The organism is Microbacterium sp. 1.5R, from assembly GCF_007667425.1.
GTDB lineage: Bacteria > Actinomycetota > Actinomycetes > Actinomycetales > Microbacteriaceae > Microbacterium.
On the sequence record NZ_VDRC01000001.1, the window covers coordinates 1555119 to 1612046 of the forward strand.

The window sequence follows — 56928 nt, forward strand, 5'->3', positions numbered from 1 at the left end:
GCGCCACGGGGTGTGTGTGAACACGGTTCTTCCTCTCGTGGGGGGGGGTGAGGCAGCGCCCGGGGAGGCGCTCTCGCTGAGGGGTCAGCGAGCGAACCCGTCGGGGGGACGGGCGCGTCGGAGGGCAGCGCGCCGAGCGCGATCGCTGCGGATGCCGCGTCGCTCACGGACGTCGGCGGGGGATGGGCGGCATCGTGGCCACGGTGCCTGTCGAACGACCTGGGGTGTCGTTCGCGACGAACCTAAGGCGGACGGGGAAAGTGCGTCAAGAGCACCGGCCGGCCTGCCGAGCGCCGTGGGGATGCGTCCGAATCCGCTCGTGTCCGTGGATAAATCCCGGAATTCCGGGGGTTTCCCCCTCGTGTACGGCGAGCAAGATGCGGTCGCCGGGTGGCCGCTGCCTCGCGCGAAATATGCCGGGATGAAGCGTTTCCGAGGCGATCCCGGTCCGGGTCGGGCGCGCGAACGCCTCGGCCGCTCTGCTCGTGAATGAGGATCCTCCCCGCTCGCCGACGATGATCCGCCGCGTGCCCGCCGACTACGATCGAGGCATGTCCCACTCCGACACGACCGAGATCTCCATCGGCGGGGAGATGATCCGCCTCGGTCAGTTCCTCAAGTTCTCCGGACTGCTCGATTCGGGCGGCGACGCGAAGGAGGTCATCATCGACGGCTTCGTGAAGGTCAACGGCGAGATCGACCGCCGCCGCGGTCGGCAGCTGCATGACGGCGACCTGGTCACCGTCGACGGGCGGACGGTGCGGGTACGCCCCTGAGCGCCTCCGCTCTCCGCGCACGCGCACGCGCAGACCACCGCGCACGCGTGTAACCCACACCCCCACCTGCGCGCAAGGCTTTGCGCGTTCTCGGCGCCGGGACGAGCATGAATCCATGCCCTCCCCCTCCGTCCGACCGATCGGTTCGTACGCGCCCATCGGCGACGGCCGCACGGTCGCCCTGATCGGCGAGGACGGCCGGGTGGACTGGCTGCCGCTGCCGGATCTCACCGATCTGCCGGTGTTCGCCAGACTGCTCGACGCCGACACCGGCGGCTGCTTCGAGCTGCGCCCGGTCGCGGAGTTCCGTGCGGAGCGACGGTACGTCCCCGACACGAACGTCCTCGAGACGACGTTCACCACCGACGACGGCGTCGTGCGCGTGATCGACGCCATGGTCTCGGGCGTCGCCGGACGGATGCCGTGGGCCGAGCTCGCCCGACGCATCGACGGCGTCGAGGGCGAGGTGGCGATGCGGTGGCGGGTGCAGCCCGGATCTTCGCTGCAGACGGCATCCCCCTGGCTCGAGCGCACGCAGCACGGCGACGTCATCCGGAGCGGCGAGACCGCCTTCGCCCTCACCGGCTTCGAGCACGGTCCCGCCGACCCCGACCCGACCGCCCCCCTGGGCCCCGAGCTCACCGGCGAGTTCACGACGTCGTCCGGCTCGCGTCACCTGCTGGCGATCGCCGCCACCCACGACGAGCCGCTGCACCTCCCCGATCCGTACAACGTCGACGACGGCATCGACCGCACGATCGCGCACTGGCAGCACTGGTCGAGGGTGTTCTCGTACGACGGCCCCTGGCGCGAGCAGGTGCAGCGCAGCGCCCTCGCGCTGAAGCTGCTGATCTACAGCCCGTCCGGTGCGATCGCGGCCGCCGCCACGACCTCGCTGCCCGAGAGCCCCGAGGGCGGCAAGAACTGGGACTACCGGCACGCCTGGGTGCGCGACCTCGCGTATACAACCCACGCGCTCGTGCGCTTCGGCCTGCGGGAAGAGACGCATGCCGCCCTGTCGTGGCTGCTGCAGACGATCCGCCGCCACGGTGACGACCTGCACGTCATGTACACGCTCGACGGCGGTCTCGTGCCGGAGCCGACCGAGTACGACGTGTCGGGGTGGAACGGCATCACGCCGGTCGTCACCGGCAACCCGGCCGGCGAACAGCTGCAACTCGGCGTATACGGCGACCTCATGGCGATCTGCCGCACCTACGTCGACGCCGGCAACGTGCTGGACATCGCCACGGGACGGATGCTGTCGCAGATCGCCGACCGCACCTGCGACGTGTGGCGCAACCCCGACTCGGGCATGTGGGAACTGCCGGAGGAACGGCACTACACCTCGTCGAAGATGGGCTGCTGGAAGGCGCTGGAAGACGCGATCGCCCTCTGCGAAGCCGGTGCCATCCCGGGCAGCGCCGACCGGTGGACGGCCGAGCGCGACCGCATCCGTCAATGGATCGACGAGAACTGCTGGTCCGAGGAGCGCGCCGCCTACGTGTTCTACGCGGGGGCCGAGACCCTCGACGCCTCCGTGCTGCTGCACGCCCCCAGCGGATTCGACCGCGGCGAGCGCATGTCGACGACGATCGACGCCCTCATCGAGGAGCTCGGGGCGGGGCCGCTGCTCTACCGCTACAGCGGTGTGTCGGTCGAGGAGAAGACGTTCGTCGCGTGCGCGTTCTGGCTGGCCGAGGCGCTCGCCTGCGTCGGCCGCCACGAGGAGGCACGCGAGCGGATGGATCAGCTGCTCGCCCTCGCGAACGACGTCGGCATCTACGCCGAGATGATCGACGCCGACGACGGCTCCGCGTGGGGGAACACGCCGCAGGCGCTCAGCCATCTGGCGTTCCTGACCGCCGCGATGACCATGCGCGAGGTCATGCCCGACGATCTGCTGCCCGACAGCTGATCGATCACGACCGACCACAGACCGGAAAACAAGGAGAGGACACACCATGTCTCGTGACCAGTACACCTTCGCAAACCCCGCCGAGCTCTACTCCGACATCCAGCCGCAGAAGCAGCAGATGCCCGAACCGGGCCTCGACGCCGATCTCACCCCGAAGGCCGATCTCGGCGAGGAGTCGTACCGCGGCTCCGACCGTCTGAAGGGCCGCAAGGCGCTCATCACCGGTGGCGACTCCGGCATCGGCGCAGCCGCGGCCATCGCCTTCGCCCGTGAGGGCGCCGACGTCGCGCTCTCGTACCTGCCCGAGGAGCAGGAGGACGCGGATCGGATCGCGGGGATCGTGCGCGAGGCCGGTGTGCAGGTCGCACAGTTCCCTGGCGACCTGCGTGACCCCGAGTACTGCCGCACCCTCGTCGCTGAGACGGTCGGTGCGCTCGGCGGACTCGACATCCTCGTCAACAACGGCGGCAAGCAGATCTACCAGGAGTCGCTGACCGACATCACCGACGAGCAGTTCGACGACACCTTCAAGACCAACGTCTACGCGATGTTCTGGATCACGAAGGCCGCCCTGCCGCACCTGAAGCCCGGGTCGACCATCATCAACACCACGTCGATCCAGGCGTACTCGCCGTCGGGCATCCTCGTCGACTACGCGTCGACCAAGGCGACGATCAACGCGTTCACGAAGGGCCTGGCCGACCAGCTCGCGCCGAAGGGCATCCGCGTGAACGCCGTCGCACCCGGCCCGATCTGGACGCCGCTGCAGCCGAGCGACGGACAGCCGCAGGAGAAGATCGAGCAGTTCGGCGAGGAGACCCCGCTCGGGCGCATGGGCCAGCCGGCCGAGCTCGCCCCGGCGTACGTGTTCCTCGCGTCCGCCGAGTCGAGCTACGTCGCCGGCGAGACGCTCAACGTGAACGGCGGCATGCCCACCCCGTGATCGGGATGGGTCTCGCATCGCCGAGACCCCGTAGTACCGCCGAAACCCCCTCTTACTTGCGTCCGTAAGAGGGGGTCTCGGCGATAAGGGCAGGTCTCGACGTATGTCGGTGGGTCGGGGCACGATGAGCGCATGCCCGACGGATACGACCCCGACTTCCTCGCCACACGAGTGCCGCTGCCGGTATCGGCCCGCGCGGTGCGCGCGTTGGCGTACCCACGGTTCACGGTGCTGCTCGATCCCGGGCGGCGATTGGCCGTGGTCACGGGAGTGAACATCGACGGCGAGCGTCTGCTCGACCTCGGGCGCACCGGCGAGTGGCGGCTCGATCCGCGGATCGACGCCGATCTGCAGACCGGTCCCGAGGTGTACGCGCGGAACGATCTCGACCGAGGGCACCTGGTGCGTCGCCGCGACCCGGGATGGGGCGATCCCGCCGAGGGGCGAGCGGCGATGGAGGCGACGTTCTTCTATCCGAACGCGGCACCCCAGGCCGCGGGTTTCAATCAGTCGAAGGAGCTCTGGCTCGGCCTCGAAGATCATGTGCTCTCCTACGCGGAGTCGACGGATCAGCGGATCTCCGTGTTCACCGCTCCGGTGCTGGGCGACGACGACCCGCCGTACCGCGGCATCCTCCTCCCTCTGCAGTTCTGGAAGATCGCTGCGTGGCAGGGTGCAGACGGACTCGCCGCGGCCGGCTTCCTCCTCGACCAGTCCGATCTGGTCGACCTCTCCGACGGACTGCGGGCGGCGACGCCGCTCGGAGGATTCCGCACGTTCCAGCTGCCGGTCGCCGAGATTGCGACGCTCACGGGCATCGACCTCGGACCGCTGACGGATGCCGATGTGCTGCGACGACGTGCGTCGCGGCCGACCGAACGCCTCCCGCTCACGACCGCGGCGGACATCGTGCTCTGAGTCTCGCCTCCGTGGAAGGCGGGGCCCGCTCGGTTCTGGGCCGCTCGCCATCGCGCCGAGGAGGCGCGCATCCCTCCGACCGGTATACCGATGAACACAGCCTCTTGCGCGGGGGACGCGGGGGTGTCACGCTTGCGAAACAGCACTCGCACCGCACGGTGCGCGGCTGTGGCGTCGCTCCTATGGCGGCGTCAGGCGGGGCGCCCTTTCCGCCGCCTCCCCCGTGGTGGGGGCGTCTCGCCTGCAACCGACCGTCGTCAAGAAGCGCCGGAACTCCGGACGCTCCGGCTCTCGACGGCCGCCCATCCCGCGCCGACGGGTGGCGTGTCGGCGAGCGCGCGGCGACTCAGTTGAAGTCGCCGCCGGGTGCCATGTCGGCGAAGCGCGAGTAGTGACCCTGGAACGCGACGGTGATCGTCGCGGTCGGACCGTTACGGTGCTTCGCGACGATCAGGTCTGCCTCGCCCGGTCGCACATCCTTGTCGTACACCGAGTCGCGGTGGAGCAGGATGACCATGTCGGCGTCCTGCTCGATCGACCCGGACTCACGCAGGTCGCTGATCGCCGGCTTCTTGTCCTGCCGCTGCTCGGGCCCTCGGTTCAGCTGCGAGAGCGCGATGACGGGGACCTGCAGCTCCTTGGCGATGAGCTTGAGGCTTCGCGAGAACTCCGACACCTCCTGCTGACGCGACTCGACGCGCTTGCCCGAGGTCATGAGCTGGAGGTAGTCGATGATGACCATCTTGAGACCGGCGCGCTGCTTGAGGCGCCGGCACTTCGCGCGGATCTCGACGAGCGTCATGTTCGGGCTGTCGTCGATGTAGAGCGGTGCGTCGTTGATGCGACCGCGAGTCGAGGCGACGGTCGTCCAGTCGCGCGGGTCGAGGGTTCCCTTGCGCATATTCTGCAACGGGATCGCACCCTCGGCGCTGAGCAGACGCATCGCGATCTCGCTCTTGCCCATCTCGAGCGAGAAGAAAATCGACGGGTAGTCGTGCCCGATGGACGCCGCCCGCGCGAAGTCGAGCGCGAGGGTCGACTTACCCATGGCCGGTCGTGCGGCCACCACGATCATCTGCCCGCCGTGCAGACCGTTGGTCAGCTCGTCGAGCTCCTTGAAGCCGGTGGGGATGCCGGTCATCGAGCCGTCGCGGCCGTTGGCCGCCTCGATCTCTTCGATGGCGGCGTCGACGGCGGTGGTCAGCGGGACGTAGTCCTCGGCGGTCTCCGAGCCCGTGACCGAGTAGATCTCGGCCTGCGCGTTGTTGACGATGTCGGTGGCATCGCCCTGCCCGTCATATCCGAGCTGCACGATGCGCGTACCGGCGTCGACGAGACGCCGCAGGATCGCGCGCTCCGAGACGATGCCCGCGTAGTAGCCGGCGTTGGCGGCGGTCGGGACGATCGAGGTGAGCGTGTGCAGGTAGTCGGCGCCGCCCGCCCGGCTCAGCTCGCCGGTCTTGATGAGCTCGTCGGTGACGGCCACGACGTCGGTCGGCTCGCCGTGCGAGTACAGCGACAGGATCGCCTCGTAGATGAGCTCGTGCTTCGGGATGTAGAAGTCGGCGCCCTTGAGCGTCTCGATCACATCGGCGACGGCATCCTTCGACAGCAGCATGCCGCCGAGCGCGCTCTGCTCGGCCAGCAGATCGTGCGGCGGGGTGCGCTCAGGCTTGCGCTGGCCCCCGAGGCGCTCCTCGGAGATGTCGGCGATCGACACACTGCTCCCTTCGCTGCGACTGTCCCCCGGTGCGCGCCGCGACCGCGTCGCGCTCTGATTCCGGTCGGAAGACGATCTGCGCAGCAAATCACGGGCTTCCGACATCGGGTCGCTGGACCACGCTACGAGCGGGTGTTTTCGGTCGCAACACGGCCTGTGGATAACCATGTGGAGAGCGTGCGGAGAAGTCCGGAGTGTCTGTGCAGAACGGGTGTGGATAACCCGGTGGACTACTGGGCAGAGAACTTTTCTTTTTGCTTTTGATCAGGGATTTACCGTTTCCCCACCCTGTGGATGGGAAAGTGCTTCAAGTGCACATTGAAGGTTCATCACATCTGGGACGGGATGTGTAGAACCCGGGCAAAGTCAAGCGGAGATTTCACCGGGCGCGTCGGTGTTGGGGATGACCCGAATCGTGCGCGAACGGTCACATGTCCTTTAGCAGATCGGTCTGGACAACTCCAAATCCGCGGAGTATCGTCTCCCCCACATCGGCGCAGGATGCGTCGGAACGAAGGTCTTTCGGGGAGGGAAGCCGACGTGAATGCTCAAGCGACCCGACGCGGCGTACCCGCCGCGGTCCTCTGGGGTGGCCTGGGCGCGCTCGCATGGGCGACGATTACGATCATCACCGGCGGCTCCTCCGCACATGCCGACGAGCAGGGCGACGCTCCTCTCCTCGAGGGGGTCTCCTCCCTCGTGAGCCAGACGGTCTCCACCGTCGCCCCCGCTGCTGCGGAGGTCGTGGCTCCCGTGGTCACCGAGGTCGCCGCCCCCGTCGTCACAGAGGTCGCCGCCCCCGTCGTCACCGAAGTCGTCGCCCCCGTCGTCACCGAAGTCGTCGCCCCCGTGCAGCAGACCGTTCCCGTCGTGATCGAGACCGTGACCGAGACCGTCGCAGCCGTCCCCGTGGCGGGGCCCGCCACCCAGCACGTCGTCGACACCGTGACCGACACGGCTGAGGCCGTCGTCGCTCCGGTGTCCGACCTGCTGCAGAACGCACCGGTCTCGCAGATCATCCGCCCGGTGCAGGATGCCGTGTCGACGCTCCCCGTCGTGGGCAGCCTCATCGACGACCTCGGCGTAGACGAGCTCGTGCCCGAGGTCGTCGGCGTCGTCGACGAGACCACCACCATCGTCGGCGAGGTCGTCGAGAACGCGGTTCCGCCGGTGATCGACACGGTCGCCCCCCGGCCAGGCGTCGCGACCGTCGTGCCCGATCCCGCAGGGGTCGATGGTGTCCCGGACATGACGGATGCCGCGGCATCCGTGCCGGTGGGTTCACTGGCGCAGCCCGGCCGCACCCACGCCTCCGCCGCGGGCGGGAGCCGTGCCATCGCCGCGCCGGAACCGGACGCGGCACTCCCCCCGATCTCGACCACCCGTGCGCCGGCATCCGAGGAGGAGCCGATCCCGGCTCCCTCTCCGGTCGGCACCCCTGCGGCCCCGGTCGCCCCCGCGTCCGCCGGTTCCGGCGGCTCCCTCGGTCTGTCCCACGCGCGTCTCAGCGACGTGGGAATCCCCGCGCTCCTCTCCGTGGAGCGCACCCCCGGCGCACCCGATGATGTCCTGCCGACATCGCTGGTCGCCGACACCGACGTCTCCCCTGACTGACGGGTTGTCCGGTCGCTCCTGGTGAGCGACAGATGCTGTGCTGCGCGCGCACTCACCTCGCGTGCATCCACCTCAGACAACCCAGTTCCAGTCAGGAGACGAACATCATGCGTACCATCCTCAAGCGGGCCCTGTGGGGCACGCTCATCGCCGGCGGGGTCACCCTGTTCGGCGCGACGGCCGCCAATGCGGCCGACACCTCGGGAGTAGACGGATTGCTCTCGGGAACACAGGCGGACGCCCCCATCTCGGTGCCCGTCACGATCGTCGACAACGCCATCTCCCTGCTCGGAGACTCATCCGCGCAGACGGCACCGGAGACCGCACCGGCACCCGCTCCCGCACCGGCGCCTGCTCCGGAACCCGCTCCGGCGCCTGCTCCAGCACCCGCACCGGCGCCTGCTCCCTCGACGAGCGGGGACGACGGCACCGGCTCGGGCACCCAGGCGGTCGTCACCGTCACCGCTCCCGTGACAGTGAGCGGCAACGGCATCAGCGTCCTGGGAGACTCGACGAGCGCACCCGCCGCACCCGCGGCGTCGCCGGCAGCCCCCGCCGCCAGCCCGTCGAACACCACCAGCGGAGACGACGGCGTGCTCTCGGGCTCACAGGCCCTCGTCGACGTTGACGTCCCGATCACCGTGACGGACAACGCGATCTCGGTCCTCGGCGACAGCGCGTCGACCGACGAGGGCGGCGCGGCACCGGCATCCGGAACAGGCACGACGGATGCGGTAGCACCGGCCACTTCGGGTGACGACGGCGTCGCGAGCGGCACGCAGGTCACCGCTCCCGTCATGACGCCGGTAAATGTCAGCGGCAACGCCATCTCCGTCCTCGGAGACAGCGACGTCACCGGCGGCACCGCCCCGGCAGCACCCGCTACCGGTTCGGCTGGCCCCTCCACGGGCGCGACCACCTCCGGTGACGACGGCATCCTCGGCGGCACCCAGATCACCGCTCCCGTCACCGCACCCGTGAACGCCAGCGGCAACGCCATCTCCGTCCTCGGAGACAGCGACGCCACCAGCGGCACCGCCCCGGCAGCACCCGCCACCGGCGGCACCTCCACCGGCGGCACCACCTCCGGTGACGACGGCGTCGCGAGCGGCACGCAGGTCACCGCGCCGATCACCGCACCCGTGAACGCCGGCGGCAACGCCATCTCCGTCCTCGGAGACAGCGACGCCACCAGCGGCACCGCCCCGGCAGCACCCGCCACCGGCGGCACCTCCACCGGCGGCACCACCTCGGGTGACGACGGCATCCTCGGCGGCACGCAGGTCACCGCCCCCGTCACCGCACCCGTGAACGCCAGCGGCAACGCCATCTCCGTCCTCGGAGACAGCGACGCCACCAGCGGCACCGCCCCGGCAGCACCCGCCACCGGCGCCACCTCCACCGGCGGCACCACCTCGGGTGACGACGGCATCCTCGGCGGCACCCAGATCACCGCGCCGATCACCCTTCCGATCACCGTCGGCGGCAACGCCGTCTCGGTCGGCGGAGACAGCACGGTGACCGGTCCTGGCAGCGATCCGGGAACCGACCCGGGAACCACCCCCGGCACCACCCCCGGAACGGACCCCGGCACCACCCCCGGGACCGACCCCGGCACCGACCCCGGGACCGACCCCGGCACCGACCCCGGCACCGACCCCGGCACCGACCCCGGCACCAACCCCGGTGTGACCGCGGGCGTGTCGACGTCGGTGACGGCAACTGCGCTGTCGTCGAGCGGCGCCGTGGCGGCTGCCGGTCCCTCGCAGGGTCTCGCGCAGACGGGAGACGCCTCGTCCACCGGTCTCGCAGCTCTCGCCGCCCTCCTGCTGCTCCTCGGAGCGGGGATGCTGGTGCGACGCCGCATGACCGCGTGACCCAGGTCCCGGCGGTGCGGTCGTCCTCGGGGGAGAAGATGCTGCACCGCCGGTGCGCGGGTCCCTGACCATCGGGAGGGGAACCCCTTCCTCGCCCGCCGTTCGCGACGCCGCGCAGACTGCGGATGCCCCGTGTCCCCAGCACGGGGCATCCGCCATGCCCTCGGCATCCTCGCCCCTCCCCTTCCCTGCGCCGAGACCCACCACCCGCGTCCAGACCCATCGCCCCGTACGTCTCGGGTGGTGGGCTTCGGCGCGGGTGGTGGGTTTCGGCGCCGGAAGCGGGAACGACACCGGGGCTTCGGCGCGGGTGATGGGTTTCGGCGCCCCAGGCGGGAACGACAACGGGGGGCGAAGCCAGGACGAAGGCAGGACGAGTCACCGCTTGAGCGCGACCGGGCTCGCGGGAGTGGAGAAGGGATGCAGAACGCCCCCCGTCCCGAAGGACAGGGGGCGTTCGTCAGACGACGCGCTTACTTGGCGGCGACGACCTGCAGGGTGATGACAGCGGTCACGTCGTCGTGCAGACGAACGGTGGCCTCGTGCTCTCCCACCGACTTGATCGTCGACGTGATGTGCACCTTACGCTTGTCGATCGAGCCGAGACCGGCGGCCGCGACAGCGTCGGCGACATCAGCGGTCTTGACCGAACCGAAGAGACGACCCTCGTTGCCTGCCTTGACGGCCAGACGGACCTTGGTGTCTTCGATGGAGTTCTTCAGGGCCACGGCCTCGTCGCGGTCGTGGATCGCGCGAGCCTGACGAGCAGCCTGGATCGAAGCGACCTGCTTTTCGCCACCGCGGGTCCACGCCGTAGCGAAGCCCTGGGGGATGAGGTAGTTACGGGCGTACCCGTTCTTGACCTCGACCACGTCACCGGCGCTTCCGAGCCCGGCGACCTCGTTCGTGAGAATCAGCTTTGCCATGTCGGTACCCCTCAGCGGCCAGCGCCGGCGTAGGGCAGGAGAGCCATCTCGCGAGCGTTCTTGATCGCGCGAGCGATCAGACGCTGCTCCTGCACGGAGACACCGGTGATACGACGGGCGCGGATCTTTCCACGCTCCGAGATGAACTTGCGAAGGGTGGAGACATCCTTGTAATCGATGAGACCGACCCGGATCGACTTCGCGGGAGCGGCGTTCTTCGCGCCCTTCCGCGGCTTGCGGCGGTCGCCGCTCGACTTTCCAGCCATTGGTTTTCCTTAGTTATGAGACGGATGCCGCAGCATCCGGAGATCTGATTCAGAAGGGGGTGTCGTCGCCGAAGCTGCCCGGAGTGCTCCAGGCATCGGCACTGGTCGACGAGCCGGGCGTGGACCACGGCTCCTCCGACACCTGCTGCTGCTGAGCGGGACGGGACTGTCCGCCGCCGCCACCGCCGCCGCCATTCGACGCCGCACGGGTGACCTGCGCGGTCGCGTACCGGAGCGAGGGGCCGATCTCGTCGACCTCCAGCTCGATCGCGGTGCGCTGGTTGCCCTCACGGTCCTGGTAGGAGCGCTGACGCAGACGGCCCTGCGCCATGACGCGCATGCCCTTGGTCAGCGAACCCGCCACGTGCTCGGCGAACTCGCGCCAGACCGACGCGCGGAGGAACAGCGCTTCGCCGTCCTTCCACTCGTTCGCCTGACGGTCGAAGTTGCGCGGGGTCGACGCGATGGTGAAGTTCGCCACCGGCAGTCCGTTCTGCGTGTAGCGCAGTTCGGGGTCGGCCGTGAGGTTTCCCACCACGGTGATGACTGTTTCGCCGGCCATGAGACTTACGCCTTCGCTGCCTTGGCGGACTTGCGAGCAGCCTTCTCCTCGGCACGCTTGGCCTCGGAAGCGATCATCGCCTGAGCTTCCTCGGCACGCAGCACCTTGGTGCGCATGATCTGCTCGTTCAGCTTGAGCTGACGGTCGAGCTCCTGCGTGGCCTCGCTGGTCGCGGTGAAGTTCACGACGGCGTAGATGCCCTCGGTCTTCTTCTGGATCTCGTAGGCGAAACGGCGCTTACCCCAGACGTCGACGTTCTCGATCGAGCCACCATCGTTGGTGATGACCTTCAGGAACTTGTCGAGTGTAGGAGCGACCTGTCGCTCGTCGATCTCAGGGGTCAGAATGACCATGAGTTCGTACTGGTGCGTCACTTACCCACCTCCTTCGGACTAGAACGGCTTCCGGGACTTTCCCGGAAGCAGGAGGGTGTGTAGCACGTCGTCCGACCGGGCGCCCGAATGGATGCCGGAGGGCAGACAACCTCGTCAGTCTAGCGGAGTTTCCTCTGGGCTGCTTCCATCCGGTCCACGACGGACTGGCATGCTGGTGTGGTGCGTGCTGATCGCCAGCGCCCACAGACGACCGAAGGGGGAACGCGCATGCGCGTCAACAAGATCGGAGCCGGGATCGTCCTGGCAGCCGCCGTCCTGCTCACCGGGTGCTCCGCACCCGCCGACGAGCCGAAGGGCGACAACACCGCATCGTCCACGCCCGCGGCCGAGGAGACCACCGCTCCCACGTCCGACTGCCCCGAGCTCGCCGAAGGCGCGACCGTCGACGGCGCGGACCTCGGCCCGTGCATCGCCGAGGCCATGACCGACACCAAGGGATACGCCGCGAAGACGTCGATTCTGGGTATGGACACCACCGCCCGCTACAACCCGTCGACGGATGCCATCGAGTCGATCACCCCGGTGGGCTCGCTCATCGCGATCGGCGACGACGTCTGGGTGAAGTCGTCGACGAGCGAGTGGCAGACCGCCGACCCGAACTCGTCCGACCCGATCATCGCCGCGCTGAGCGAGGGCGCGTCGACCATCGCCGACACCGACCCGGCTCAGGCCGCCAGCACCCTCACGGGCGAGTTCACGGTCACCGGCACCGGCTCGCGCCTCGGCCAGGACGTGTTCCTGGTGAGCGGCACGACGCAGATGCAGGGCGTCGCGGTCGACGTCGTGTACGAGGTCACCTCGGACTACGTAGTGCTCGCCTCCACCGGCACCGCCGAGGCCGGCGGCCAGTCGATCGAGACCTCCATGGAGGTCACCGAGTGGGACGTCGAGCAGGACATCGTCGCACCGCTCTGATCGAGGTGTGACGAAGCGGGTCGGGGCAGACGCCCCGGCCCGCTTCTCTGTATCCGCAGTCGCGTGGCGTCATGCCTGTGCGGCGCCCGTCGTCGGTCACCTCTCGGTCGAAGGATGACCGCGTTCGGCGCCGGCATCGGTGGTCGAGGCTCGAAATGGGGCGTCCGTGTCCTGGATCCCCTCAACGACCTCCTGCACCTCCAGGAGCAGCGACCTCATCGCCGACCGCGCTCTCGACGACTGGCCACCCGCCACGGCTGCGCTCACCGCGATGTGCAGCTCGGTGGCCTGCGCTTTGGGATGCTGCGGCATGAGGTGATGCACCGTCCGCCCGGTGAGCACCTCGGACACGACCTCGGTGAGCGCCGCGAACATCTCGTTCCCCGATGCTCGGAGCAGGAGCTGGTGGTACGCGATATCGAGGTCGAGGAAGGTGTCGAGGTCGCCGGCGCTGCCCGACCGGAACAGGTCATGGGCGAGACGTTCGAGTCGTGTCCGCTCACGGGCGGTGGCGTTCGTCGCCGCGTGGAAGGCCGCCACCGGCTCGACCGCGATGCGCAGCTCGGTGAGCGCCTGCAGTTGGCGTGCCCGGTCGCCGCTCGCCAGGCGCCAGCGGATCACGCGCGGGTCGAAGGCGTTCCATTCGGATCGCGGGAGGACGGATATGCCGACGGCGCGGCGGATGCGCACGAGCCGCATGGCCTCGAGCACCTTGGTCGCCTCCCGCACGACGGTGCGCGACACGGCGTACTCCTGTTCGAGGAGCTCGGCTCGGAGGATCGTCCCCGGAGCGATTGCGCCTGCGACGATCCGCGCTCCCAGCCGTTCCAGGAGATCACTCTGCAGAGTTTCGCGCTTCATTGCGCTCGGGGTTGCTTTGTCATAAATAGTACTTTACGCTTTCGATCGGTCCCAGTCATCATCGAAGGAGCTGAACATGGGTATCGATCACGTCGTCGTCATGGGCGTCTCGGGTGTGGGCAAGAGCTCGGTCGGGCCGCGTCTCGCCTCGCACCTCGGTTGGACCTTCGCCGACGCGGACGACTTCCACCCGGCCGCCAACATCGCCAAGATGAGCGCCGGCATCCCGCTCACGACCGCCGACCGGGCACCGTGGCTCGAGACGGTGCGTGCGTGGATGGCCGAGGCGGCCCCGGGCACCGGAACGGTCGTGGCCTGCTCCGCCCTGCGCCGCGAGTACCGCAACGTCCTGAGCTCCGCTGGGTCGGAGGTGTTGTTCGTGCACCTGCACGCCGATGCCGAGACCCTCCGCCGGCGGATGCAGCAGCGCGACCACTTCATGCCGACCGACCTGCTGGACTCCCAGATCGCTGATCTCGAACCGCTGCACGAGTCCGAGACCGGACTGACCGTGGATGCCGCCGACGACCTGGAGACCGTGCTCGTGAACCTCTTCAACCGCATCGACACCCGGACCACGACCCCCGAGATGCAGGTGAACGCATGACCGCCGCTCCCATCCTCCACAGCCACCAGGGCGACCTCCGCGGGGTGCGCGTCGGTGACGTCATCCAATTCCGGGGGGTCCCGTACGCCGCTCCCGCCGAGGGCGATCTGCGGTTCCGTGGGCCGCAGCCGCTCACGCCGTGGTCCGGCGAGCGCGACGCGACAGACTGGGGAGCGATGTCACCCCAACCGACCGGCTCGTCTATGTCTCTGAAGACGGTGCGGCCCCAGCTGTATGACGCGACCTTCGGCGAGTCCTACGGGCAGCGCCAGGGTGAGGACTGCCTGACCCTGCACGTGTGGGCTCCCGCTGAGACCCCGGCCCCCGCACGTCCGGTGATGGTGTGGGTGCACGGCGGCGCGTTCGATCACGGGACATCGGCGACCCTGCGCACCGACGGGTCGGCGCTCGCCTCCACCCACGGCGTCGTCATGGTCTCGATCACCCACCGCCTCGGCGCGCTCGGCTTCGCGGCCTTCGGAGATCTCGACGACGCCGGGGTCACGACGCCGAACGCTGGGCTGCTCGACATCGTGGCGGGGCTCCACTGGGTACAGGAGAACATCGCCGCCGTCGGCGGGGACCCCGACAACGTCACCCTGTTCGGCGAATCGGGTGGCGGGACGAAGATCGCGTCACTCCTGGGCATGCCGCTCTCGGAGGGCCTCTTCCATCGCGCGATCCTGCAGAGCACACCGCTGGACGGCCTCTCGACACGCGAGGAGACGACGGATGCCGCCGCCCTGCTCGCCGCTGAGCTCGGCATCGCGCGGTCGGATTCGCTCGTCGCCGATCTGCAGCGCGTCCCGGTGGCCGCGATCGTGCAGGCGCAGCACGAGCTGGTCGAGTCGGGTCGCCTGCGGTCGATGAGCTTCGCCCCTACCGTCGATGGCGTCGTCCTCACGGAGACCCCGTACGAGGCACTCACCCGCGGGCGCGGCGCGCGGATGCCGATCCTCATGGGGATCGACGAGCGTGAGATCGCCTCGTTCAGCTCGGCCGATACGAGCCTCGACGGTCTCGACGACGCCGGCCTGAGCACCCGTGCGCGCGAGTACCTCGGCGTGGACGGCGACGCACTGATCGCCGCGTACCGCAGCGCCGACCCGGACCTGACCCCGCGCGACGTCTGGGTGCGCATCATCTCCGACAGGGCGCTGACACTCGCGCTGGTAGACGTCGGCCGGGCACGCACCGACGCCGCGACCGCGGACACGTTCCAGTACCTGTTCACCTGGGTCAGCCCCGCCTGGCCGGAGATCGGCTCGTTCCACGGCAGCGAGGCGGCGTTCGTGTTCGACACCGTGGCGCACGTGCCGCTCGCCGTCGCCGACCCGGAGGCGCAGAGCATCGCGGACGTCGTCTCCGCCGCCTGGGTGTCGTTCGCCCGGACCGGCGAGCCCGGGTGGCCGGAGCACCGATCCGACGCGGCGGTCTACGCGCTGCCGCCCGTCGCAACCTTGCTGTCCGACCCGTTCGGCCCGATCCGCGACGCCTGGCGGCGCACCCTCGACGGCTCGTCCTGAGCCGGTCCACGACACCACCCTCACCCCTCACCCCGCACAACTAGGAGTTTCGATGAAGAGACGGACCATCACCCTGGCGGCTGCCGCGACCCTCACGGCCGCAGCCCTCGCCCTGTCGGGATGCGCCGGAGGCAGCGACGCCCCGGCCGGGGAGGCGACCACCGGCGGCGAGCTGACGGTCGCCGTCGCGTACGTGCCGCCGAAGTGGGACCCGGCGACCTTCGACTGGGGTTTCCAGCTGCAGTCGCAGCAGGCGGCCTACGACACCCTCATCCACCTGCAGCCCGACGGCAGCTTCGCTCCGGGTCTCGCGACCGCGTGGGAGTACACCACGCCCACCGAGTTCACGATCACCGTCCGCGAGGGCGTCACCTTCACCGATGACACGCCGCTCGACGCGGCCGCGGTGAAGGCCAACCTGGAACACGCGCAGAGCAGCGGGGGACCGAAGTCGTCGCAGCTCGCAGCCGTCACGTCGGTCGACGCCCCCGACGACACCACCGTGGTCGTCACTCTGTCGGCACCGAACCCGGCGATGCCGTTCGTCCTCAGTCAGGCGATGGGCATGATGGCCAGCCCCGCCGCGATCGAGGCGGGCACGCTCGACGCCGCGCCCGTCGGCGCCGGCCCGTACACACTCGACACCGCGAAGACTGTGGTCGACGACCACTACACGTTCCAGAAGAACCCGGACTACTGGGATGCCGAGAACGTCGCCCTCGACACCCTGACCTTCCGAGTCATCGCCGACACCAATGCGGCGTTCAACGCCATCCGCGCCGGCGAGGTGAACCTGGGCGTCGGGACCGCGCAGACGCTGGATGCCGCGAAGAGCGGCAACGTCGGCATCCTCGAAGCTCCCGGTGGCGTCTTCTCCATCGTCCTACAAGACCGTGAGGGCACGCTGGTGCCCGCCCTGGCGGACCAGCGGGTGCGGCAGGCGCTGAACTACGCCATCGACCGCGAGTCGATCGCGGATGCCGTGCTTCCGGGTCGCCCCACCGACCAGATCTTCGGGCCGGCGACCGACGCCTACGACGAGTCGCTCGACGACTACTACGACTACGACCCCGAGAAGGCCAAGAAGCTGATGGCCGATGCCGGCTACGCGGACGGGTTCACCCTGCCGGTCCTGTCGACCGCGACCTTCGCCGCCCCGCTTCAGGCGATGACGGCGAACCTGGCCGACATCGGTGTCACCGTGCAGATCGAGGACAAGGTCGGCGCGGACTACATCGCCGCGCGCACCTCGGGCGAGTACCCCGCCTACTTCGGTGCGAACACGCCCACCAACGCCTACATCGACGCGCAGAACCTCATCCTGCCCACCGGCGCCCTCAACCCGTTCAAGGTCACCGACCAGACCATGGTCGACCTGTGGACCGAGGGCGCTGCGCAGGACGACGCCGAGCGCTCCACGACGTACCAGGAGATGTCGAAGCAGGTCGTCGAGCAGGCGTGGTTCATCCCGCTCGTGCAGAGCACCGGCTACACGTACTACCGCGGCATGGACGGCGTCGAGCCCACCAAGGGCCAGGTCGTGCCGTTCATCAACACCTGGACCGCGACCCAGTGAGTCGTCGGATGGTCGTCGCCGGGTCGGACTCGACGGGCAGGGAGGAACGGACATGCTGAACGTGATCGGGCGACGTCTGCTGATCGTCATCCCCATGCTGTTCGTGGTGGCCACGCTGACCTTCCTGCTGGTCAACCTGATACCGGGCGACCCGGTGACGATCATCCTCGGCCCCGACGCCACCGCCGAGCAGTACGACGCCCTCCGCGACACACTCGGGCTGAATCGCCCCCTGATCGAGCGGTACGGCGACTGGGTCGCGCACGCGGTGCGCGGTGATCTCGGCGAGTCGATCATCACCGGCCGCTCCGTGGTCGGCACGATCGGCGAGCGGTTCGCGGTGACCATGTCGATCGCGGTCGGAGCGATCATCGTCACCGCCACGATCGGCATCCTGCTCGGACTGGTCAGCGCTCTCCGCGGGGGCTGGCTCGGCCGCGCGGCACAGGTCGTCTCGGTCCTCGGGGTCTCCCTGCCGAGCTTCTGGCTCGGCATCCTGCTCGTCCTCGTCTTCGCCATCAATCTGGCCGTCCTTCCCGCCACGGGGTACGTGCAGTTCACCGACTCCCCCGCGGAGTGGCTCCGATCGCTGGTGCTGCCCGTCATCACCATCGCGATCGCCGGAGTCGCGGCGATCGCGCGGCAGACCCGCTCCGCCATGAACGAGGCCCTGGCCAAGGACTACGTCCGTACGCTGCTCGCCAGCGGTACGCCCCGCGGCACGATCGTGCTCAAGCACGCCCTGCGCAACGCATCGATCCCCGTCGTGACGAGTCTCGGCTTCCAGTTCATCGCCCTCTTCGGCGGCGCGTTCATCATCGAGCAGGTGTTCTCGATCCCGGGCATGGGCCAGCTGACGATCTCGGCAGTCAACAACCACGACATCCCGGTGATCCAGGGCGTCGTGCTCGCGAGTGCTGCCCTCGTCATCGTGGTCAACCTCCTCGTGGACCTCCTGTACGCCGTCCTCAACCCGAAGGTGCGTCACTGATGGCACTCGACCTGACCCCCACGACCACCACCCGCCTGGCCGTTCCCGGGCGAGCCTCCGCGTTGCTCCGCCAGATGCGGCGCAACGCCCTCGCGGTCGCCGGAGCGGTCTGGCTCGCCGTGCTCGTGATCGCCTGCGTCGCCGCTCCCTGGCTCGCCTCGTATGACCCCCTCACCCAGGACCTGACCGCTGTTCTGCAGCTCCCGAGCCCGGCGCACCTGCTCGGGACGGACGGACTCGGCCGCGATGTGCTCGCACGCCTGTTGTTCGGCGGACAGGACGCCCTCCTCGGTGCGGTGGAGGTCGTCGTCATCGCCGCCGCCATCGGCCTTCCCCTCGGCGTGCTCGCGGGGTTCAACGGCGGCTGGCTCGACGCCGTCGCCAACAGGTTCTCCGACCTGCTGTTCTCCCTGCCCGCGATCGTCGTGCTCCTCGCCGTCGCCGCCGTTTTCGGCAGCAGCACCCTGGTGTCGATGGCCGCGCTCGGCGTGCTGCTCTCGGCCGCGTACATCCGCCTCGTCCGCGCCTCCACACTCGCCGTCCGGAACGAGCTGTACGTCGACGCGGCGCGGGTCTCGGGCATCTCCCGCACCCGGATCGTGTTCGGGCACGTGCTCCCCAACGTCGTCGGCCCCCTGATCGTGCAGAGCAGCCTCACCCTCGGTGTCGCGCTGCTGATCCAGGGTGGACTCGGGTTCCTGGGCCTCGGGCCCAAGCCGCCGGCACCGAACTGGGGCGGGATGATCGCCGATGCCTCGGCCTACCTCTACCAGCAGGCCTGGCTGATGGTCCCCACCGGGCTCGTGCTCGTGCTCACCATCCTGTCGGTCAACCTCATCGGCGACGCGCTCCGTGACGGCGACGGCCGACGCCAGCGTTACAGCCTCCTGCTCCGCGCGCCCGCCACTGCATCTGCCGCTCCTGCGGCCCGAGCCGAGAGCACCCCCTCGACCGACGCGGTGCTCGCCGTGCGCGACCTGCACGTCACCTTCGGTCACGGTGCCGACGCGACCAGCGTCGTGCGGGGGATCGACTTCACCGTCGCACGCGGCGAGACCGTCGGGCTCGTGGGCGAGTCCGGCTCGGGGAAGACCATGACCGCGTTGGCGATCCTCGGGCTGCTGCCTTATCCCGGCCACGTGAGCGACGGCGAGATCGTCTTCTGCGGCGAGAACATCGCCGCGTACACGGAACGGCAGCTCGCCGGCATCCGCGGCAAGAAGGTCGCGATGATCTCGCAGGAACCGATGCTGGCGCTGGACCCGTCGTTCTCGATCCTCACCCAGCTGCGCGCTCCGCTGCGACGCCACCGCGGGCTGTCTCGGGCAGAGAGCGCGCGGGCCGCCGAGGAGCTGCTCCGCCAGGTCGGCATCCCTCAGCCCGACCGTGTGCTGCGCAGCTTCCCGCATCAGCTGTCGGGCGGCATGGCCCAGCGCGTCGCGATCGCGATCGCCCTCGCCGGGGAGCCCGACCTGCTCATCGCCGACGAACCGACCACCGCGCTCGACGTGACGGTGCAGGCCGGCATCCTCGACCTGCTGCGCTCTCTGCAGGATCGGACGGGGATGGCTGTCATCTTCGTCACGCACGATCTCGGCGTCGTCGCCGACATCTGCTCGCGCGCCGTGGTGATGCAGCAGGGGCGGATCGTCGAATCCGCTTCGGTCACAGACCTCTTCAGCAACCCCCAGCACCCGTACACCCGACAGCTGATCGCCGCGACGCCCAGCCTCGTCGAGCTCGGAGGAGAATATGTCTGATCTGCTGCGCGTCGAGAACCTCAGCGTCGAGTTCCGTGCCGCGGGGCGCCGCGGCCGATTCCGCGCCGTCGACGACGTCTCGTTCACCGTCGCCCCGGGCGAGACGGTCGCCCTGGTCGGCGAGTCCGGCTCGGGCAAGTCGACGATCGGCCGCGCGGTCCTCGGCCTTACCCCTCCCGCCGCCGGCACCATCACCTTCGACGGCACGGATGTTACCCGGCGAACCCGCACGACCCAGCGCGCTCTGGCCCGCCACCTGCAGGTCGTATTCCAGGATCCCTACAGCTCGCTGAACCCCAGCAAGACCATCGGGGAGAGCCTGACCGAGCCGCTCCGCGGCCAGGGGCAGCTCGACCGGCGCGCCGCGCAGACCCGGGTGAGCTCGCTGCTGACCAGTGTCGGCCTCCCCGAGGACGCGATCAGCCGGTACCCGAACCATTTCTCGGGCGGGCAGCGGCAGCGGATCGCGATCGCCCGCGCCCTCGTGCTCGAACCCTCGCTGATCGTGTGCGACGAGCCCACCAGCGCCCTCGACGTCTCCACGCAGGCGCAGGTGCTCGAGCTGTTGCGCGAGCTGCAGGGACGACTGGGACTGGCGTACCTGTTCATCACGCACGACCTCGCCGTGGTCCGGCACTTCGCCGATCGTGTCCTCGTCCTCCGCCGCGGATCCCTCGTCGAGCAGGGCGGGGCCTTCGAGGTGTGCGAGAGCCCGAAGGATCCCTATACGCAGCAGCTCATCGCGGCTGCGCCCGTGCCCGACCCGCGCATCCAGGCGCGGCGGCGTGAGGCTCGCCTTGCGGCGGTCGACCTCACAGCCGGTGCCTGAGCAGCGTCAGCATCTCGCGTGTGGCCGATTCGGCGGATCCTGCGTCGCCCGCGGCGATGGCTTCTGCGACCGTCACGTGCAGGTGCTGAGACGGATCGACTTCAGGGTCGTCGAGAGAGGCGCTCTCGGCCGCGTAGGCATCGAACACCTCGGGGACGATCCGGCTGAGCGAGGCGAACATCTCATTGCCCGACGCCTCGAGCACCAGCTGGTGGAACGCGCGATCATGGGCGAGGAACGAGGGCCCGTCACCGTCGAGTCCGGCGCGGGTGATGCCGTGCGCATGTTCGATGAGACGCGCGCGCTGCTCGTCCGACGCCTCCGCCGCCGCTCCGGCGGCAGCCACCGGCTCGATCGCCAGCCGCAGCTCGGTCAGCGAGCGCAGCTGGCCGACCCTGCCACCGCCCGCCAGACGCCAGCGGATGACGAGAGGGTCGAACAGGTTCCACTCGGCCGCCGGTCGCACCGTCAAGCCTTGGGAGCGACGGATGCTGACCATGTTCATCGACTCGAGGACCTTCAACGCCTCCCGCACCACGGTGCGCGACATCTGGAACTCGGTCTCGATCGTCTCCGACCGGATCACCTCGCCTGCCGGGTAGTGGCCGTTCACGATGCGGGGTCCGAGCGCTTCCAGAAGATCGCCCTGCAGGGTCAGCCGCGCCATGCCCCTACCTTGGCACACCGGTGGCCTCTCTCCCGCGCCGACGATCCGGCCGACGGCATCCGGAACCGCCCGTGAGAGGCGCGTCGCACCCCCGGGCCGTCGTCGCGGCGCTCGCCACCGTCGGCATCTGCGCCTCGTTGATGCAGACTCTGCTGATCCCGGTGCAGTCCCGCCTGCCGGCGTTGCTCGACGCCCCGGCATCCGAGACGTCGTGGGCGATCTCCGTCACCCTCCTGGCCTCGGCATTGTCCGCCCCCATCTCGGGGCGGCTGGGCGACATCTACGGGCGCCGCAGAGTGGCGCTGGTCTTGATGACGCTGATGACGGTCGGGTCGGTGGTGGGGGCGCTGCCCTTCGACGTGGGCGCGCTCATCGCGGCCCGCGCTCTGCAGGGGCTCGCGCTCGGCGTCATCCCGCTCGGTATCTCGATCCTCCGCGACTCCCTCCCCCCGGACCGCCTCGGCACCGCGATCGCCGTGCTCAGTGCCACGCTCGGCATCGGTGGGGCAATCGGGCTCCCCGCCGGGTCGCTGCTCGTGGAGATGTCGGGCTGGCGCGCCCTGTTCTGGGCCGCCGCGGTCCTGGGCATCGTCTCGTGCTCGCTGATCTTCTTCGTCGTGCCGCACGACACCGCGCAAGAGGGAGGCCGTTTCGATCTCCCCGGCACCCTGCTCTTCTCTCTCGCCCTCACCGCCGGTCTCATCGGCATCGGTCGGGCCACCGAATGGGGGTGGGCGTCTCCCGCTGTGCTCGCTCTGATCGGCGGCAGCCTCGTCGGCCTGGCGCTGTGGGTGGCACTCGAGCTGCGAACGACCGCTCCCCTCATCGACATCCGGGCAGCCGTCGGTCGCACCGTCGGTCGCGCGAACACCGCCGCCGTCGCCCTCGGGTTCGCGCTCTTCGCCTCGACCGTCGTGTTCCCGCAGGTGCTGCAGGTGCCCGCCGCCGCGGGCGGCCCCGGCCTCTCGCTCCTGCACACGAGTGTGGTCCTGGCACCGAGCGGAATCGCCATGCTGCTCACCGCGCCGCTCGCCGGTCGGCTAGAGCGCCGCCTCGGACCGCGTGCGCTTCTCCTCACTGGAGCGGGCCTCATCGCGACCGTGTACCTCAGCTGCCTCATCCCCGGCCTGAATATGCCGCGGATCCTGCTCGGCAACGTCGCGATCGGCGTGGGGATCGGCTTCGGCTACTCGGCCCTGCCCGCCTTGATCGTCGGCAGCGTGCCGGCCCGCGACACCGGTGCGGCGATCGGCCTGAACGCACTGATGCGCACGGTCGGCGCCGCCGTGGCGGCATCCCTCATCTCCGGCATTGTGGCTCGCTCGGCTCGACGCGTCGACGGCATCGCCGTGCCCGACGACGGCAGCCTCATGCTCGCCCTCGCGATCTCGCTGACGGCATCCGTCCTGTGCGTGCTCTCCGCCCTCTGGATCCCCCGGCCCGCAGGGAGGAAGGACGCCGGAGGCTGAGATCGTCGGATGCGGTCAGCGCTCGGAGCGCACCGCGCGCCGTCCGTGTCCGCCCCCTGCCCTAGCCTGACGCCATGCCTGAGGGTGACAGTGTCTTCCGCCTCGCCGCCCGCTTGCGAGCAACACTCCCCGGTCGCACGATCACGCGCGGCGAACTGCGCTCAGGTCGCAGCGCTGGTGCGAGCCTGGCGGGGCTGACGATCGAGGGATTCGCCACACATGGCAAGCATCTGCTCACCCGGCTCGCCCCCGACCTCACCCTGCACACCCACATGCGGATGCAGGGGCGATGGACCATCACCGGCGCCGGCAAGACGCTGCCGGCGCGCACCCGGCACACCGTACGGATGCGCGCGGCTCTCGACGACGGTCGCACCCTCTGGGCGATCGACATGCCCGTGGTCGAGCTGATCCCTCGAGCGCACGAGTCAGAGGTGCTCCGGCGCCTGGGTCCCGACCCGTTGCAACCCCACTGGGATGCCGACGAGGCCGGCAGCCGTATCCGGCTCCGACCTGATCGGCCGATCGCGCACGCACTGCTCGACCAGCGCAACGTCGCCGGCTTCGGCAACCTGTGGGTGAACGAGATCTGCTTCCTTCGTGGCGTGCACCCCGACACTCCCGCGGCATCCGTCGACGTCTCCGCGCTCCTCGCCCGGGCGGCCTCGATGCTGCGGATCTCGGCGACCGATCCGAAGCTGTATCAGGTGACCACGGGCGACACAGCCAAAGGCAGATCGCACTGGGTCGCGGGTCGGGCTGGCCGACCGTGCCTGCGCTGCGGCACCATCGTTCAGGTGCGGGCCGAGGTGCCGGGGGACCCCGATCGACGGCGCACCTGGTGGTGCCCGCGCTGCCAGCCTCCTCCGGATGCGAGCAGGGAGGAGCCGCGCGGCGGATGATCAGCGCTGTCGAACCTCCTCGCCCCGAGCTCAGCTCTTCCGCGTCTTGCGACCCCATGAGACTGCTTCGGGGAACCATCTGAGCTCGAGGAACATCTTCACCTCATCCGCAGTGCGCACCTCGATCTGATGCGTCACCTTGTCGTCGCGGAATCGGATGACGTTCGTGAGCATCGGCGATTCGCGCTCCTCCCAGAGGTCGACGGTGATGAGAGCACGGCGACCGCTGACGGGGCTGAGCCACGCGAACTGTCGGGAGAGTCGATATGCCACCTGGGTCTTCGTGAACTGCTCGTCGATGTCGTCGCCGAGCGCCAGAACGGCCGTCCGGAAGACGGAGTAGACATCGCCGAGCGGGCCGGGGAAGAGTGCCTCGGCCTCCCGTGGGTGCGCTCCGCCGGAAGCGTGAGGGGGCGTCATCCGCCCACGGTAGCCCCGCAGCAGCACGACGGCGAGGGGTCCTCGCGATCGTATTCCGGTGCTCGAGTCGGGACACGCAGTCGTCGTCCGCATCATCGCGTCACCCTCCCGATCGTGCCGAACGCCGCGAAAGCGAAGTCCGAGCGGAGCCGGAAGCGGAGCCGTCACAGGCGCCTGCGCGCCGTGCGGATCACGAGGTAGACGAGGTACACACCGCCGAGCACGAGGGTGACGACCCCGACGGGCAGCGCGTGCTTCGGCACCAGGTTCTGCCCGATGATGTCGGCGGCCGAGAGCAGGGTGGCTCCCACCAACGCGGTGGCCACGAGATGCGCTGTGCCGTTTCTGACGATCAGTCGCGCGAGATGCGGGGCCGCGAGTGCGATGAACGCCACGGGTCCGATCACGGCGGTCACCACGCCGGTGAGCCCGACCGCGATGGCGACGAGCGATGCCTTCGTCAGGCCCATCCGTCCACCGAGGCTCGCGCCCACGTCGTCGCCGAGCTCGATGAGCCACAGTCCGCGGCGTCCGAGGAAGAGGATGGCCATGAGCACGAGCACCACGGCGATCGGCAGAGCCGCCTGCGCCCAGCCGACGCCGTTGAGCGATCCAGCGCCCCAGATGGCGGCGGAGACGGCGACCTCCAGGCGGGCGCGCAGCAGCATCCACGCATTGACGGCCGCGAGCACCGCGCTCACACCGATCCCGACGATGACGATGCGGTAACCGAGCGCCCCACGGCCGGCCACGAGCAGGGCGACCAGGGCGGCGGTCGCGAAGCCGCCGAGGATCGCGCCGACCGCCACCGCGAACGCCGATCCGCCGCCGCTGGTGATGACCACGAGTGCGCCCGTGTAGGCGCCGGTCGTGAGGCCGATCACATCGGGGCTGCCGAGCGGGTTCCGGGTGATGGTCTGGAAGATCGTGCCGGAGAGCGCGAGGGCTGCGCCGAAGACCACCGCGGCGAGCGCGCGAGGCAGACGCCAGTCGACCACGACCATCCGCACCCCGCCTTGCGTTTCGATCAGCGCCTGGAGCACGCGGATCGGCGACAGCACGGTGTCGCCGATCGAGAGGCTCGCGAGCAGCGAGGCGAGCAGCGCCGCGACGAGCAGACCCATCGCGAGGCGCGCCCTGCGGTCGAGTGGTCGACGGGCACGACGGGCACGACGGACCGCCTCACGGGATTCGGTGCGGGCGCCGGCGGTCACAGTTGCACCGGGTTCTTCCTGCGGCCTATCCAGATGAGGAAGGGCGCCGCGACGAACGCCATCACGATGCCGACCGGAACCTCCTGCGGGGCGATGATGACGCGGCCGACCACGTCGCCCGAGACGACGAGAACCGCCCCGATCACCGCAGCCAGTGGCACGATCGCCTTCTGCGACGCGCCGACGAACCCGCGGGCGATGTGCGGAGCCGCGAGGCCGAGGAACGAGACCGGCCCCGCGAGAGCCGTGGCGGTTCCGGCGAGCAGCGTCACCGCGACGACGGATGCCGCGCGCAGCCGACCGATCTTCACGCCGAGAGCGGCCGCGGTGTCGTCTCCGAGCGCGAGCACGTCGAGGCTGCGCGTCATGAGCAGCGCGATGACGAGGCCGAGTGCGATGGCGGGTCCGGCGAAGGCGAGCAGCGAGAGGTCACGGCCGGCGAGTGCTCCGGATTCCCAACTGCGCATGTGCAGGAAGGCGGTCGGATTCAGCAGGACGAGGGCCGTGGTGACGCCGCCGAGCACTGCGGCGAGTGCGACCCCCGAGAGCACGAGGGTGACGGGGCTGCCGCCCCCGGCGGCTCCGAGCAGCACGACTGCGACGGTCGCGATCAGCGCCCCGCCGAGCGCGAACGCCATCAGATGAGGGAAGTCGTTCGTGCCGAGCGCGGCGACTGCGATCGCGACGGCCACGGAGGCGCCGGCGTTCACTCCGAGGATGCCGGGGTCGGCGAGCGCATTGCGGGTCAGCGCCTGCATGAGGGCGCCCGCGGCTCCGAGCGCGGCGCCTACGACGATGCCCAGCACCGTGCGAGGGATGCGCGATTCCCGCACCACGAGCTGCGCGTCGCTCCCGTCGAACCGCGTGACGGCGTCGATGACGGTTCCGGGCCCGATGACCTTGGTGCCGATAGTGAGACCGAGCCATACGGCGACGATCACCGCGGCGAGGCCGAGCACGACGATGGCGACGATCCGCGCCGCCGAGGGGCGGCGCGGATCGGTTCTGCTCGTCGCGGCGATGCTCACCGGGCGGTCATCACTCGGCGGTCACTCGGCGGTGTGCGCAGGGCCGTCGCCCGCGACCGCTTCACCCAGCGCCGGCACGAGGGTCTCGAGCACGTACGGCAGGCTGAGCGGCGAGGTGAAGTAGATCGCCCCCGCCGTGACCCCGTCGGTGTAGACGACCGAGTCGTTCTGCATCGCGCGGAGCGCGGTCACGAAGGCCTCGTCCTCGAGCGCGGTGACGTCGTCGTCCGACTCCGTTCCCCAGGTGAGCACGTCGGCGGCGTTCAGCACGTCGAGGTTCTCGACGGGGATGTAGGCCTGGCCGCCCGACTCGTCCTCGGGGGCGTACGCGTCGATGTCGGACGGGATCGTGAAGCCGAGGTCGGTGAGGAAATCGGTGCTCAGCCCATCCTGGTAGGCGATGGCCGATCCGTCGTAGATCGCGTTCTGCAGGAACACGGCCGTCTTCCCGGCGAATTCGGGGTGGGCGGCCGCGGCATCCGCGAACTGCTCCTCGATGCCGTCGACCAGCTCCTGCGCCTCCTCCTCGAGGCCCACGGCCTTGCCGATCTGCAGCGTCTGCACGTCCCACGGCTCGAAGTACATGGAGTAGTCGCCTGAGTGGGCGACGGTCGGCGCGATCTCGGAGAGGCGGTCGAAGTCCTCTTCGGTCATGCCGGCGTTGGTGCCGATGATGAGGTCGGGCTCGAGCAGCGCGATCGCCTCGAAGTCGAGTCCGTCGCTCGTGGTGAGCACCTCGGGCTCGGAGTCGCCGCGGGCCTCGTCGGCCCACGGCCAGGAGGCGAAGTCGTAGTCGCCGTACCAGTCGGTCACGCCGACCGGCTTCACGCCGAGCGCCCATAGCGTGTCCTGCTCGGTGTATCCCACCGAGACGACGCGCTTCGGCTGCTGGGAGACGGTCGTCTCGCCGTAGGCGTGCTCGACCGTGACGGGGAACGCGTCGGCGGCGACCGCCGGCAGGTCGCTCTCGGCGGAGTCGACCGCAGGGCTGCAGGCGGTGAGGGCGGCCGCGGTCGCGACTGCGGCGAGGAGGGCGACGAACGCCCTGGTGCGTGTGCGAGGCATGACGGGAACCTGTCGATTCGAGATAAGGGTTGCCTAAGCTTACCCATCGCACCGGCCGCGACGTTATCCCCATCTCGGTGGGTGCCGCATGAGGCCGGACGTCCGACACTCCGGGGGTCGGCCGCACACATGACGGACGAAACCCGCCGGAACGTCCGACATCTGGCGTGTCGGCCCCCAGAGCGTGAGGCGAAGCCGCGTCAGTTGAGGACCGGCGGGATCTCCGACCAGGCGACGCGCTCGTCGGTCGAGGGCGCGACCGGGATCCGCCCCGCGCCGTCGGGCTCGGGGATCGCCGCGAGCAGCGCCCGGGTGTACGGATGCTGCGGCTCCGCCCACACGCGATCGGTGGGCCCCGATTCGAGCACACGCCCCGCGTACATGACGAAGGTGCGGTCGGCGATGCGGCGCACCACCGCGAGGTCGTGCGAGATGAACAGCATCCCCGCTCCGGCCTCGGCCACGAGGTCGCGCATGAGTCCGGCGACGCTGGTCTGCGTCGAGGCATCGAGCGCCGAGATCGGCTCGTCCGCGACGAGCAACGACGGACGAGCGGCCAGCGCCCTGGCGATCGCGATGCGCTGCTTCTGCCCACCGGAGAACTGATGGGGGAACCGCGTCGCGACCTGCGCGGGGAGTCCGACGCGCTCGAGCCACTCCTCGACGCGCGACCCCTCGGCCCCGCGCGCGCGGGCGGTGGCGATGCCGTCGGCGATCTGATCGCCCACCCGACGGCGCGGGTTCAGCGACGTCGACGGATCCTGGAACACCATCTGGATGCCGGTGAGTGCGAGCTTCCGACGACGGATGCCGAGCGGCGCGACCGGGGCGTCCCGGAACCGCACCTCGCCGCCGGCGATCTTCTCGATGCCGACGACGGCGCGCGCGAAGCTGGACTTGCCGCTGCCCGACTCGCCGACCAGCGCCACGGTCTCGCCGGGCGCCACCCGCATCGACATCTGCTCGACGGCCACGACCGGCGGGTTGCCCGGATACCGCACGACCACGCCCCGCGCGTCGAGGACGGAGACGTCACTCATCGGCATCCTCCTTCACGCCGTGCCCGACCGGGTCGGGATCCGTCACCGTCTGCACCGTCGCCTCCTCGACCTTCGAACCGGGGAGCGCGGCGAGCAGCGTGCGGGTGTATTCGTGCTGCGGGTCGCGGAACAGCGTCTCGCGATCGGCCTTCTCGACGATCCGCCCGTCCTTCATGACGGCCACCTCGTCGGCGATCGCGCTCATCACACCCAGGTCGTGCGTGACGAGCAGCACCGCGAGGTCGCGCTCGGTGGCGAGATCGCGGAGAAGCTTCAGGATGCCGGCCTGCACCGTCACGTCGAGAGCCGTGGTCGGCTCGTCGGCGAGAAGGACCTCGGGGTCGCAGGCGAGCGCGCACGCGATCGCGATGCGCTGGCGCTGCCCGCCGGAGAACTGGTGGGGGTAGCGCGTGAGCGCAGCATCCGGATTCGGCACCTGCACCGTCTGCAGCAGTTCGATCGCCCTCGCTTTCGCGGCGGCGCCACGCAGTCCGAGATGGACGCGCATGTGATCGGTGAGCTGGCGCCCCACGGGCAGCTGCGGGTGCAGCGAGGCGGACGGATCCTGGAAGATCATCGCGATGCGCTTCCCGCGGATGCGGTTGAACCCGCGGCGCCGAAGGCCGACGAGCTCCTCGCCCGCGAGCGCGATCGAGCCGCCCGTGCGGGCCTGCCGCGGCAGCAGACCGAGCACGGCGAGCGAGGTGAGGGTCTTGCCCGAGCCCGACTCCCCGGCGAGGCCGTGGATGCGACCGCGGTGCAGGTCGAGCGAGATGCCGTGCACCAGCGGGCGCCCGATCTCGATCGTGAGATCGCGGATCTGAAGCGCCGGTGCGGCGGCGGATGCGCTCATGCCGACGCTCCCTTCGCCGAGGCGACGTGGTCGGCCTGCTTCTCGTGCGTGACCTCGGCGGTCGGGTCGAGCACGTCGCGCATCGCGTCGCCGAGGAAGTTGAACGCGAGCACGACCGTGAGGATCGCGAGGCCGGGGAAGACCCCGAGCCACCAGGCATCGAAGTTCTGCATGGCCGCCGAGATCATCGACCCCCACTCGGCCGTGGGCGGCTGCGCGCCGAGGCCGAGGAACGAGAGGCCGGAGAGCAGCAGGATGGCGGCGCCGATGTCGAGCGTCGCCAGCACGAGCATGGGGCCCGCGATGTTCGGGAGGATGTCGACGAACAGCGTGCGCACGGGCGAATGCCCGAGCAGGCGTCCGGCGATGACATAGTTCTGTCCGCGCAGACCCAGCACGATGCTGCGGGTCACACGCGCGTACTGCGGCCACGACACGACGATCGCGGCGATCACCGCATTGAAGAGCGACGGACCGAGGGATGCCGCGACGACCATCGCGAGGATGACGGTCGGGAAGGCCATGAACAGGTCGGTGATGCGCATGAGCGTCTCGTCGACGCCGCGTCCGAAGTACCCGGCCACCGCGCCGATGGTGGTGCCGATGATCATCGCGGCGATCACGAGCATGAGCGCCAACGGCAGGCTCACCGTCGCACCGGTCATGAGGCGGGAGAAGATGTCGCGGCCGTTGCCGTCGGTGCCGAGCAGGGTGTCGACGCCGGGCTCCTGCAGACGCGGGAGCACCTGGGCGTTCGGGCCGTACGGCACCCACCACTGCGCCGTGAAGGCGACGATGATCCAGGCTCCGGCGATCACGGTGCCGATCACTCCGAGCGGCGTGCGCCATGCGCGCGGCCACCGGAAGCGGAAACGTCCGGCAGGGGTCGCTGCGGCGATGCGGCTCATGCGATCCTCACTCTCGGGTCCAGCACGCCGTAGAGCAGGTCGACGACGAAGTTGATGAGGAGGTAGATGACCCCGACGACGAGACCGACGCCCATGATGCCCGGCAGGTCGAGGTTGGCGGCGGAGTTGTAGGCATACGTCCCGAGACCGGGCCAGGCGAACACCGACTCGACGAGCACGGTGCCCGAGAGCAGCGACCCGAAGGCGACACCGACGACCGTGAGGATGGGGAGCGAGGCGCCGCGGAGCACGTAGTCGAGGATGACGCGCATGGCGGGAAGGCCCTTGGCCCTGGCCGCGCGCACGTAGTCGCTGCCGAGCACCTCGAGCACCGACGTGCGGATGAACCGCGTGAGCAGGCCGATCGTCACGAGCGACAGCACCATGACCGGCAGAGCCAGGTGCGCGAGGGCGTCGAAGAATCCGACGCCGTCGCCGTTCAGGAGGTAGTCGACCGTGTACAGCCCGGTGATGCGCGGCGGCGGGGTGATCGACGGCGAGATCCGACCCGACCCCGGGGCGATGCGCAGTTCGAGGAAGAAGACGTAGAAGCTGACCAGCGCCAGCCAGAACGTGGGGACGCTGAGGCCGACGAGCGTGACCACCCGGATGACCTGATCCGTGACGAGCCCGCGGCGGTAGGCGGCGAGGGTGCCGAGAACCGTGCTGACGGCGAGGCTCAGGATGATCGCACCGATCGCGATCTCGATCGTCGCGGGCACCGCGGTGGCGAGATCGCTGGTGACCGACCGACCGGTCACCAGCGACGTGCCGAGGTCGCCGCGGAGCAGGTTCCCCATGTAGATGAAGTACTGCACGAACAACGGCTGGTCGAGACCCTGCGCCTTGATGAACGCCTCACGCGTCGCCGGGTTCTGCGACGCGCCCTCGCCGAGCGCCGCCGACACGGGGTCGCCCGGCACGAGGTTGGTCAGCGCGAAGGTCACGATCGTGACCCCCACGAGGAGCAGCAGGGAGGTGCCTGCCCGGCGCAGCAGGTAGCCGACGAGCGGCGACCTGCGACGCTGCGCCTGGCGTTGCACGGCCACCGTCGTCATGCGTCAGAGCCCTCTCAGCCGGCGGGCTGGATCTCGGCGATGTCGATCTCCCACACCGAGTTGTAGACGGCGCCGAAGACGGCATCCGCCGTGGCGATGTTGCGACCGGGGACGATCAGCGGCACGAACGGGCTCTCGGCCTGCATGGCCTCGGCGAACGCGGTGAACGCCTCGCTGCGCTGGTCCTCGTCGGTCGCGGCAGCCGCGCCGGCGGCGATGCCCGCGATCTCGGGGTTCGCCTCGGCGGTCCAGCCGGCGCGCAGGCCGACCTTGAGACCGGGTGCGAAGGGCAGGAAGTTCGCCGAGTCGGCGTAGTCCGGGCCCCAGAACCACAGGCCGAAGCCCTCGGTGCCGTTCACGTACGCGTCGAGCTCGGTGGCGAACGGCGCCGGAGCGAGCTCGACCGCGATGCCGGCATCCTCGAGCTGCGCCTGCACGCGCTCGGCGAGCGGGGTGAACTCCACTCCGCCGACCGGGTAGTCGTTCGGGAACTGCAGCTTCAGCGTCTGACCGGTGTAGCCCGCCTCGGCGAGCGCGGCCTTCGACTTCTCGAGGTCCTGCTCCACGCCGCTGTCGAGGGCACCCTCGAATCCGGGCGGGATGACGCCGGTCGCCTGCACGGCACCCGCACCCGCGAGCTCGAGCAGCGCGTCGTAGTCGAGCGCGTAGCGGATCGCCTCGGCGATCTTCACGTTTGCGAGATCGCCGGCGACGGCCGACGACTGGTTCAGCAGCAGGAAGATGGTCTGTCCGGAGGGGACGGACTCGACCTGGAGGCCGTCGCCCAGACCGGCCACCTGGTCGCCGTTGAGGTCCATCGCGACCATGGAGTCGCCGCCCTTGAGGTTGGCGAGCTGCGTCGCGCTCTCCGAGACGTTGCGCACGACGACACGGCTGTAACCGGCCTCCTCGTCGCCGTTGTACTCGTCGTTCTTCGCGAGCACGACCTGCGACGAGAGGTCGAGGGTGTCGAGCACGAAGGGACCGGAGCCAGCCGATGCGCCGTCGAGGAACTTCTGCGCCGAGTCGGACCCGTCGGTGTTCCCGCCGTTCTCGATCACGACGTCGGAGTTGACGATGCCGAGAGCCGGGTTCGCGAGGATCGCCGGCAGCTGCAGCAGCGGGGTCTCGGAGGTGATGGTGATCGTCTTGTCGTCGACCTCGGTGATCGTGAGGCCGCCGAGCAGGAAGTTGGGCTTGGCGTCCTCCATGCCCTGGATGCGCTGGAGCGTGAAGACGACGTCCTTCGCCTCGATCGGCGAACCGTCGGAGAACACGCGGTCGCCCTCGAGGGTGAAGGTGAACTCGGTCGCCGCGTCGTTCTGCTCCCAGGACGCGAGCCCGGGAACCGGGGTCGACACATCGGAGCCCTCGAAGTCGACGAGCGTCTCGTAGAGCGCCTTCGCGATCATGTTGCCGGTGGGGTCGTACGTGTGACCCGGGTCGGCGGTCTCGATCGAGAACGCGGTGTCGATGACCAGCGAGTCGGAGCCCTGCGACGAGGAGCTGTTGTTCGCGGAGTTGCCCCCGGAGCATCCGGCGAGCGCGAAGATCGCGACCGCTCCGATGGCGATGGCTGACGTGCTGCGGCGTGACGACATGAGTGCCTCCAGAGGCGAGGAGTACATCGGTTCGGTCGAAGCCGGGTGGACGACCGGTGATCAGATTCGCATCATATGGGACGATGTGTCCAGCGAGGATGCAACCGTACTCACGGTCTGTCCCGGCACCTCGCACGGGAGGAGACATATGTCCAGCAAGACCAATGAAGGTTCGCAGCAATCTGGACGAAGTGCCACCCCTTTGGACGACACCGCGTACAGAATCCTCGACACCCTTCGCGATAACGGTCGCATCTCGATCGCCGCACTCGCCGAGACCGTCGGGATCTCCCGCGCCAACGCGTACACACGCGTGGAGTCGCTCATGCAGGACGGCGTCATCCGGGGCTTCAGTGCGACAGTCGATCAGGCGAAGGCCGGCCTCTCCATCGGCGCCCTCGTGTTCGTCACGGTGCACCCGCAGGCGTGGGCGTCGTTCCGCGACCGCGTCGTCGAGATGCCCGACGTCGAGTGGTGCGCGATCACGACGGGAGAGCACGACGCGATGCTGCTCATCCGCGCGGTCGACGTCAGCGGCGTGCACGAGTTCTCGACCGGTGTCATCGCCCAGCTGCCCGAGGTGCGCACCGTCGTGAGCGTTGTGGTGCTCGACGAGGTCGTGCGTCGCCCCTATCTGCTGCCCACCGACCTCCCGGAGCGCGACGTGGCGGCGCCCCTCGGGATGACGCGCTGGACTCCGGCATCCCCCGGGCGAGACACCCTTCCGCCCCGCTGATCCGCGCTCATCCCCCGCCCCCTCGTCCGCCACGCGGGTCGTTGAGCGAGCGAAGCGAGACGAAACGCGGTACCCGACGCGGGGTCGGTCAGGCGGCGACTTCCTCGCACACGCTCAGCTGGGGAAGGCCGTGCATCTCGTAGTGCTCCACGAGGCGGATGCGCCCGGCATCCGTCAGTTCGAGGTCGCTCTCGCCGTTGCCGGTGACCACAGTGCCGTCGGCGACGAGCACGTGCACGAACGAGACCCAGATGGTGTCGCCGGTGCGCGTGCCGACGAAGCGTCCGAAGGTCACGGTGTCGCCCGAGTAGTCGCCCCAGATCGCGCCGTCCTTCTCCCAGTAGACGAACTCGCTCGGCGCGTCGGGGTCGACGGCGGAGGTCGTCGACGACACCATGCGGAAGCGGCGGCCGTCGAGAGAGGGAATGGTCGTCGTAGGCGAGGTCATGCTCCGATTATGCGGCGCTCCGAGGAGCCGCTCCGGCACGCCATCCAGGCGTCTGCCCCGCCGCCCGCGCTCGTCGGGTGAGCGAGACGAAACACCCCGCACGGATGCCGTCGAGCCTGTTTCGTCTGACGCGCCGTCACGGGTCGAGGCGCGTCAGACGAGTGTGAACGCGAGCGTCGCGGACACCCACCGGTAGCGTGGGTCGCATGCACTGGATGCCCGACCCCTCGGCCGGATCATGGCTGCGAGACAGGCTCGACGACCCGTGGAACTCGTCGATGCACTCGGTCGTGCCGCGCGGCTACCCGGCCTACGCGCGCATCCTGCACCCCGCGATCGTTCGGTCGCTCCCCGACCGCCCCGTTCCGACTCTCGACGAATGGGAGCGGATGCCGGGGGCCGAGCGGCAGCGGCTGATGGAGCTCTTCGTGGACGAGCCGACGACCTGGGCCGAGACCGCCCGCGCCTTCGGCACCGCGCTGCACCCGCTCTCTCAGTGGCAGCGCCTCGTGCGCACACCGCCCGAGGAGGACTGGCAGACCCGCGTCGCGCCGGACGGGCGCGAATTCAGCGCCCCGGCCATCGGCGCACTGTCGGCGGAGACCGTCGCGGCGATCGCGACGCACCTGGCCGCGGCGACCACGACTCCGGGGTCCGGTGTGGCCGCCCTGTGGGAGGGTTTCGGCGGTCTGCTCGGCCATTTCGGGCACACGCCGTCGCGGGCTTTCTTCACGATCGACGACGACCCGAACCACCGGGCGATGCTCGACCGCAGCGTGCACGACCCGTTCAACAACGTGTTCCGCAAAAAGACCTGGCAGGAGGGAATCCTGTCGAAGGAGATCTCCGAGGGCCCGCGGTTCGAGACGCGTCATCGCGCGTACGTGCTGTTCTCGACCGGCGTCGACGAATTCACCTCCGCCGACTGGGTGCTGCGCGCGCCGTGGCGCGACCTCCCCGGCGAAGAGCACGGGTTCCCGCCGAGTGCGCAGAGCCCCAGCATCCTCTGGCCCGACGATCGGGCTTGGGTGCTCGTCAGCGAGATCGACTTCGACTCCACCGTCGTCGCCGGGTCTGCCGAGCTCGTCGCCGCTCTCTGCGCCGACCCCGCACTGGAGGCGTTCCCGATCAGCGAGGGCGCCGAACTTCACGACGACGCCGACGAGGTGAACCGATGAGCGATACGCAGCCGGCCACGAGCTTCGACAGCCGGCCCCTGACCGAACCCGTCGACCCCCGCGCGGTCAGCGCCTTCGCCGCCGAGCTGCGTGCCCGCGGCTCGCTGCGCACGTCGCTCGCCACCGTCTTCGGTCTCGTCGTCGTCGCGATCGTGGTCGTGGTCTCGATCCCCGTCGCGGCGTCGGTGCTGATCGGTCTCGCCACGCGTCCGCGCGACTTCGGATTCGCCGGGATCGGTCTGCTGCTCTTCGGCGGCGTCGGGATCGCGATCGGGGTCGGCGCGATCGTCGGCTGGCGTCGAGCGCGGGTCGCGCGCTACCGGCTCGATCGCTTCGCGCGGGCGAACGGCATGGCCTATGAGGCACGTGTCGCCGATCCACCACTGCCCGGCATGATCTTCAGCCTCGGGCGGTCGCGCGTCTCGACAGATCTCGTGCGGGGCACGACACCGCGATTCGTCGAGTTCGGCAACTACCAGTACACGGTGCAGTCGGGGAAGAACTCGACGACCTACCGCTGGGGCTACGTGGCGGTGAAGCTCGACGTCCCGCTCCCGAACATCGTGCTCGACGCCAAGGGCAACAACGCGTTCGGGTCGAATCTGCCCGCGGCATTCCAGCGCGAGCAGCGCCTGTCGCTCGAGGGGGACTTCGACAAGTACTTCACCCTGTACTGCCCTGCCGGCTACGAGCAGGACGCGCTGTACCTCTTCACACCCGACATCATGGCGCGGTTCATCGACAACGCCGCCGAGCTCGACGTCGAGATCGTCGACGACTGGCTCTTCCTCTACACGCAGCGCCGGGTGTCGACGCTCGACCCTGCCACCTGGTCGTGGTTGTTCGGGGCAGTGGGCGCTCTGCTCACGAAGTTTGACCAGTGGGCGCGGTGGCGCGACGACCGGCTGCGCGAGGCGGCGGCGAGCGCTCCGGCATCCGCGTCGCCCGAGTCGCATACGCCGCCCGCCGACGCGCGACTGCCGTTCGCTCCTCCCGCCGGTCTGCTGGCTCCTCCACCTGGGGTGGCCGCCGACGGGCGCCGCCTCAAGCGCGGGTTCCGCTGGCTGCCGATCGTCATCGTCCTCGGATTCATCGCGTTCTGGTACCTCGCCAACGCGCGCTGATCCCACCAGGGACCGCCGGTGCCGTCGGTGTCGGTGCCTCCGGCTACTGTCACGGTGTGGCGGAGCCGGTGCAGCAGTGGTGGGCGAGGAGGCAGTTCTCGCGCGGCAGCGCCGTGCCCTACGCGGTCGGCTCCTACCGCGCCGCCTGGGCGGCATACCCCGAACTGATCCGGCAGTACCACCCCGAGCTCAACCACGGGGTCACGCTGTCGCAGATCCCGCTCGCCGCAGACGTCCTGCTGTGCTGGGAGTGCTCCGTCGGGCACCGGTTCGCCGCCACCCCGACAGAGCAGCGCGAAAGACCCGGTCGCGTTCGTCGACGGTCGGCGTGGTGCCCTGAATGCTCGACGCTCGCTCGACCGCAACCCGTCATCCTCGGTGAGGCCCGCGCGATCCCTCGGGCACCCCGCCGGCAGACACCAGCCCTGTGCTCGAAGACACCCGACCTCGCCTCGGGCACCGCGTTCCTCAGCGTGTGCGCCCCGAAACCGGCATCCGCAGCCGAGGGCGCACTGCGCGCCGGTCTCACCGAGCGGCTGCTGTTCGACGGCGGGACGAACGCGGTCAAGGTGTCGCGGCCGTTCTTCCGGCACACCGAGGTGTGGCCCGACATCGTGCTGCCCGAGCTGCGCATCGCGGTGGAGTACGACACGGTCGGGCGCCACGGTCTCGAGCACGTCGGCAGGCGACAAGATGCCGATCAGCGAAAGGACCGTGCTCTCCGCGGGGCCGGCTGGGAGGTCGTGCGCATCCGCACCGGCGCGCTCGAGCCGATCGGTCCGTTCGACCTGCAGATGTCGGCGGTCGGCGCGCGCGGCGTCTCACGACTGCTCGACGCGTTCCGCAGTGTTCGCGGCGACCTGCTGGTCGACGCCTACCTGCGGTGACGAGAGGGGTGTGTGGGGGTGGGTGCTGTTGGGGATCAGCTGCCCACCCCATCCCCCCTCGGGATCAGAAGAAGATCTGACTCTCCCTCCGCAAGACGGTCGAACCGTCCGCACGCGGTGTCAGCTGGGGACTGACGTGTCAACGCGTATACCGAAATGGTATCCAGCGGCACGTTGCATCGAATTGCGACGAACGATCTGCGCTCACCCTGCGACGAACCGGTTCGATTTCGTGGTCGAACGGTCGTGTTTTCGGCGCTTTTCGCACGTATACGAGGTCACGCGCCGAGGCCGAAGTACTCCAGCTCCGCCTCGTTCAGCATCCGTGAGCGGATCAGGAACCGCATCCCCGTCGGACCCTCCACGCTGAAGCCGGCACCCCGCCCCGGCACGATGTCGATGGTGAGGTGAGTGAACTTCCAGTACTCGAACTGCGACTCCGACATGAACACCTCGACCGGCGCGGAGAGGCCGACGTCGAGCGCTCCGAGCAGCACGTCGCTCGGCCCCGTGAGGAACATCCCCACGGGGTAGCACATGGGCGACGACCCGTCGCAGCATCCGCCCGACTGGTGGAACATCAAGGGACCGTGCTGCGCCGTGAGATCACGGACGAGGGATGCCGCGGCATCCGTCACGTCCACCCGCTGGTAGGTGCCGATGCTGACCATGATCCCGCCTTCCTGTCGATGGACCAGGGCGGATGCCGCAGCATCCGCCCTGGCCTGCGGTTCAGAAGAAGCCCATCGGGCCTTCCGCGTACGAGACGAGAAGGTTCTTCGTCTGCTGGTAGTGGTCGAGCATCATCTTGTGGTTCTCGCGACCGACGCCCGACTGCTTGTATCCGCCGAACGCCGCGTGCGCGGGGTACTGGTGGTACGTGTTGGTCCAGACGCGGCCGGCCTCGATCGCGCGGCCAGCGCGGTACGCGGTGTCACCGCTGCGGCTCCACACGCCGGCGCCCAGACCGTAGAGCGTGTCGTTCGCGATCGAGATCGCGTCGTCGTAGCTGTCGAACGAGGTGACCGAGAGCACGGGGCCGAAGATCTCCTCCTGGAAGATGCGCATGTCGTTGGTGCCCTCGAACACCGTCGGAGCGACGTAGAAGCCCTCGCTGAGATCGCCGCCGAGGTCGACTCGCTCGCCGCCGGTGAGCAGTCGCGCACCGCCCTGCTTGCCGATGTCGATGTAGCTGAGGATCTTCTCCAGCTGGTCGTTCGACGCCTGTGCGCCGATCATCGTCGCGGGGTCGAGCGGGTTGCCCTGTACGACCTTGCCGACCCGCTGCAGGCCGTCGGCGAGGAACCCGTCGTAGATCGACCGCTGGATCAGGGCGCGCGACGGGCAGGTGCACACCTCGCCCTGGTTCAGCGCGAACATCGTGAAGCCCTCGAGCGCCTTGTCGTAGAACGGGTCGCCGGTGTCGCGCGCGACGTCCTCGAAGAAGACGTTCGGGCTCTTGCCGCCGAGCTCCAGGGTCACCGGGATGAGGTTCTGCGACGCGTACTGCATGATCAGGCGTCCGGTGGTGGTCTCACCGGTGAAGGCGACCTTGCGGATGCGCTTGTGCTGCGCGAGCGGCGCCCCCGCCTCGATGCCAAAGCCGTTCACGATGTTCACGACACCGGCCGGCAGCAGGTCGCCGATGATGTCGAACAGGAACAGCAGGGATGCCGGGGTCTGCTCGGCCGGCTTGATGACGACGCAGTTGCCTGCGGCGAGCGCCGGCGCGAGCTTCCACACGGCCATGAGGATCGGGAAGTTCCACGGGATGATCTGACCGACCACACCGAGCGGCTCGTGGAAGTGGTAGGCGACGGTGTTCTCGTCGAGCTGGCTGATACCGCCCTCCTGCGCCCGCAGCACGCCCGCGAAGTAGCGGAAGTGGTCGATCGCGAGCGGGATGTCGGCGGCGAGCGTCTCGCGCACCGGCTTGCCGTTCTCCCACGTCTCGGCCACGGCGATGCGCTCGAGGTTCTGCTCGATGCGGTCGGCGATCCGGTTGAGGATGACGGAGCGCTCGGCCGGGCTGGTCTTGCCCCAGGTGGCGAAGGCCTTCCACGCGACGTCGACCGCACGGTCGATGTCCTCCACCGTGCCGCGCGCGACCTCTGTGAAGGGCTTGCCGTTGACGGGGCTCACGTTCTCGAAGTACTGCCCCTTCACGGGGTCGACCCACTCGCCGCCGATGTAGTGCCCGTAGCGGGGCCGGTAGTCGGCGATCGATCCCGACTGCCCCGGCGCGGCGTAGGCGGCGGATGCGGTGGATACGTCCTCTTCGACGATGGTCATCGGTGACTCCTTCGACGGGCCGCGCTCCGGTGCGGCGGCTGATCCTTTGAAGGTAGGTCGAGGAACGTTGCACCCCGATGCGCAGCGTTGCAGGGGGTTGCACACGGCCGGATGGCTGGGGATCCCCCGGCTGGCCGGCCGTTCCGCGGCGTGTCCGCCGCCGGACGGGGATCCGCCAGCCGGGTGCACCGTCCCAGCCGGGTGGCAGCCGGGTGATCCGTCAGCTCGCCTCGAGCCGCTCGATCCGGGTGACCAGGCCCGCCCGCTTCGGCGACCGAGCCGGCAGCATCTCGAGCGCGAGGCGGAGCGCCTCGGCATCCGCCTGCCCCTCGGGGATCTCCGCGTAGGCGAGCAGCACATCGAGGCTCGCCTCCGACAGCATGACCTCGCGCAGGGCCGCACGCACGGTCTCGCGGAACTCCTCGACGCCCGGCGAGGTCGACTCGGGCAGCACCGGTCCTCGGTACGCCGTGAGGGCGACGCGATGGGCACCACGGTCGAGCAGCGACAGCACGTCGTGGGCATCGGTCTCGAGCGGCACCGTCAAGCGGTAGGGGCGCGATTCGGGCACCAGGCTCGGAGCATGCCTCTCGAGCACTTTGCGCAGTCGCACCATCTCCGGGCGCAGCGTGTCGGGCGAGGCGTCGGCGCCGTAGACGAGCTCGCTCAGCCGCTCGGCCGACAGGCCCTGACGGTGCGTGGCGAGCATGAGCAGGATCGCTGCGTGCCGAGCGCTCAGCTCGATGACCGATTCCTCGTGCTCGGTCTCGCTCTCGAGCCGTGCCCGGTCGCGGCCGAGCACGTGCAGGGTGGCACGGGTCGTCGGTCGGGCTCTCGTCGAGACGGATGCCGGGCGCGGCGCCTCCGCCCGCTGCCGGAGCCGAGCCACGAGCAGCTCCGACTCCACAGCGCGCGCGGTGGCGTCGACGAGGAGGCGGGCCTGCGTCGACACGACCTCCTCTCCGCCGGTGACATCGATGACGCCGAGCACGCGCTGCGTCTCGGGATCCCGCACGGGGGCGGCCGAGCACGACCACGGATGCACGAGACGGTTGTAGTGCTCGGCCCCGCGGATCTGCACGGAATGCCCCAGCGTGAGCGCGGTGCCGGGGGCGCTCGTGCCGACGGCATCCTCCGCCCAGTTCGCACCGGCGACGAATCCCATGCCGTCGGTCAGCGACTGCAGCTGCCGGTCGCCCTCGATCCAGAGCAGACGACCTGCCTTGTCGCCCACGGCGACGACGACACCCGAGTCCTCGGCGGAGCCGGGAAGCAGGAGGGCGCGGATCATGTCCATCGCGGAGGCCAGCGGATGCGCGCGGCGGTACTCGTCGAGCTCCTCGCTCAGGAGGTCGATCGGCGGGGTGCCTTCCGGACCGACGCGGCCACGCCAGGAACGCACCCACGACTCGCGCACGAGCGGTCTGACCTGCTGCAGCCGCACGTCGTCGAGGTTCCCCGCGAGAAGTTCCTCGTGCGCGCGCTCGATGAGGAGTCGAGAGGCCTCGGGGCCGTCACGCGACATCTGCCACGGCGCAACCACAGCGTCTCCGATCGTCGTTGCTGGAGCGTGGTCTCAGTGTACGAGCCGGGTGCTGAAGGCGATACGGGTTGTGCGCGCGGTGTCCCCGGTGTTTCGTGACCTGGATCCACTCTTCTATTGCACACTACTGTGCACTGCATGGTAGTGTGCATCGCAATGAAGGAGGACGGATGGACACCACGCAGTTGCTGAAGGGCGTGCTCGACGTCGCGGTGCTCGCGGTCCTGCGTTCGGAGGACGGATACGGGTACGACATCGTCAGGCGGTTGCGGGACGCGGGCCTCGGTGACGTCGGGGACGCCTCCGTGTACGGCACGCTGCGACGCCTGTACGCGGCGGGCAGCCTCTCGAGCTACGTCGTGCCGTCCGACGGCGGCCCCCACCGGAAGTACTACGCGATCAATTCGCAGGGGCGTGCCGCCCTCGACTCGCAGGCCGGCACATGGCTGGACTTCGCCGGAGCGATGTCCGTGCTGCTCACCACCGACACCACAATCGCTCCCACGAACGGAGAGAACCGATGAACGACACCATCGCCTCCACCGACGAGCGCATCCGCTCGTTCGCCTCCGCCGTACGTCAGCACCTCGACGACCTCCCGCCCGACGAACTGGACGAGATCATCGGCGGGCTCACGGCCGACCTCGCCGATCAGGCCGACGACAACGGCGGCATGCTCGATCTCGGTGACCCCGCCTCGTACGCGGAGGAGCTCCGCTCGGCCGCCGGCCTCCCGCCCCGCGGCGCTATCCAGAGCCGTCCACGACTAGGCGAGCGGCTCCTCGCGACCCGGCAGCGACTGACCGCCGGCATCCGTCGCAATCCGATCGGAGCCTGGCTTCTCGACCTGTGCGTCACGCTGCGCCCGGCGTGGTGGGCACTGCGCGGCTACGGGCTTTACGTCCTCATCCTCTTCGTCGTGGTCATGGGCAATGGGCGCGAACACTGGATGGTTCCCGACTCGCTTCCTGAGTGGGGCGCGGTCATCCTGCTGGGGGTGCTGAGCGTGCAATGGGGCAGCGGGAAGCGTCTGAAGCGCAGCGTCGGAAAACGCGCGCACGCGGCCCTGAACCTTCTGGCGGCCCTCGCCGTGGTGGCGGCACTGCCGGTCGCGCTCTCCCCGCGCGTCGAGTACGTCGGCCAGGATTACCCACAGAGTGGTCTGACGCTTGACGGTGTCCAGATCAACAACATTTTCGCCTACGACGAGAATGGCGATCTGATCGACCGCGTGCAGCTCTTCACCGGCAAAGGCACGCCGCTCGATTTGTACGGTTCAGCGGGCGGTCAACTCTTCATGGACGAGAACGGCGAGATCGTGGATTCCGCGAACGGCCGCGGTCACGAGTTCGGGTTGCAGGATGACGGCCTCCGGGTCACCGTCCCCGCCGAGGATTACCGCGGCAGGCCCATCTGGAACACCTACCCTCTCGACGAGGCCGACCTCGACACGAGAACCATGATGCCGCGCATGCCGACCCTCGACCGTCCGGAACCACCGTTCCAGAAGGCTCCGCGTGTGACGCCGACACCCGAGCCGGTCGACACCTCGTCTCCATCGAGCCCCCCGGAGCCCACCCCGACACCCGTCCCGTGACCGAGTCGGAGAAGTTCATCTCTGTCGACATCTCGCACCTCGTGTGGGAAGCGCTGGCGGGGACGAGCGACGTCGACGAGGACGACGACGAGGCGCGGCGGCCTAGCCCCGCGCGGCCCACCACTCGCGCAGGCGCTGCTCGGCGGCATCCGTCCCGATGACGCCTTCGTCGAGGCGCAGCTCGAGCAGGAAGCGGTACGCCTCGCCGACCTCGCGGCCGGGGCGGATGCCGAGCACCTCCTGGATGCGGTTGCCGTCGAGCTCCGGGCGGATCGAGTCGAGCTCCTCCTGCTCGCGCAGCGTCGCGATGCGCGACTCGATGTCGTCGTAGGCCGAGGCGAGCCGCGACGCCTTGCGCCTGTTGCGCGTGGTGACGTCGGCGCGGGTGAGGATGTGCAGGCGCTCGAGCTCGTCGCCGGCGTCGCGCACGTAACGGCGCACCGCGGCATCCGTCCATGCGCCCTCGGCGTAGCCGAAGAAGCGCAGATGCAGCTCGATGAGCGTCGCGACGGTGTCGGTGGTGGCCGTGTCGAAGCGAAGGGCCTGCAGCCGCTTGCGCGCCATGCGCGACCCGACGACGTCGTGGTGGTGGAACGTGACCGCTCCCCCGTCTTCGAGCTTGCGCGTGCGCGGCTTGCCGATGTCGTGCAGGAGGGCGGCGATGCGCAGCGGCACGTCGGGGGCTGCCCCAGGATGCCGTGCGTGCTCGAGCTGGATCGCCTGCCGCAGCACGGTGAGCGAGTGCTCGTAGACGTCCTTGTGGTGATGGTGCTCGTCGACCTCGAGGCGCAGTGCGCTGACCTCGGGCAGGAACTCGTCGACGAGACCCGTGTCGACGAGCACGCGGATGCCGCGCACGGGGTCGTCCGTCTGCATGAGCCGTACGAGCTCGGACTGGATGCGCTCGGGGCTCACGATCGACAGGGTGCCGCGCAGCTGCTCGATCGCGGCTGTCGTCGCGTCGTCGATCGCGAACCCGAGCTGGGCGCTGAACCGCGCACCGCGCAGCATCCGCAGCGGATCGTCGCCGAACGACACTTGAGGGTCGGCCGGGGTGCGGAGCACACCGGCGACGAGGTCCTCGACACCGCCCGTGGGGTCGACCAGCTTCACCGCCGGCACCTGCAGAGCCATCGCGTTCACGGTGAAGTCGCGGCGGACGAGGTCGCCGTCGATCGTGTCGCCGAACTCCACGGTCGGCTTGCGGGTGACGCCGTCGTAGCTGTCGGCCCGGTAGGTCGTGATCTCGACCTGCTCGCCCTGCACGCGGGCGCCGATCGTGCCGAAGGCTCGGCCGATGTCCCACTGCGCGGTCGATACGGGCGCCACGATGCGCAGGATGTCGTCCGGCTGCGCGTTCGTCGTGAAGTCCAGATCGTGCGTCTCGCGTCCGAGGATCGCATCGCGCACCGGGCCGCCGACGACCGCCAGATCGAAACCCGCCGCGGCGAACGCGTCGGCGAGGGTGCGGACCACCGGATTCTCGGCGAGCGCGCCGAGGCGGGCGAGGCCGTCGGCCATGTTGAGCATGGGTTCCAGAGTACCCGGGGGGCTTCGGGGGCTGGAAAACCCGGGCCCGGCCGTGAAGGCCGGCGCGTCGGGCGCGGACGCGCGGGCGGATGCCGGGGGCTCTCCGTCCTCCGGCCGCACCGGATCCGCGCGCAGGACACGGGTGCGCCTCGGCGGGAGTGAGCCTAGGATCGGGCTCGTGGCGGCAGACGAGAAGCGGGGTTCCGGCGACACCTCACGGCGCGGTTTCCTCAAGATGGGCGGTGCGGCGCTCGCGGGGGCCGTCGTCGGCGGCGCGGGCGGAGCGGCGATCGGCGCGAGCGTCGCCGGCAGCTCGAGGGACGGCTTCGCCGCCGACCCCGATCCTTTCTCCGCCCTGACCCCGCGCAGCGAGCCCGGGTTCGACCACCTCGTCGTCGTGATGGGCGAGAACCGCTCGTTCGACAATCTGCTCGGCTACCTCTACACGGCCGAGACCCTGCCGGCGGGCGAGACCTTCGAGGGCCTCGCGTTCGGGACGCACAGCAACACGGCATCCGACGGCACCGTGGTCGACGCTCATATCTACACGGGGGACACCGACCGGATCATGAGCTACCCGGATCCGGACCCGGGCGAGGAGTATCCGCACGTCAACACGCAGATCTTCGGCACCGTCGACCCGAAGGGCAACGCCGATCTGTTCGCCGAGCAGATGACGGCTCCCTTCAACGCGCCGACGCACGGCGAGAAGGCGACGATGTCGGGGTTCCTCGAGGACTACATCATCAACTTCCGCCGCCTGCGCCGGGGCGAACCGCCGAAGCCCGCCGAGGCGGCGCACATCATGGGGTCGTTCTCGCCCGAGATGCTGCCGGTGCTGTCGACTCTCGCGACCGAGTTCGCCGTGTTCGACCACTGGTTCGCCGGAGTGCCGTCGCAGACCTTCTGCAACCGCTCGTTCTTCCACGCCTCGACCTCGCACGGATTCGTCACCAACCAGGGCGGAGCGGGCTTCGGCAAGTGGTTCTCCGCGCCGGCAGCCCCGACGGTGTTCAACCGGCTGGAGGACGAGAAGGTCGGCTGGAAGATCTACATCGACAAGCTGCAGCTCGTCTCCTACACCGGGATGCTGCATGCGGCCGTCCTGGAGAAGTACTGGCGCACCGAGCACTTCGGCACGATGGAGGACTTCTACGCCGACGCGAAGAACGGCACCCTCCCCGCGTACGCGTTCATCGAGCCGCGCATGGTCTACGACCACAACGACTTCCACCCGCCGTTCGGATCGCCCCGTGAGGGCGAGGTCGACGGACGCGAGGTGTTCGACAGTGCGATCTCCGACGTCCGCGCCGGCGACCGGCTGATCCATGACATCTACGAGGCGATCCGCACCAGCGCCTCACCGAAGGGGTCGAACGCCGTCAACACGCTGCTGCTCATCACCTTCGACGAGCACGGCGGCACGTACGACCACGTCCCCCCGCCCGCCGCGACCAAGCCGACGGACGACACCGGGCCGGGCGAGATGGACTTCACCTTCGATCGGCTCGGATGCCGGGTGCCGGCCATCGCGGTGTCGGCCTACACGAAGCGGAACACCATCATCCACGACGAGATGCACCACGGCTCCGTGACGGCGACGCTGTCGCGGCTGCACGGTCTGACGCCTCTCAACGACCGCGATCAGTCGGCGAACACGCTCTTCACCGTCGTGAATCTCGACAAGCCACGGCATCCGGCCGACTGGCCCATCACGACACCCGCCTACACGCCGCCGAACCCCGAGGAGCGCACGCCGCAGGACGGCGTCGAGGCGCAGATGAAGCCGCTCACTCCCCCCGCTCGCGGACTGCTCGGCCTGCTGATCGCGAAGTACGGGCGCCCCGACGAGCCGGAGCCCAAGACGTTCGCCGACGCCTACCGCCTGCTGCACGAGCACGGCGAGGAGCTGTTCGGTCCGCCCGGGCGCGCCTGAACGGCTCAGAGATCGAAGAAGTCACCGAGCCAGGTGCGCACGGCATCGAGGCACGAAGGAGTGACCGAGCCCGCGATACCGGTGAGGCGCTCTCGCGAGATCGTCCGCGGTTGCTCGGTCATGATCCACGAGGGGCGGTCCAGCCCGCTCGGGCCGTCGACCGGCACGTGGTTCGGCCAGGCCCGGTCGACGGTCGTGATGGGCAGCGCGATCACGAGGGTCGTCACCGCGTCCAGGTACGCGGCGGACGCCACGACGAGCACCGGTCGATGTCCTCCCTGCTCGCGACCGCGCACGGGAGTCAGGGAGGCCCAGGCGACGGCGCCTGGCAGCAGTTCGAGTCCCGTCACTGCGCAGCAGGAAGGTCGAGCTGCTCCCACTCGGCGGTCTCGTCTGCGTAGCTCGCCGAGTCCGCCGCGGACGTGTGTGCGACGGCGTCCTTCACCGCGGCGAGCCGTCGCCGACGGTCCTCCGCGTCGGCGAGGCGCTCGAGGTGCGCACCGAGCGTGCGCCCCTCGCCCGCCGCCTGGATCTTCAGGCGATCGCGCAGACTGTCACTCACCTTGATCGTCGTGGTCATACTTTGAGTATACCCGCGAGTCCTCGCGTCAGGCGTCGACGTCGGTTCCGTCGCGGCGAGCACGGCGGCGGGAGACGGCGACGAGCACGCCGCCCAGTACGAGCACACCGGCGCCCGCACCGGCCCACACGAAGGTGTCGGGCGTGAGCCCCGTCGCAGGCAGCCGCGTTCCGGAATCCGGGTCGGGAGTCACGACGACTCCGCCCGTGCCCGGAGCCGTCGGCGTACCGGGGTCGGTGGGCGTACCCGGATCGACCGGAGTTCCGGGGTCGACCGGCGTTCCCGGGTCGACCGGAGTTCCCGGCTCACCCGGAGTTCCTGGCTCACCCGGCTCACCCGGCTCCCCCGGTTCGCCCGGCTCACCCGGTTCGCCCGGAGTCCCCGGCTCACCCGGCTCCCCCGGTTCGCCAGGAGTCCCCGGCTCTCCCGGCTCACCAGGAGTCCCCGGCTCCCCCGGCTCTCCCGGCTCCCCCGGCTCTCCCGGGTTCCCCGGCTCTCCGGGGTCGACTGCCGCGACGGTGAAGTCCTGGTCGACGAAAGCCTCGCCTGCCGCGGTGATCGTGACGGTGAGCGTCGCTGACCCCACGACGCTCGTGCCGGAGGGCGGCGTGAGGGCGATCTCGTAGGTGTCGGGCACCAGTTCGCCGAGTCCGTAGTTGCCCGCGGCATCCGTCGTCAGCTCCTGCGTGGTGCCGCCGCCGGTGACGGTGACGACGGCGCCTTCGACCGGCGTGCCGCCGTCGCCGCGCACCACGCCGTCGATCGCACCGAGGCGCGCGAGCTCGAAGTCCACGTCGACCACGTCTTCATCTGCGACGTTCTCGGCGCGTGTGGTCGCGCTGGTCGCGATGTACCCGTCGGGGGTGGTCACGGTCACCTCGTAGGCGCCGGCGGGCAGGCGCGGGAACGAGTAGTCGCCGTCCGCGTCGGTGATCGCGGAGACCGCGGACTCGCCCGGTGCGGACGCGGTGACGGTGACGGCGGGAACGCCCTCCCCGTTCGCGAGCACCGTGCCGCTGAGAGTCGGGTTCTCGACGAGAGCGAAGTCGACGTTCTCGATGGGCTGCTCGCTGTCCGACGGCACGGCGATGATCTGTGTCGGGTCGGTGATGGAGTATCCGGGCGGGGGCGTGACGACCACGGTGTGACCACCGACCGCGACGGTGTCGAACAGGTAATACCCGTCGTCGTCGGTCGTGGTGGTCTGCGCGCCGTCGATCGAGACCGTCACCCCGGTGAGCCCCGTCTCATCGGCATCGGTCACGCGCCCTGTCACGGCGACGGGCACGATCGTCCGCACCTGGAAGTCGGCGGTGGCGTCGGCATCGGTGAGGTCCACCTGCCTGGTGTTCGCTCCGACGGCGACCTTGTTCGCCGGCGCGACGACCCGGACCGTGTATCCGTCGGTCGCCACGTACCCCGGGAAGGAGTAGGTGCCTCCGGCCTCCGTGGTGGTGGTCGCGACGACGCGGCCGTTCGCGTCGGTGAGGCTCAGCTCGACCCCGTCGAGCGGTCCGTCGGCGACGTCGGTCACGGTTCCCGTGATGTCGCGGGCGATCGAGGCGAACCACGTCTGGTAGACGGGGAAGCCCGAGCGGCGGGTGAAGATGAAGCTGAGGGAGCTGATGGGGGCGGCCGGCTCGAACCAGGCGGCGGATCCGCTGGTGTCGGCCGCGGCGGCGTTGCCCGTCAGGGTCAGCGCCTCGGGGTTCCAGTCCGGCACGTCGTCGGCGTCGCCCGTGCAGGAGGGCTTGCCGACGAGCCCGGGCGCGCAGTAGTTGAAGCCACCCCGGAATCCGAGCTCCTCCGCGGTGAGCAGCTGTCCGTCCGGACCTATCGCCTGGATGCGCACCGCGTCTGCATCGATGTCGCCGAGCACGAACGTCCATCCGGACGACGGGGTGGGGTTGTCGAAGGAGTACGTGGTGGTGGAGGGGCTCGTGGCGTTGTCGGCCTTCGGCCGCAGGTTCAGGTACGGCTGATTCCGGCTCGAGCCGTACTTCGCACCGACGTCGGTGCTCGCCGACAACCACACCGATGCACCCGAGATGACGCCCACGCTGCCGGCGCGCGAGTCACTGGTCATCGTCGCCGTGATCGCGGGGTTGGCGGCGACCTCGATCGACGTCTCGTACGCACCGCCGGTGCCGGAGAGCGGCTCCCATGTCGCCCAGCGGGTGGTGGTGGCTGCGGCGGCGGGAATGGCCCCCACCAGCACGACGGCGAGGGCGACGGCCCCTGCCAGGATTGCTCTCTTCGGCGCACGCATGCGGCCAGAGTATCGGCATACTGCGTCGAGAAGAAGAGAAGGGCGGATGCCGCAGCATCCGCCCCTCTCTTTCGTCTTGTGACCTCAGACGGGGTCGCCCTGGACCGGCCCTTCCGTGTTCGGCTTCCAGCCGAGCGCCGGCGCGACGTGCTCGGCGAACGCCTCGAGCACGTGCAGGTTGTAGGCGGGGCCGAGCTGGTTCGGGATCGTCAGCAGCAGGGTGTCGGCCGACATGACCGCCTCGTCGGCCTTGAGCTGCTCGATCAGCACGTCGGGCTCGGCGGCGTAGGTCTTGCCGAACGTCGACCGGAAGCCGTCGATGATGCCGACCTGGTCGGCGTTCTCCTCGCTGCGCAGACCGAAGTACGCGCGGTCCATGTCGGACACGAGCGGGAAGACGCTGCGGCTCACCGAGACGCGCGGAGCACCGGTGTGCCCGGCCTCCTTGTACGCCGAGCGGAACAGGTCGATCTGTTCGCGCTGCAGCTCATGGAACGGCTGTCCCGTCGCCTCGGTCACCAGCGTCGAGCTCATCATGTTGAGGCCCTTGCGACCGGTCTCCTCGGCGGTCGCGCGCGACCCCGACCCCCACCAGATGTGATCGCGCAGGGTCGGCGACTGCGGCTCGATCTGCAGGTAGCGCCCCGCGCCCACCATCCGCGGATCACCCGGAGCGAGACCCTCGCCGTCGATCGCGCGCAGGAAGAGGTCGAACTTCTCCCGGGCGAGCACGCCGCCGCGCTCGGGGTCCTCCTCGTCATGGAAGCCGAACGTCTCGTAGCCGCGGAGCGCGGTCTCGGGTGACCCGCGGCTCACGCCGAGTGCGATGCGTCCGTCGGCGATGAGGTCGAGGGCGGCCGCCTCCTCGGCGAACTGGAACGGGTTCTCGTAGCGCATGTCGATCACGCCGGTGCCGACCTCGATCCGCTTCGTGCGCGCCGCCATGGCCGCCAGCACCGGCATGGGCGATGCCGCCTGGCGTGCCCAGTGGTGCACGCGCACGGAGGCGCCGTTCACACCGATCTCGTCAGCGCCCTCCGCGATCTCGATCGTCTGCTTCAGCATGTCGCCCGCCGTGCGGGTCGCCGAGCCGGGCACATCGGCGTAGTGCCCGAAAGAGAGGAATCCGAAAGCCTTCATGGTGTATTCGAACGCATGGATGCCACGGGGTATTCCGCGCCCTCATTCACGCCGAAGCCGCCGGTGCCAGGAACCCGTCGATCACGAGCGCCCTGATGCGCGGCTCGAGGTCGGCCCAGAGAGCGGGGAACGGCACCTCGAAGAGATCCGACAGCGCGGCGGCGATCTGCATCACGGTGAGCTCTCCGTCGCACGCACCGACGAACGCCGCGAGGGCGGGGTCGACCGATACCGTCCGCGCGAACCCGCCGCCCTGACGCAGCTCGATGATGCTGGGGTCGTCGCTGCCGGGCAGCAGGTGCCGCGCCTCGGTGACGTCGGATGCGGTGACGAGCGTCGTGGGCAGTCCCGAGGCCAGCAGGTCGTGGGCTGCGAGGCCGGCGCGCAGCGCTCCGCCGACGTTCGACACCGGCTGCGTGACGCGCTCCAGGCGACGCAGGGGCGCCGCTGCGGAGGGGCGCCTGATGAGGATGTATCCGAACCCCACCCCGGTGACGCCGCGCTGCGCGAAGTCGTCGAGCCATGCGGTGAGCAGCGGGGTGAAGGCGGCATCGCGCGGGGTGGTGCCGCCGTCGCGGATCCACAGCTCCGCGTAGCCGAGCGGCGTCAGCTCCTCGCGCTGCACGACCCAGAGGTCGAGGTCATCGGGCACCCACGACGACAGTCGGTCGAGACCGGCGCGGCGCGCGAGCTCGGCCTGGCCGCCGCGGGACTCCCAGTTGCCGAGCAGTTGCGCGGCTCCGCCGACGGTGAGGAACCGCGGCGCCGCGCGCACGAACTGCTCGACGAGGGCGTCGCCGACGAGCCCGCCGTCGCGGTACTCGTACTCGGGCACGCCCTCGACGCGCGGAGTGATGACGAACGGCGGGTTCGAGATGATCAGATCGAACGCCTCCCCCGCCACGGGCTCGAACATGCTGCCCAGCCGGAACTCGATGTTCGAGACGCCGTTCAGCTGCGCGTTCAGCTCGGCGTAGGCGAGCGCCCTCGCCGAGATGTCGGTCGCGACGACGGCACCCGCGTGGCGCGAGACGAGGAGCGCCTGGATGCCGCAGCCGGTGCCGAGGTCGAGAGCGCGGTCGACCTCGACCGGCATCACGATCTCGGCGAGGGTGCGAGACGCTCCGCCGACGCCGAGCACGTGATCGGGCGGCAGCGCGCCGTCGAGGGCCGTCTCGTCGAGGTCGCTGGCGATCCACCACTCGCCCATTCCCTCGGCGTCGACGAACGACTGCGGGCGCAGCAGCGCGGTCGGCACCGCGACGTCGCCCTCCTGTCGCGCGAGACCGAGAGCCACGAGGCCGTCGAGGCCCAGCCGCGGCAGGGCGGCGGAGACGGATGCCGTCGGCTGCGGCATCCCGAGCACGAAGAGGCGTCCGAGGGTGGCGAGCACGCCCTGGTCCCCGGCCGTCGCGCGAAGGATGGGCTCCCGCATTCCGCGCGCCAGCGCGTCATCCGCTTCTTCGCCCCAGAGCCGTCGAAGCGGTTCCGATCGCAGATCGGCGGCGTCGAGATCGGCGGCGAGCCGGGCGCTCAGGGTCTGATCGGGGACGGGCGCTGGGGTGTCGGACACGGCCGTCACTCTACGCGTCTTCAGGGTTCTCATTCGGCCGGACGCCTAGAATCACAAGGTCACGACTCACGAGCGGCCTGAGAACACGGCGCTCGAGAAAAGACCTCCATGACCGCGAGCACCTCCGAGAACGGCCTGCGCGCGCGCCTGCACCGCCTGGCGCGCGGTGCCGTCGTCGCTGCCGCCGTGATGGGGCTCTCGGCGACGGGGGGCGTCGCGCCGGCCGTCGCCGACACCTCCGGCGACGAATCCACCGTCGAACTGCACCTCTCCGCGGGGATGCGCGGCACGGTGGCTCCCGGTAGCGCGACGACGGCCGCCGTCACCGTGCAGAACGAGTCGGCATCCGAGCTGCCGGCCGGACGTGCGACCGTCGAGATCGGCCGCACGCCGCTGGGCGACGAGACATCGCTCGAGAGCTGGCTCGACGACGCTGAGGCGGCGGGGCCCTTCGACGAGGTCGGATCGGAGACGACCACCCCCGTCGACGCCGACGCCTCCGCCACGACCAGCATCTTCATCCCCGCCGAGACCCTCGGCGACCTGGTTCCGGGCGTCTACCCGCTGCGCGCGACGCTCACCGGTGCGGCGACCGCCGACGTCGATGACGATGTCGTCTCGACGTCCGTCCTCGTCGTCACCCCGCCGGCCTCGGCCCCGATCGCGGTGCTGGTGCCCATCACCGCCACCCCGGCCGGGGGTGCGCTCCTCACCTCGGACGAGCTCAACCTGCTCACCGCCGCTGACGGCGCGCTCACGGCGGTGCTCGAGGGCGTCACCGGCACCTCGGCCGTGCTGGCGATCGACCCTGCCATCCCGGCGTCGATCCGCGTGCTCGGCTCGGCGGCCCCCGCTCCGGCCGTCGAGTGGCTGCGGCGGCTCGACGCACTGCCCAACGAGCGATTCGCCCTGCAGTTCGGCGACGCCGACCTGACCACGCAGGCGCACGCCGGCCTTCCTGCTCCCCTGTCGCCGACGACTCTCGCGCCCTACCTCGATCCGAGCCGCTTCTCGAGCGAGGCCACGCCGACGCCGACGCCCACCGACGCCGTCACCGACCCCACTCCCGAGCCCGCCGACGGCAGCCCCGCCCTCCCCGACGACGCCACCCTGGTCGCCGTGGACGGAGCGATCGACGGTATCGCCTGGCCGCGAAGCGACGTCTCCGGTGCCGACCTCGACACCTTCTCGACCTACCTCGGCGACGACGCACTGACCATCCTGTCTTCATCGGCCACCACCGGCACGGTGGGCGGTCACTCCCTCATCGGCGGTCACCGCGTGCTGGTGACGGATGCCGCGGCGTCCGGCGCCCTGTCGAGAGCAGCCAGCCAGAACGACGCGGCCGCACGACAGGGCCTCCTCGCCTTAGCCAGCGCTCATCTCTTCTTCTCGGGCACGGCGAGCTCCACGGCGCCGGTCCTGGTGGGTCTCAGCCGCGACGACACCCGATCGACCGAGGCGCTGAAGCAGACGATCGGCTCGGTCGACACGGTCGGGTTCACCCTCTCCGGCATCCTCGCCGCGCCCGCCGCGACCACGACCCTCGCGACCGAGGCCGAGGCAGAGGCCGCGCGGGGCAGCGACCTGCAGCGGATGCTCGCCGACGAAGCGGTGCTCGGCGACTTCTCGACGATCCTCGACGACCCGCAGGACATGTTGAGCCCGAAACGCATGCAGATCATGCGCGCCACCGCCGTCGGACTCGGCGCGAAGGCGTTCGCCGAGGCCGTCGCCGACGTGCAGAAGGCCACTCGAGACACCCTCGCCGCCGTCGACATCCCGCCGGCGAGCACGATCCAGCTCCTCTCGGCGAACGCCGATCTGCCGTTCTCGGTGCGCAACGACCTTCCATGGCCGGTCAACGTGCGACTCACCGTCTCACCCAGCGACCCGCGTCTCGAGGTGCAGTCGGTCACGGAGGCGACACTGCAGCCCAACGCGAGCACCCGCATCAAGGTACCCGTCTCCGCTCGCGTCGGCAGCGGTGAGCTGCGCCTGGGTCTGCAGCTCTCCAGTCCCACCGGTGTCCCGATCAGCCAGCCGGAGAGCGTGCGTGTGTCGGTGCGCGCCGAATGGGAGACCATCGGGCTCGTCCTGTTCGGCGCACTGATCGTGCTGCTGCTCGGACTCGGCACGATCCGTACGATCGTGCGTCGTCGCCGCGACAAGCGTGCAGCAGACGCGGCGGATGCCGTCGCCATCGAGGAGTCGAATGAGTAGTCTCGGCCGCGCCAGCGCCATCATCGGAGCGGGCACGATGATCTCCCGCGTCACGGGGCTCCTGCGCACGATCGTCCTGGTCACGGTCATCGGCTCGGTGGGTGCGGGTGCCGCCGACGCCTTCGCCGTCGCGAACCAGCTGCCGAACAACGTCTTCTCCCTGATCTCGGTCGGCGTCCTCACGGCGGTGATCATCCCGCAGATCGTCAAGGCGACGGCGGATGCCGACGGCGGCAACGCGTTCATCTCGAAGCTGTTCACGCTCGGCACGGTGGCACTCGTCGTGATCACCGGCGTCGCGACGATCGCCTCGCCATGGCTCGTCTGGCTGTACGCGGGCACGAAGGGCACTCCCGAGCTCCTCGCTCTCGCCACGGCCTTCGCGTACTGGTGCATGCCGCAGATCCTGTTCTACGGCCTCTACGCACTGCTCGGCGAGGCCCTCAACGCCCGCCGCATCTTCGGCCCCTTCACCTGGGCGCCCGTCGTCAACAACATCGTGTCGATCATCGGGTTCCTCGTGATCGGCGCCGTGTTCGGCGGTCCGCTCACGCGCGTCTCCGACTGGACGCCCGAGATGATCGCCGCACTCGGCGGAACGGCGACCCTCGGCATCCTCATCCAGGCCGCGATCCTGCTGATCTTCTGGCGACGCACCGGGCTGTCGCTGCGCCCCGACTTCCGGTGGCGCGGTGTCGGGCTCGGTGACGTCGGCAAGCTGGCCGGCTGGACCTTCTTCATGGCGCTGACGAGCCTGCTCGCCGGACTCGTGCAGACCCAGATCCTCATCGAAGCGGCGGGCAAGGGGGCGTCGGTCGCGACGTTCCAGTACGCGTGGCTGATCTTCATGCTCCCGTACTCGATCATCGTGTTGTCGATCGGGACGCCGTACTTCACCCAGATCAGCGAGCACGCGGCTGCGGGCCGCGACGACGAGGTGCGAGCCGACATCGCGCGCAGCATCCGCACCCTTCTCTTCTTCATCGTCGCCGCCGTCGCCGCGGTCGCCGCCGCCGCCATCCCGGCCTCGCGCGTCTTCACGAACAGGGCATCGGATGCCGAGGCGGCCGCCCTCGTGCTTCTCGGGTTCCTCGTGTGCCTGATCCCGCTCACGGTGCTGTTCATCGTGCAGCGCACGTTCTACGCCTACGGCGACACCCGCACGCCGTTCTGGTTCACGCTGTTCCAGTGCGTGCTCGTGGTGCTGAGCGCTCTGGTCGCACAATGGCTGCTCGCCGCCGACGTGATCGAGGTCACGGCCGTCGCCGCGACGATCGCGCTCGGCCAGTCGATCGCGAGCACCATCCAGACGGTCGTCGCCACCTGGCTGCTGCACCGCAAGATCGGCGGACTGCGTGTCGGTTCCTGGCTCACCGCCATCGGCCGCTTCGCGATCGCCGGGATCCCAGCCGGTCTCGCCGGCTGGGGGGTCTTCCTGCTGCTCGGAGGACCCGCCGGATGGACCACAGCCGACAAGCTCCAGGGAGCTCTCGGAACCGGCATCATCGGCATCGCCGTGGTGGTCGTCTACCTCGGCATCCTCGCCCTGTTCCGCGCCCCCGAGCTGGGCGTCGCCGGGTCGCTGCTTCGTCGATTCCTGCCCGGTCGCTGAGCCCCCGCACGAGGGAATGCGACGCGGTTACCATTGGTTGAACCAGTCGAGCGTCCACCGACGTCTCTGCAACGCCTCGATCACGGAGAGCACATGCGTCAGGTCATCATCATCGGCTCCGGCCCCGCCGGATTCACCGCCGCCATCTACGCGGCGCGCGCGAACCTCAACCCGCTGCTCATCGCGAGCTCGGTCGAGGTCGGCGGCGAGCTGATGAACACCACGGAGGTCGAGAACTACCCCGGCTTCCCCGAGGGCATCCAGGGCCCCGAGCTCATGGCGAAGTTCCAGGAGCAGGCCGAGAAGTTCGGCACCGAGGTCGTCTACGACGACGTCACCGAGCTCGACCTCGCCGGCACCGTCAAGAAGGTCACGCTCGGCAGCGGCGCAGTGCACGAAGCGCAGTCGCTCATCTACGCGACCGGATCGGCGTACCGCAAGCTCGGCATCGAGGGCGAAGAGCGACTCTCGGGCTACGGCGTCTCCTGGTGCGCCACCTGCGACGGGTTCTTCTTCCGCGAGAAAACGATCGCGGTCGTCGGCGGCGGCGACTCGGCGATGGAAGAGGCCACGTTCCTCACCCGCTTCGCCGACAAGGTCTACGTCATCCACCGCAAGGACACCCTGCGGGCGTCGAAGATCATGCAGGAGCGCGCGTTCGCGAACGAGAAGATCGAGTTCGTGTGGAACAGCGAGGTCGTCGAGGTACTCGGCGGCGACGCGGTCACCGGTGTGCAGCTGCGCGACACGGTCGACGGGTCGGCGCGCGAGCTCGCCCTGGACGGTCTTTTCATCGCGATCGGCAACGACCCCCGCACCCACCTCGTGCACGACAAGCTCGACCTCACCCCCGAGGGCACGATCTGGGTCGACGGTCGGTCGTCGAAGACCTCGGTGCCCGGTGTGTTCGCGGCGGGCGACGTCATCGACCCGACCTACCGCCAGGCCATCACGGCTGCCGGATCCGGCACGGTCGCCGCTCTCGACGCGGAGCACTTCCTCGCGGATTTCGATGATGCCTCGGTCGAGGTGCCGGCCGCCGAGGCGGCGGAGAT

At 69.7% G+C, this 56928-nt stretch carries 52 protein-coding genes (2 of these 52 running past the window's edge); 25 read left to right on the forward strand and 27 right to left on the reverse strand.

The genetic code is table 11. The features are described from left to right. Positions 1-24: the 5' portion of a S8 family peptidase gene (locus FSY98_RS07505; RefSeq protein WP_144875392.1), read on the reverse strand. It extends 1806 nt beyond the left edge of the window; 24 of the gene's 1830 nt are visible here — the first part of the coding sequence; its start codon is at positions 22-24; its stop codon lies off the left edge, out of view. 527 nt (positions 25-551) lie between these two features. On the opposite strand from FSY98_RS07505, the gene FSY98_RS07510 reads away from it, so the two are divergent. The 4 genes from FSY98_RS07510 to FSY98_RS07525 all read left to right on the forward strand — a co-directional run bounded on the left by FSY98_RS07510 (position 552) and on the right by FSY98_RS07525 (position 4555). Beyond that, on the forward strand, positions 552-776 hold the full coding sequence (locus tag FSY98_RS07510; protein ID WP_144875394.1) for an RNA-binding S4 domain-containing protein: 225 nt from the start codon (positions 552-554) through the stop codon (positions 774-776). Between the two features lie 115 nt (positions 777-891). Further along, positions 892-2694: a glycoside hydrolase family 15 protein gene (locus FSY98_RS07515; RefSeq protein WP_144875396.1), complete on the forward strand. Its 1803-nt coding sequence runs from the start codon at positions 892-894 to the stop codon at positions 2692-2694. Positions 2695-2740: 46 nt separating this feature from the next. Next, a complete protein-coding gene (locus tag FSY98_RS07520; RefSeq protein WP_144875398.1) occupies positions 2741-3637 on the forward strand; it encodes an SDR family oxidoreductase in 897 nt (298 codons plus the stop codon). Positions 3638-3769: 132 nt separating this feature from the next. Next, a complete protein-coding gene (locus tag FSY98_RS07525) occupies positions 3770-4555 on the forward strand; it encodes a DNA/RNA non-specific endonuclease (RefSeq protein ID WP_144875400.1) in 786 nt (261 codons plus the stop codon). A 346-nt stretch (positions 4556-4901) separates the two neighbouring features. Here the strand turns inward: FSY98_RS07525 and dnaB are convergent, their stop codons facing one another. Continuing rightward, on the reverse strand, positions 4902-6275 hold the full coding sequence (gene dnaB / locus FSY98_RS07530; protein ID WP_144875402.1) for a replicative DNA helicase: 1374 nt from the start codon (positions 6273-6275) through the stop codon (positions 4902-4904). Positions 6276-6815: 540 nt separating this feature from the next. On the opposite strand from dnaB, the gene FSY98_RS07535 reads away from it, so the two are divergent. Together FSY98_RS07535 and FSY98_RS07540 are read left to right on the forward strand one after the other, a co-directional pair. Continuing rightward, the gene (locus FSY98_RS07535) at positions 6816-7889 is read left to right on the forward strand and encodes a hypothetical protein (RefSeq protein WP_144875404.1); all 1074 of its coding nucleotides are present in this window, start codon (positions 6816-6818) and stop codon (positions 7887-7889) included. 107 nt (positions 7890-7996) lie between these two features. Continuing rightward, entirely contained in the window at positions 7997-9766 is a 1770-nt protein-coding gene (locus FSY98_RS07540; protein WP_260857312.1) for a chaplin family protein, read from the forward strand. 473 nt (positions 9767-10239) lie between these two features. Here FSY98_RS07540 and rplI read toward each other — a convergent pair whose 3' ends face one another. From rplI to rpsF, 4 genes are read right to left on the reverse strand one after another with little or no spacing between them, the layout of a single operon-like run. Then, a complete protein-coding gene (rplI, locus tag FSY98_RS07545) occupies positions 10240-10692 on the reverse strand; it encodes a 50S ribosomal protein L9 (protein ID WP_144875406.1) in 453 nt (150 codons plus the stop codon). A gap of 11 nt (positions 10693-10703) precedes the next feature. Then, positions 10704-10958, reverse strand: coding sequence for a 30S ribosomal protein S18 (rpsR, locus tag FSY98_RS07550; protein ID WP_144875408.1), 255 nt, complete (start codon positions 10956-10958; stop codon positions 10704-10706). A 49-nt stretch (positions 10959-11007) separates the two neighbouring features. Further along, positions 11008-11520, reverse strand: coding sequence for a single-stranded DNA-binding protein (locus FSY98_RS07555; protein WP_144875410.1), 513 nt, complete (start codon positions 11518-11520; stop codon positions 11008-11010). Positions 11521-11525: 5 nt separating this feature from the next. After that, positions 11526-11894, reverse strand: coding sequence for a 30S ribosomal protein S6 (gene rpsF / locus FSY98_RS07560; RefSeq protein WP_096713566.1), 369 nt, complete (start codon positions 11892-11894; stop codon positions 11526-11528). A gap of 228 nt (positions 11895-12122) precedes the next feature. Between rpsF and FSY98_RS07565 the strand changes: the two genes are divergently transcribed. Next, entirely contained in the window at positions 12123-12830 is a 708-nt protein-coding gene (locus FSY98_RS07565; protein ID WP_144875412.1) for a hypothetical protein, read from the forward strand. 96 nt (positions 12831-12926) lie between these two features. Here FSY98_RS07565 and FSY98_RS07570 read toward each other — a convergent pair whose 3' ends face one another. Continuing rightward, positions 12927-13691 (reverse strand): FadR/GntR family transcriptional regulator, encoded by a 765-nt coding sequence (locus FSY98_RS07570; protein WP_144875414.1) that lies wholly within the window; start codon positions 13689-13691, stop codon positions 12927-12929. Positions 13692-13767: 76 nt separating this feature from the next. On the opposite strand from FSY98_RS07570, the gene FSY98_RS07575 reads away from it, so the two are divergent. From FSY98_RS07575 to FSY98_RS07600, 6 genes are read left to right on the forward strand one after another with little or no spacing between them, the layout of a single operon-like run. Next, on the forward strand, positions 13768-14298 hold the full coding sequence (locus tag FSY98_RS07575; RefSeq protein ID WP_144875416.1) for a gluconokinase: 531 nt from the start codon (positions 13768-13770) through the stop codon (positions 14296-14298). Next, positions 14295-15824 carry a carboxylesterase/lipase family protein gene (locus tag FSY98_RS07580; RefSeq protein WP_144875418.1) on the forward strand — a complete coding sequence of 510 codons (1530 nt, stop codon included), beginning with the start codon at positions 14295-14297 and terminating at the stop codon, positions 15822-15824. The genes FSY98_RS07575 and FSY98_RS07580 overlap by 4 nt, the downstream gene beginning before the upstream one ends. 52 nt (positions 15825-15876) lie before the next feature. Further along, positions 15877-17400, forward strand: a complete 1524-nt coding sequence (locus FSY98_RS07585) for an ABC transporter substrate-binding protein (protein WP_144875420.1) — start codon at positions 15877-15879, stop codon at positions 17398-17400. Between the two features lie 52 nt (positions 17401-17452). Next, entirely contained in the window at positions 17453-18391 is a 939-nt protein-coding gene (locus FSY98_RS07590; protein WP_144875422.1) for an ABC transporter permease, read from the forward strand. Then, positions 18391-20151, forward strand: a complete 1761-nt coding sequence (locus FSY98_RS07595; RefSeq protein WP_144875424.1) for a dipeptide/oligopeptide/nickel ABC transporter permease/ATP-binding protein — start codon at positions 18391-18393, stop codon at positions 20149-20151. Before FSY98_RS07590 ends, FSY98_RS07595 begins: the two co-directional genes overlap by 1 nt. Beyond that, a complete protein-coding gene (locus FSY98_RS07600; RefSeq protein WP_144875426.1) occupies positions 20144-20980 on the forward strand; it encodes an ATP-binding cassette domain-containing protein in 837 nt (278 codons plus the stop codon). The genes FSY98_RS07595 and FSY98_RS07600 overlap by 8 nt, the downstream gene beginning before the upstream one ends. Here the strand turns inward: FSY98_RS07600 and FSY98_RS07605 are convergent. Next, the gene (locus FSY98_RS07605) at positions 20964-21647 is read right to left on the reverse strand and encodes a FadR/GntR family transcriptional regulator (protein ID WP_144875428.1); all 684 of its coding nucleotides are present in this window, start codon (positions 21645-21647) and stop codon (positions 20964-20966) included. The genes FSY98_RS07600 and FSY98_RS07605 overlap by 17 nt on opposite strands. Before the next feature lie 71 nt (positions 21648-21718). On the opposite strand from FSY98_RS07605, the gene FSY98_RS07610 reads away from it, so the two are divergent. Both FSY98_RS07610 and FSY98_RS07615 read left to right on the forward strand, forming a co-directional pair. After that, positions 21719-23116 (forward strand): MFS transporter, encoded by a 1398-nt coding sequence (locus FSY98_RS07610; protein ID WP_144875430.1) that lies wholly within the window; start codon positions 21719-21721, stop codon positions 23114-23116. Positions 23117-23190: 74 nt separating this feature from the next. Next, a complete protein-coding gene (locus FSY98_RS07615) occupies positions 23191-24018 on the forward strand; it encodes an Fpg/Nei family DNA glycosylase (protein ID WP_144875432.1) in 828 nt (275 codons plus the stop codon). Positions 24019-24048: 30 nt separating this feature from the next. Here FSY98_RS07615 and FSY98_RS07620 read toward each other — a convergent pair whose 3' ends face one another. From FSY98_RS07620 to FSY98_RS07660, 9 genes are all read right to left on the reverse strand, one after another. Beyond that, a complete protein-coding gene (locus FSY98_RS07620) occupies positions 24049-24438 on the reverse strand; it encodes a DUF5655 domain-containing protein (protein ID WP_144875433.1) in 390 nt (129 codons plus the stop codon). A gap of 164 nt (positions 24439-24602) precedes the next feature. After that, positions 24603-25652, reverse strand: coding sequence for an iron chelate uptake ABC transporter family permease subunit (locus FSY98_RS07625; protein ID WP_222119125.1), 1050 nt, complete (start codon positions 25650-25652; stop codon positions 24603-24605). Further along, positions 25649-26680, reverse strand: a complete 1032-nt coding sequence (locus FSY98_RS07630) for an iron ABC transporter permease (RefSeq protein WP_260857313.1) — start codon at positions 26678-26680, stop codon at positions 25649-25651. Before FSY98_RS07630 ends, FSY98_RS07625 begins: the two co-directional genes overlap by 4 nt. Before the next feature lie 21 nt (positions 26681-26701). Continuing rightward, a complete protein-coding gene (locus FSY98_RS07635) occupies positions 26702-27745 on the reverse strand; it encodes an iron-siderophore ABC transporter substrate-binding protein (RefSeq protein WP_144875435.1) in 1044 nt (347 codons plus the stop codon). Positions 27746-27945: 200 nt separating this feature from the next. Beyond that, on the reverse strand, positions 27946-28785 hold the full coding sequence (locus FSY98_RS07640) for an ABC transporter ATP-binding protein (protein WP_144875437.1): 840 nt from the start codon (positions 28783-28785) through the stop codon (positions 27946-27948). After that, positions 28778-29638, reverse strand: a complete 861-nt coding sequence (locus FSY98_RS07645; protein ID WP_144875439.1) for an ABC transporter ATP-binding protein — start codon at positions 29636-29638, stop codon at positions 28778-28780. The genes FSY98_RS07640 and FSY98_RS07645 overlap by 8 nt, the downstream gene beginning before the upstream one ends. Beyond that, positions 29635-30546, reverse strand: coding sequence for an ABC transporter permease (locus FSY98_RS07650; RefSeq protein ID WP_144875441.1), 912 nt, complete (start codon positions 30544-30546; stop codon positions 29635-29637). Before FSY98_RS07650 ends, FSY98_RS07645 begins: the two co-directional genes overlap by 4 nt. After that, positions 30543-31604, reverse strand: coding sequence for an ABC transporter permease (locus tag FSY98_RS07655; protein WP_144875443.1), 1062 nt, complete (start codon positions 31602-31604; stop codon positions 30543-30545). Before FSY98_RS07655 ends, FSY98_RS07650 begins: the two co-directional genes overlap by 4 nt. 14 nt (positions 31605-31618) lie before the next feature. Continuing rightward, the gene (locus FSY98_RS07660) at positions 31619-33205 is read right to left on the reverse strand and encodes an ABC transporter substrate-binding protein (protein WP_144875445.1); all 1587 of its coding nucleotides are present in this window, start codon (positions 33203-33205) and stop codon (positions 31619-31621) included. 202 nt (positions 33206-33407) lie between these two features. Between FSY98_RS07660 and FSY98_RS07665 the strand changes: the two genes are divergently transcribed. Next, positions 33408-33941, forward strand: a complete 534-nt coding sequence (locus FSY98_RS07665) for an Lrp/AsnC family transcriptional regulator (protein WP_144875447.1) — start codon at positions 33408-33410, stop codon at positions 33939-33941. An 88-nt stretch (positions 33942-34029) separates the two neighbouring features. On the opposite strand, the gene FSY98_RS07670 is transcribed toward FSY98_RS07665, so the two are convergent. Continuing rightward, the gene (locus FSY98_RS07670) at positions 34030-34389 is read right to left on the reverse strand and encodes a hypothetical protein (RefSeq protein WP_260857314.1); all 360 of its coding nucleotides are present in this window, start codon (positions 34387-34389) and stop codon (positions 34030-34032) included. 206 nt (positions 34390-34595) lie between these two features. On the opposite strand from FSY98_RS07670, the gene FSY98_RS07675 reads away from it, so the two are divergent. The 3 genes from FSY98_RS07675 to FSY98_RS07685 are packed head-to-tail and all read left to right on the forward strand — an operon-like array spanning position 34596 to position 37578. After that, a complete protein-coding gene (locus tag FSY98_RS07675; RefSeq protein WP_144875449.1) occupies positions 34596-35567 on the forward strand; it encodes a hypothetical protein in 972 nt (323 codons plus the stop codon). After that, on the forward strand, positions 35564-36691 hold the full coding sequence (locus FSY98_RS07680) for a hypothetical protein (RefSeq protein WP_144875451.1): 1128 nt from the start codon (positions 35564-35566) through the stop codon (positions 36689-36691). The genes FSY98_RS07675 and FSY98_RS07680 overlap by 4 nt, the downstream gene beginning before the upstream one ends. A 56-nt stretch (positions 36692-36747) precedes the next feature. Then, on the forward strand, positions 36748-37578 hold the full coding sequence (locus tag FSY98_RS07685; RefSeq protein WP_144875453.1) for a zinc-ribbon domain-containing protein: 831 nt from the start codon (positions 36748-36750) through the stop codon (positions 37576-37578). A 278-nt stretch (positions 37579-37856) separates the two neighbouring features. Here FSY98_RS07685 and FSY98_RS07690 read toward each other — a convergent pair whose 3' ends face one another. The 3 genes from FSY98_RS07690 to FSY98_RS07700 form a co-directional block, all read right to left on the reverse strand. After that, positions 37857-38249, reverse strand: coding sequence for a DUF779 domain-containing protein (locus tag FSY98_RS07690; protein ID WP_144875455.1), 393 nt, complete (start codon positions 38247-38249; stop codon positions 37857-37859). A gap of 61 nt (positions 38250-38310) precedes the next feature. Further along, on the reverse strand, positions 38311-39870 hold the full coding sequence (locus tag FSY98_RS07695) for an aldehyde dehydrogenase family protein (protein WP_144875457.1): 1560 nt from the start codon (positions 39868-39870) through the stop codon (positions 38311-38313). A 220-nt stretch (positions 39871-40090) separates the two neighbouring features. Beyond that, entirely contained in the window at positions 40091-41413 is a 1323-nt protein-coding gene (locus tag FSY98_RS07700) for a GAF domain-containing protein (RefSeq protein WP_186307577.1), read from the reverse strand. A 170-nt stretch (positions 41414-41583) separates the two neighbouring features. On the opposite strand from FSY98_RS07700, the gene FSY98_RS07705 reads away from it, so the two are divergent. Together FSY98_RS07705 and FSY98_RS07710 are read left to right on the forward strand one after the other, a co-directional pair. Beyond that, the gene (locus FSY98_RS07705) at positions 41584-41937 is read left to right on the forward strand and encodes a PadR family transcriptional regulator (RefSeq protein ID WP_144875459.1); all 354 of its coding nucleotides are present in this window, start codon (positions 41584-41586) and stop codon (positions 41935-41937) included. Then, positions 41934-43010, forward strand: coding sequence for a hypothetical protein (locus FSY98_RS07710; protein ID WP_144875461.1), 1077 nt, complete (start codon positions 41934-41936; stop codon positions 43008-43010). The genes FSY98_RS07705 and FSY98_RS07710 overlap by 4 nt, the downstream gene beginning before the upstream one ends. Positions 43011-43112: 102 nt before the next feature. Here the strand turns inward: FSY98_RS07710 and FSY98_RS07715 are convergent, their stop codons facing one another. Continuing rightward, positions 43113-44540 (reverse strand): CCA tRNA nucleotidyltransferase, encoded by a 1428-nt coding sequence (locus FSY98_RS07715; RefSeq protein ID WP_144875463.1) that lies wholly within the window; start codon positions 44538-44540, stop codon positions 43113-43115. 178 nt (positions 44541-44718) lie between these two features. Between FSY98_RS07715 and FSY98_RS07720 the strand changes: the two genes are divergently transcribed. Beyond that, positions 44719-46476: an alkaline phosphatase family protein gene (locus FSY98_RS07720; protein WP_260857315.1), complete on the forward strand. Its 1758-nt coding sequence runs from the start codon at positions 44719-44721 to the stop codon at positions 46474-46476. A 5-nt stretch (positions 46477-46481) separates the two neighbouring features. On the opposite strand, the gene FSY98_RS07725 is transcribed toward FSY98_RS07720, so the two are convergent. From FSY98_RS07725 to FSY98_RS07745, 5 genes are all read right to left on the reverse strand, one after another. Next, entirely contained in the window at positions 46482-46826 is a 345-nt protein-coding gene (locus tag FSY98_RS07725) for a type II toxin-antitoxin system PemK/MazF family toxin (RefSeq protein ID WP_186307578.1), read from the reverse strand. Beyond that, positions 46823-47056, reverse strand: coding sequence for a hypothetical protein (locus tag FSY98_RS07730; protein ID WP_144875465.1), 234 nt, complete (start codon positions 47054-47056; stop codon positions 46823-46825). The genes FSY98_RS07725 and FSY98_RS07730 overlap by 4 nt, the downstream gene beginning before the upstream one ends. A gap of 28 nt (positions 47057-47084) precedes the next feature. Further along, complete coding sequence (locus FSY98_RS07735) at positions 47085-49325, reverse strand: carboxypeptidase regulatory-like domain-containing protein (protein WP_144875467.1); 2241 nt, start codon at positions 49323-49325, stop codon at positions 47085-47087. An 84-nt stretch (positions 49326-49409) separates the two neighbouring features. Beyond that, positions 49410-50465, reverse strand: coding sequence for an LLM class flavin-dependent oxidoreductase (locus FSY98_RS07740; RefSeq protein ID WP_144875469.1), 1056 nt, complete (start codon positions 50463-50465; stop codon positions 49410-49412). 46 nt (positions 50466-50511) lie between these two features. Continuing rightward, the gene (locus tag FSY98_RS07745) at positions 50512-52071 is read right to left on the reverse strand and encodes a methyltransferase (RefSeq protein ID WP_144875471.1); all 1560 of its coding nucleotides are present in this window, start codon (positions 52069-52071) and stop codon (positions 50512-50514) included. Positions 52072-52146: 75 nt separating this feature from the next. On the opposite strand from FSY98_RS07745, the gene FSY98_RS07750 reads away from it, so the two are divergent. From FSY98_RS07750 to trxB, 3 genes are all read left to right on the forward strand, one after another. Next, the gene (locus FSY98_RS07750; protein ID WP_144875473.1) at positions 52147-54261 is read left to right on the forward strand and encodes a DUF6049 family protein; all 2115 of its coding nucleotides are present in this window, start codon (positions 52147-52149) and stop codon (positions 54259-54261) included. Further along, positions 54254-55873, forward strand: a complete 1620-nt coding sequence (gene murJ, locus FSY98_RS07755; RefSeq protein WP_144875475.1) for a murein biosynthesis integral membrane protein MurJ — start codon at positions 54254-54256, stop codon at positions 55871-55873. Before FSY98_RS07750 ends, murJ begins: the two co-directional genes overlap by 8 nt. Before the next feature lie 93 nt (positions 55874-55966). Next, positions 55967-56928: the 5' portion of a thioredoxin-disulfide reductase gene (gene trxB, locus FSY98_RS07760; protein WP_144875477.1), read on the forward strand. 13 nt of this gene lie beyond the right edge of the window; the window shows 962 of its 975 coding nt (coding positions 1-962); it begins with the start codon at positions 55967-55969; its stop codon lies beyond the right edge, outside the window.

Bases quoted from the DNA above. Each gene is read 5' to 3' on its own strand.
- FSY98_RS07695 (WP_144875457.1), bottom strand. From the start codon at position 39,870: ATGACCATCGTCGAAGAGGACGTATCCACCGCATCCGCCGCCTACGCC.
- FSY98_RS07660 (WP_144875445.1), bottom strand. From the start codon at position 33,205: ATGTCGTCACGCCGCAGCACGTCAGCCATCGCCATCGGAGCGGTCGCG.
- FSY98_RS07575 (WP_144875416.1), top strand. From the start codon at position 13,768: ATGGGTATCGATCACGTCGTCGTCATGGGCGTCTCGGGTGTGGGCAAG.
- FSY98_RS07570 (WP_144875414.1), bottom strand. From the start codon at position 13,691: ATGAAGCGCGAAACTCTGCAGAGTGATCTCCTGGAACGGCTGGGAGCG.
- FSY98_RS07675 (WP_144875449.1), top strand. From the start codon at position 34,596: ATGCACTGGATGCCCGACCCCTCGGCCGGATCATGGCTGCGAGACAGG.
- FSY98_RS07655 (WP_144875443.1), bottom strand. From the start codon at position 31,604: ATGACGACGGTGGCCGTGCAACGCCAGGCGCAGCGTCGCAGGTCGCCG.
- FSY98_RS07555 (WP_144875410.1), bottom strand. From the start codon at position 11,520: ATGGCCGGCGAAACAGTCATCACCGTGGTGGGAAACCTCACGGCCGAC.
- FSY98_RS07740 (WP_144875469.1), bottom strand. From the start codon at position 50,465: ATGAAGGCTTTCGGATTCCTCTCTTTCGGGCACTACGCCGATGTGCCC.
- FSY98_RS07520 (WP_144875398.1), top strand. From the start codon at position 2,741: ATGTCTCGTGACCAGTACACCTTCGCAAACCCCGCCGAGCTCTACTCC.
- FSY98_RS07715 (WP_144875463.1), bottom strand. From the start codon at position 44,540: ATGCTCAACATGGCCGACGGCCTCGCCCGCCTCGGCGCGCTCGCCGAG.
- FSY98_RS07735 (WP_144875467.1), bottom strand. From the start codon at position 49,325: ATGCGTGCGCCGAAGAGAGCAATCCTGGCAGGGGCCGTCGCCCTCGCC.
- FSY98_RS07730 (WP_144875465.1), bottom strand. From the start codon at position 47,056: ATGACCACGACGATCAAGGTGAGTGACAGTCTGCGCGATCGCCTGAAG.
- murJ (WP_144875475.1), top strand. From the start codon at position 54,254: ATGAGTAGTCTCGGCCGCGCCAGCGCCATCATCGGAGCGGGCACGATG.
- FSY98_RS07565 (WP_144875412.1), top strand. From the start codon at position 12,123: ATGCGCGTCAACAAGATCGGAGCCGGGATCGTCCTGGCAGCCGCCGTC.
- FSY98_RS07525 (WP_144875400.1), top strand. From the start codon at position 3,770: ATGCCCGACGGATACGACCCCGACTTCCTCGCCACACGAGTGCCGCTG.
- FSY98_RS07590 (WP_144875422.1), top strand. From the start codon at position 17,453: ATGCTGAACGTGATCGGGCGACGTCTGCTGATCGTCATCCCCATGCTG.
- FSY98_RS07580 (WP_144875418.1), top strand. From the start codon at position 14,295: ATGACCGCCGCTCCCATCCTCCACAGCCACCAGGGCGACCTCCGCGGG.
- FSY98_RS07750 (WP_144875473.1), top strand. From the start codon at position 52,147: ATGACCGCGAGCACCTCCGAGAACGGCCTGCGCGCGCGCCTGCACCGC.
- FSY98_RS07705 (WP_144875459.1), top strand. From the start codon at position 41,584: ATGGACACCACGCAGTTGCTGAAGGGCGTGCTCGACGTCGCGGTGCTC.
- FSY98_RS07600 (WP_144875426.1), top strand. From the start codon at position 20,144: ATGTCTGATCTGCTGCGCGTCGAGAACCTCAGCGTCGAGTTCCGTGCC.
- FSY98_RS07595 (WP_144875424.1), top strand. From the start codon at position 18,391: ATGGCACTCGACCTGACCCCCACGACCACCACCCGCCTGGCCGTTCCC.
- FSY98_RS07615 (WP_144875432.1), top strand. From the start codon at position 23,191: ATGCCTGAGGGTGACAGTGTCTTCCGCCTCGCCGCCCGCTTGCGAGCA.
- FSY98_RS07620 (WP_144875433.1), bottom strand. From the start codon at position 24,438: ATGACGCCCCCTCACGCTTCCGGCGGAGCGCACCCACGGGAGGCCGAG.
- FSY98_RS07650 (WP_144875441.1), bottom strand. From the start codon at position 30,546: ATGAGCCGCATCGCCGCAGCGACCCCTGCCGGACGTTTCCGCTTCCGG.
- FSY98_RS07745 (WP_144875471.1), bottom strand. From the start codon at position 52,071: ATGAGAACCCTGAAGACGCGTAGAGTGACGGCCGTGTCCGACACCCCA.
- FSY98_RS07515 (WP_144875396.1), top strand. From the start codon at position 892: ATGCCCTCCCCCTCCGTCCGACCGATCGGTTCGTACGCGCCCATCGGC.
- FSY98_RS07640 (WP_144875437.1), bottom strand. From the start codon at position 28,785: ATGAGTGACGTCTCCGTCCTCGACGCGCGGGGCGTGGTCGTGCGGTAT.
- rpsR (WP_144875408.1), bottom strand. From the start codon at position 10,958: ATGGCTGGAAAGTCGAGCGGCGACCGCCGCAAGCCGCGGAAGGGCGCG.
- FSY98_RS07585 (WP_144875420.1), top strand. From the start codon at position 15,877: ATGAAGAGACGGACCATCACCCTGGCGGCTGCCGCGACCCTCACGGCC.
- FSY98_RS07605 (WP_144875428.1), bottom strand. From the start codon at position 21,647: ATGGCGCGGCTGACCCTGCAGGGCGATCTTCTGGAAGCGCTCGGACCC.
- FSY98_RS07670 (WP_260857314.1), bottom strand. From the start codon at position 34,389: ATGACCTCGCCTACGACGACCATTCCCTCTCTCGACGGCCGCCGCTTC.
- FSY98_RS07690 (WP_144875455.1), bottom strand. From the start codon at position 38,249: ATGGTCAGCATCGGCACCTACCAGCGGGTGGACGTGACGGATGCCGCG.
- FSY98_RS07645 (WP_144875439.1), bottom strand. From the start codon at position 29,638: ATGAGCGCATCCGCCGCCGCACCGGCGCTTCAGATCCGCGATCTCACG.
- FSY98_RS07710 (WP_144875461.1), top strand. From the start codon at position 41,934: ATGAACGACACCATCGCCTCCACCGACGAGCGCATCCGCTCGTTCGCC.
- FSY98_RS07510 (WP_144875394.1), top strand. From the start codon at position 552: ATGTCCCACTCCGACACGACCGAGATCTCCATCGGCGGGGAGATGATC.
- FSY98_RS07635 (WP_144875435.1), bottom strand. From the start codon at position 27,745: ATGCCTCGCACACGCACCAGGGCGTTCGTCGCCCTCCTCGCCGCAGTC.
- rplI (WP_144875406.1), bottom strand. From the start codon at position 10,692: ATGGCAAAGCTGATTCTCACGAACGAGGTCGCCGGGCTCGGAAGCGCC.
- FSY98_RS07680 (WP_144875451.1), top strand. From the start codon at position 35,564: ATGAGCGATACGCAGCCGGCCACGAGCTTCGACAGCCGGCCCCTGACC.
- FSY98_RS07540 (WP_260857312.1), top strand. From the start codon at position 7,997: ATGCGTACCATCCTCAAGCGGGCCCTGTGGGGCACGCTCATCGCCGGC.